Consider the following 56,701-nt stretch of genomic DNA (forward strand, 5'->3'; position numbering starts at 1 on the left):
GCGGAGACCGTGGTGCCGCGGATCACGAAGATGTCGACACCCGCGTCGATGACCGCCTTGTGGTGCTGCGCGGTCCGCTGCGGCGACAGCGCCGCGGCCGTCACCACGCCCGCGTCGCGGATCTGCTTGATGCGCTGCCCGATCAGCTCCGCCTTGATCGGCTCGGCGTAGATCTCCTGCATCCGGCGGGTCGCGGTGGCCTCGTCGAGGGTGCCGATCTCCTCGAGCAGCGGGGTCGGGTCCTCGTAACGCGTCCACAGGCCTTCGAGGTTGAGCACCCCGAGGCCGCCCATGCGCCCGACGGCGATCGCCGTCTCCGGCGAGACCACGCTGTCCATCGGCGCGGTCAGGAACGGCAGCTCGAAGCGGTACGCGTCGATCTGCCAGGCGATCGAGACCTCTTCGGGGTCGCGCGTACGCCGGCTCGGGACGATGGCGACGTCGTCGAAGTGGAAGGCGCGGCGGCCCCGCTTGCCTCGACCGATCTCGACCTCAGTCACGTTGCGCCTCTCCTGCCGTCTGACCGTCGAACGGTGTGTCGTACCTGAACGGTGTGTCGTATCTGGGGAAATGCGGTGGTCGTACGACCTGCCCGCGGACAAGCGTACGGGGCGGCCCGGAACCTCCGGTTCCCGACCGCCCCGAACGGAAAACCCGGCTCAGCGCGACGAGTAGTTCGGCGCCTCGACGGTCATGTTGATGTCGTGCGGGTGCGACTCGCGCAGGCCCGCGGAGGTGATCCGGACGAACCGGCCGCGCACCTTGAGGTCGGGGACGGTGGGCGCGCCCGCGTACCCCATCGACGCGCGCAGGCCGCCGATGAGCTGGTGCGCGACGGCCGCCAGCGGGCCGCGGTAGGGCACCTGGCCCTCGATTCCCTCGGGCACGAGCTTGTCCTCGGACAGCACGTCGTCCTGGAAGTAGCGGTCCTTGGAGAACGACTTGGCCTGGCCGCGCGACTGCATCGCACCCAGCGAGCCCATGCCGCGGTAGCTCTTGAACTGCTTGCCGTTGATGAAGATCAGCTCGCCGGGGCTCTCCTCGCAGCCCGCGAGCAGGCTGCCGAGCATCACGGTGTCCGCGCCGGCCGCGATGGCCTTCGCGATGTCGCCGGAGTACTGGAGGCCGCCGTCGCCGATGACCGGCACGCCCGCCGGGCCGCACGCCTGCGCGGCCTCGTAGATCGCGGTGACCTGCGGCGCGCCGACGCCGGCGACCACGCGCGTGGTGCAGATCGAGCCGGGGCCGACGCCGACCTTGACGCCGTCCACGCCCGCGTCCACGAGCGCCTGGGCGCCGTCGCGGGTGGCGATGTTGCCGCCCACGACGTCGACCTTGGTGTTGGCCTTGACCTTGGCGATCATGTCGAGCACGCCGCGCGAGTGGCCGTGCGCGCTGTCCACCACGATGAAGTCGACGCCGGCCTCGACCAGCGCCTGCACCCGGCGGAAGCTGTCGTCGCCGGTGCCGACCGCGGCGCCGACGACGAGCCGTCCGTCGGCGTCCTTGGTGGCGTACGGGTACTTCTCGCTCTTGACGAAGTCCTTGACGGTGATGAGCCCGCGCAGCCGGCCCCCGTCGTCGATCAGCGGCAGCTTCTCCACCTTGTGGCGGCGCAGCAGCTCCATCGCGTCCTGGCCGCTGATCCCGACCGGCCCGGTGACCAGCGGCATCGGCGTCATGACCTCGCGGACCCGGCGCGCGTGGTCCACCTCGAAGCGCAGGTCGCGGTTGGTGACGATGCCCAGCAGGCGGCCGTTCTCGTCGGTGACCGGGACGCCGCTGATGCGGTACCGCGCGCACAGGTCGTCGGCGTCGCGCAGGGACGCGTCCGGACCGATCGTGATCGGATCGATCACCATGCCGGCCTCGGAGCGCTTCACCAGGTCGACCTGGTTGGCCTGGTCCTCGATGGAGAGGTTGCGGTGCAGCACGCCGACGCCGCCCTGGCGGGCCATCGCGATCGCCATGCGCGACTCGGTGACGGTGTCCATCGCGGACGAGAGGAGGGGGATGCGCACGCTGATGTTGCGCGTCACCCGCGACGTGGTGTCGACCTCGCTCGGCACGACGTCGGACGCACCCGGCAGCAGGAGGACGTCGTCGTAGGTCAGCCCGAGCATCGCGAACTTCTCGGGTACGCCGTCGGCCGTGAGACTCATGACACCTTCCGGTTCCGGTTGGAAGTGATCGACTGGGAAGACCGACTGGAGCGACCCGATCGAGCCGACCGGCACTGCTGTGCGCCTCCACCGCCTGGACCGCGGGAAAAACGACGGCTCCGCCGGGGCCGACCGCCGCGCACGCGGGTACGGCCGTCCCGGTGGTGTGCCGGTGGGATGGGGACCAATGCTACTCGGGTCCGGCGGTGCGCGGTCCCGGAGCGTCCGGTCGACCGCCTCGGCACCGCCTCAGCAGCGGTCCGTCACCGCCCGCCGCCCCCCGGGGACGGCGTCGACCTCGGCGAGCAGGGCGTGGAAGAGGCGCGCGAGCCGGTCGCCCTGCGGCCGCCCGTTGCGCAGCCGGAGCGTCTCCACCAGTTCGTCGTCACGGCGCAGGAGTCCGAGGTCCGCGAGGGCACGAGGGGTCGGTGTTCCGACCCGCACTTGGCGCATCCCCGGGATCCCCGCGTTCACGCCGTCATCTCCTCCTCCGCCAGCGCGCGCAGTCGGGACAACGCACGGTGCTGTGCGACGCGTACCGCCCCTGGGGACATCCCCATGGCACGGCCGGTCTCCTCGGCGGACAGGCCGACGGCGACCCGCAGGACAAGAAGCTCGCGCAGGTTGTCGGGCAGCCGCCCGAGCAGGGCCCGGGCGTGCGCGGCGTCACTGCGGCGGACGACCTGGTCCTCGGGTCCGGGGTAGTCGTCGATCGCCTCGGGCAGGTCGCAGGTCGGCACGGCGGCCCGTACCGCGGCCCGCTGCACGTCCACGACCTTGTGTGCGGCGATGCCGAACACGAAGGCCTCGAACGGGCGCCCCTCGTCCCGGTACCGCGGCAGCGCCGACAGCACCGCAAGGCACACTTCCTGCGCCGCGTCGTCGGCGGCGTGCTCCGCCCCCGGCACCCGGCCGAGTCTCGCCCGGCAGTATCTGAGCACCAAAGGGCGCACGTACGCCAGCAGTTCATCGGTGGCCTGAAGGTCCCCCTGGACAGCCCGAACAACCACGGCACGCATGCCGTCATCCACCCGGCTGTCGGCCCTGTCCGGTCTGTCCGGCATGCGCTCGGCGATCCCGCCCATGAGATTCAGTATGCCGGTCCGCGGACCCTGCGGTTCGCCCCAGGTGTCGGCGACGGTCCTCCGCAGGGTCCCGGAACCACTCCGATCACCGCACGAGGCCCCAGCGGAAGCCGAGCGCGACCGCGTGCGCACGGTCCGACGCACCGAGCTTCTTGAAGAGCCTGCGGGCGTGGGTCTTCACGGTGTCCTCGGACAGGAACAGCTCGCGCCCGATCTCCGCGTTGCTCCGGCCGTGGCTCATGCCCTCCAGCACCTGGATCTCGCGTGCCGTCAGGGTCGGCGCCACACCCATGTCCGCGGAGCGCAGACGGCGCGGCGCCAGGCGCCACGTCGGGTCGGCGAGCGCCTGGGAGACGGTCGCGCGCAGTTCGGCGCGCGACGCGTCCTTGTGCAGGTAGCCGCGGGCGCCCGCGGCGACCGCGAGTGCGACGCCGTCGAGGTCCTCGGCCATCGTCAGCATGATCACCCTGGCACCGGGGTCACCGGCCAGCAGCCGGCGCACCGCCTCGACGCCGCCGAGTCCGGGCATGCGCACGTCCATGAGCACGAGGTCGGAGCGCTCGGCGCCCCAACGGCGCAGCACCTCCTCGCCGCTCGTGGCCGTGGTCACCCGTTCGACGCCGGGGACCGTGGCCACCGCGCGCCGAAGGGTCTCCCGCACCAGCGGGGAATCGTCGCAGACCAGGACGGTCGTCATCGCCGGCCTCCGCAGCAGATCCGCGTCACGTTGAGCCTCCACGCCTGTACGTTCCGTTGCCTACGCGATCGGTGATCACCCGGTGTCCCAGAGTCTGTCCCCGCGCGTACACCTTGCGGGGTTCGAATCGCCGACCGCCTCACCCATCACCAACGACCGTCACCCGAAAGGGTTACGGGCTGGGGTCGCGGGTACTTCGGGGGCCGTGGGGCCCGCCGCTACCACAACGAGCCGACCCCATCCGAGGGCACGCCGACGCGGTGGCCATTCCGGGCGACACCGCCTCACCCGCCCGTGGCAGGGCGCACCCGATGGTCATGACCACACATTTTTTACTGGTTTTCGCGCATAAGACCGATATATGCATGGAACTGATCATTCTGTGGCACTTTCGCACCATCGTTTGATCGCATGGTCAGGCCACCTCTTGCGGAGTCATCCGCACCAGTGACCGTGCCGACAGCAGAAGCGGCACCGCGAGAGGCACCAGAACCGGCATCACCAGCGGCAACGCAAGCGGAACAGCACGAACCCGCAATTTGCCCCTGAACACGAGGGACGACTCATGGCTGATTTCTCCCGGCTCCCCGGCCCGAACGCCGACCTGTGGGACTGGCAGCTGTCCGCCGCCTGCCGAGGCGTGGACAGCGCGCTGTTCTTCCACCCGGAGGGCGAACGCGGCGCGGCGAGGGTCGCTCGGGAAGCCGCGGCCAAGGAGGTGTGCCAACGTTGCCCGGTCCGCGTCCAGTGCGCGCAGCATGCGCTCGCGGTGCGCGAACCGTACGGCGTCTGGGGAGGGCTCACCGAGGACGACCGCGTCGAGATGGACGGTCGGCGCCGGATGCTCAACCGGACCGACGTGACCACCGCCGGCTGAGGGCCGGCGACCGACCACGCGAGAACGGCGGTGGCCCCGTCCCGAGGGGATCGGGGCGGGGCCACCGCCTTCGCGTCAGGGTGTGCCGTCAGGGGCGTGCCGTCAGCGGGTGCCGTCAGCAGTGTGCGGCTGCGCGGCTCACATGCCGAAGGCGGACATGTCCAGCTCCCAGACGGCGGGCCAGTCCTTGCCGCGCAGCAGGGCGTCCGTACCGCCGTCGCAGAACACCACCGAGCCGACGAAGAACGTCGACTCCGGGCCCAGCAGGAACGCGGTCAGCGCCGCGATCTCCTCCGGCTTGCCGCCGCGTCCGACCGGCAGCGGGAACATCTTCATGCCCTCGGCGGTCAGCGGGTCGACCTTGCCGGCCGCGGTCATCGGCGTCTCGATGAGCCCCGGCGCGATCGCGTTGAGGCGGATGCCGGCGCCGATCCACTCCTCCGAAACCGCCTTGGCGCGCACGTAGTACGCGAGCGCGGCCTTGGACGCGGGGTACGACCCCATCATGTCCTTGTCCGCCGCCTCACGGGCACCCGCCTCGTCGCCGGCGAGGCACAGTTCCGCCAGCGTGGTGTCCCAGTTCGGCTGGCACGTGGTCGAGTTGGAGCTGATCATCACCACGGCCGGCTTCTCGGCCTTCGCGAGCAGCGGGCGCAGGCCCTCCAGCACCTCGACGGCACCGAAGTAGTTCACCGAGACGATCAGCGAGCCCGGGCGCCCGGTGGCCGCCGCGAGGCCCGCGAAGGGCGCGAAGCCGTCGAGGGAGTCGCCGGCCAGCTCGGTGACGCGCGCGACCGCCTCGGCGCGGCCCTCGGACGTGGACAGGTCCACGTTGACGTCGCTGTCGCGCAGGTCGACGCCGATGACGCGGTGGCCGTCCGCCTCCAGGCGGGCCTTGGTGGCGGCGCCGAGGCCGGATGCCGCACCGGTGATCGCGTACGTCCCCATGGTTCTCCCTCTGTCCTGCTCTGTCTGGCCTGACGGTATGTCAGATCTTGTGCAGTGCGCACTCTTCCAGATCCTGCTTCGGCACAGAAGGCCGAAAGGCCGAGGGCCCCGGGAACGCCGTGTGGCGTTCCCGGGGCCCTCGACTCGCGCGTGGCTCGTGCGCGAACGTGCTGCTCGCGTACGAGGCGCGCGTACTGCCCTGCTACCTGCTGCCTGCTACCTGCTGCCCTGCGTCGGAGTCCGACGGTGTCAGTGGCTGTGGCCGTGGCCGCCGTGGCTGTGGCCGTGCGCAGCCTCCTGCTCGGCCGGCTTCTCGACGACCAGCGACTCGGTCGTCAGGAGCAGCGACGCGATGGACGCGGCGTTCTGCAGCGCGGAGCGGGTGACCTTGACCGGGTCGATGACGCCGGCCTTGAGCAGGTCGCCGTACTCGCCGGTCGCGGCGTTGAAGCCGTGGCCGACCTCGAGCTCCTGCACCTTGTTGACGATGACGTAGCCCTCGAGGCCCGCGTTCTCCGCGATCCAGCGCAGCGGCTCGACGGTCGCGCGGCGCACGACCGAGACACCGGTGGCGACGTCGCCGGTCAGGCCCAGGTTGTCGTCGAGCACCGAGGCCGCGTGCACGAGAGCGGCGCCGCCGCCCGCGACGATGCCCTCCTCGATGGCCGCGCGGGTCGCGGAGACCGCGTCCTCGAGACGGTGCTTCTTCTCCTTGAGCTCGACCTCGGTGGCCGCACCCACGCGGATCACGCACACGCCGCCGGCCAGCTTCGCGAGGCGCTCCTGGAGCTTCTCGCGGTCCCAGTCGGAGTCGGTGTTCTCGATCTCGGCCTTGATCTGGCGGACGCGGTCCGCGATCGCGGCCGAGTCGCCCGCACCGTCGACGACCGTGGTGGCGTCCTTGGTGATGGTGACGCGGCGCGCCGTACCGAGGACCTCCAGGCCCGCCTGGTCCAGCTTGAGGCCGACCTCGGGAGCGATGACCTGGCCGCCGGTCAGGATGGCCATGTCCTCCAGCATCGCCTTGCGGCGGTCGCCGAAGCCCGGGGCCTTGACCGCGACGGCGTTGAACGTGCCGCGGATCTTGTTGACGACCAGCGTCGACAGGGCCTCGCCCTCGATGTCCTCGGCGACGATCAGCAGCGGCTTGTTGCCGCCCGCCTGGATGACCTTCTCCAGGATCGGGAGCAGCTCGGCGATCGCCGAGATCTTGCCCTGGTTGATGAGGATGTAGGGCTCCTCCAGGACCGCTTCCATGCGCTCCTGGTCGGTGACCATGTACGGCGACAGGTAGCCCTTGTCGAACTGGAGGCCCTCGGTGAACTCCAGCTCCAGGCCCATGGTGTTCGACTCTTCGACGGTGATGACACCGTCCTTGCCGACCTTGTCCATGGCCTCGGCGATCAGCTCGCCGATCTGACGGTCCTGCGCGGACAGCGCGGCGACGTTGGCGATGTCCTCCTTGCCGTCGATCGCGCGGGCGGTGCCGAGCAGTTCGTCCGACACGGCCTTGACCGCGGCGTCGATGCCCTTCTTGAGGTCCATCGGCGCGGCACCGGCGGCGACGTTGCGCAGGCCCTCGCGTACCAGCGCCTGGGCGAGCACGGTCGCGGTGGTCGTACCGTCACCTGCGATGTCGTTGGTCTTGGTCGCCACCTCCTTCGCGAGCTGGGCGCCGAGGTTCTCGTACGGGTCGTCGAGCTCGACCTCGCGGGCGATGGTCACACCGTCGTTGGTGATCGTCGGCGCGCCGAACTTCTTGTCGATGACGACGTTGCGGCCCTTGGGGCCGATCGTCACCTTGACCGCGTCCGCGAGCGCGTTGACGCCGCGCTCCAGCGAACGGCGGGCGTGCTCGTCAAACTGAAGAATCTTGGGCATGGGATGTGAGTCCTCTTGTTCCTTCGTCCTCAAGCCTGCATGTACGGGCCGCCAACGACGCCGCCCCGGGCGCCCCAGTCGGGGTGCCCGGGGCGGGTCGATGAATCAGCGGCCCAGAACGACGTCTAGAGCCGCGATGTCACTTCTCGATGATCGCGAGAACGTCGCGCGCCGAGAGGACGAGGTACTCCTCGCCGTTGTACTTCACCTCGGTGCCGCCGTACTTGCTGTACAGGACGACATCGCCGACCTTCACGTCGAGCGGCAGGCGCTGCCCGTCCTCGAAGCGGCCGGGGCCCACGGCCAGGACGACGCCCTCCTGGGGCTTCTCCTTCGCCGTGTCCGGAATGACCAGGCCCGAGGCCGTGGTCTGCTCGGCCTCGAGCGTCTGGACCACGATGCGGTCCTCAAGCGGCTTGATGGCAACCTTGGTGCTGGCGGTCGTCACGATCCGACCTCCCCCTTCGGAGATCTCACGGGGTAATTGTCAGGTGGCGACCAGGTAAGCCCGTCGTCGCGGGTGCCGGACCTGCCCGTCGCGTTGGCACACTCATAGGGAGAGTGCCAATGCAGACCCTAGGGTCCGCTTAGCACTCCGTCAACTAGAGTGCCAACGAGCGCCGCCCGGATCCCCCCTTGGGGGGAAGCGCAGGGCACCTCCGCCGGACGCCGCTCGGGGCCGCCCCTGGGCCGTGATCTCGGGGCGCGATCGTGAGGGTCAGCCCGTCGACGGCCCTGCTCGTATGCTCCCGGCCGGGCCTGCCCGTGCGCCAGATACTCGCCATATGACAGGTACCGGAGGCCGGGACGAAGCGCGGAGTCGGCCGCGAAGAAGTTTTTTCAGTGCGTGATCCCATGGGCCTTCATGACGGAAAATCTGCCCACGACAAGGGGTATCGGGTGATTTGCACGGATGAGTCCCGACGGCCGGCCCGATTGCGGAAGTGACAAGGCCGGTGCAATTGCGTCGAGGGTGGGCCGTCCCGCGATTTACTCTCGCGGGCATGACGTCATGTGATGCGCCTGGACGCTGCCGGATCGCTCTCGATGGGGCCGGGGTGGTGATCCGGCAGGAGACCGGTGACGATCACCGCGATGTGCGCGACGTTCACACGCGGGCCTTCGGTGGCGACGAGCGGATTCCGGGGCTCGTGGAGGCACTTCGCGTTGCGGAGGCTGCGTTGGCGCCGATGTCCTTTGTCGCCGTCGTCGACGACCGGATCGTCGGGCACGTCCTGCTGAGCGCTACGCGGTTGGATGCTCCGCGCCGGATCGTGGACGTCCTGTCACTGTCACCGTTGGGCGTGGCTCCGGAGTTCCAGCGCCAGGGCATCGGTACGCAGCTCATCGCCCACGCCCTCGAAGCGGCCGACAACCAAGGGGTGCCGTTGGTGTTCCTGGAGGGTTCGCCGCAGTACTACGGCACGCGCGGCTTCGAGCGCGCCGGTGCGGTGGGCTTTCGTTCGCCGTCGCTGCGTATTCCTGACGCCGCTTTTCAGGTCGCCCGGTTGTCCGCTCACGAGCCGTGGATGACGGGAACTTTTGTGTATTCAGAGGCTTTTTGGGCGTTCGACTGCGTCGGCCTGCGTGACCCTGCGGGCTGAGGGAATGCCCGACTCGACCCTCGCACATCCGGAAGGTGCCCGGCCGGGGGGCGGTCGCTCGTTCGGGTCAGGCCGAGGGGCGGGTTGCGGCGTGTGGTGTTCGACTTGGCTGGATCGGGAGATCAGTGTCCGCGTTCCAGGGAGTGCACCATGGCGATCGTCGTTGTCTTCGAGTTCCCCGGCATGACTCAGGCGCAGTACGAGGGAAGCGCCGAGAAGGTGACGGGCGGACGCGGGGCGGTGACGAGCCTTTCCGACTGGCCCGTGCCGGGGATCATTTCGCACACCGCCGCACCCACCGCTGACGGATGGCTCGTCGTCGACGTGTGGGAGTCGGAGGAAGCGTTCCAGCGGTTCGGTGAGTTCATCATTCCGGCGCTGGAGGAACTCGGCGTGGCGGACGCGCAGCCGAGGATCTACCCCGCCCACACCGTGGTCACCGGCTAGTCGGTACGGCAGGTTTCGGGGCCGAGGGGCGGCCGGCATGGGTCGAAGTGCTCGGGTCGGCTGACGTACGTATCCGGCCGGTGTGGGCGGCACGGAGAATGTGGGGGTGGACGTCGAGGGATTTGCGCGGTTGTTGTCGGCCGAGGGGCGCGGGCTGCTCGCGGAGTTGGCGGAGTATCGGCCTGCCGACGAGTTGGCGTGGGCGACGCGGCTGCGGCGGGCGCATGTGCCGGAGTTGGTCGCCGCGGCGCTGACGCAGGCCCGGTTGCGGCAGCGCGGGCGGGCGAAGTTCGGGGACGACGCGGCGCGCATGTTCTTCACGCCGGACGGGGTCGAGCAGTCCACCCGGGCCGAGGTCGCGGCGCACCGGGCCGCGCGGATCGCGGCGGCCGGGGTCACTCGGGCGGCGGACCTTTGCTGCGGGATCGGTGGGGACGCGCTGGCGCTGGCGCGGGCTGGGGTACGCGTGGTCGCGGTCGACATGGACCCGCTCACGTGCTCGGTTGCGCAGGCCAATGCGGAGGCGCTGGGCCTGGCGGAGATGGTCGAGGTGCGGTGCGAGGACGTCACGCGGGTCGCGCTGGACGGGTTCGACGCGGCGTTTCTGGATCCGGCGCGGCGGACCGCGCGGGGGCGGGTGTTCGATCCGGAGGCGTACTCGCCGCCGCTGTCGTTCCTCGACGAGTTGGCCTCGCGCGTACCGTGCGGTGCCGCGAAAGTCGCACCCGGGATTCCGCACGAGGTCGTGCCCGACGGGATGGCCGCCGAATGGGTGTCGTACGGCGGCGACGTGAAGGAGGCGGTCCTGTGGTGGGGCCGGCTCGCGGACGGCGAAGGGCGGTTGCGCGCCACGCTGTTGCCGGGCGGTGCCTCCCTGGCGGCCGACGACGCACGCCAGGCGCCCGACGGGCCGGTGGCGCGCTACCTGTACGAGCCGGACGGCGCCGTCATCCGCGCGCACCTGGTCGCCGAGGTCGCGGAGGAGGTGGGCGGGGCACTGGTCGACCCGATGATCGCGTACATCACGGCGGACAGGCTGGTGGAGACGCCGTTGGCGACGGCGTACGAGCTGACGGATGTGCTTCCGTTCAACCTGAAGAAGCTGAAGGCCCTCGTACGCGAGCGCGGGATCGGCAGCCTGACCGTCAAGAAGCGCGGTTCGGCGGTCGAGCCCGAGGAGGTGCGCAAGCGCGTGAAGCCGAGCGGGCCGGGAGCCGCGACGGTGTTCCTGACGCGCGTCGCGGGGGCGCCGACAATGCTGGTCGGGCGGCCGGTCGGCCGGTAAGGACCGGGCCGGGGGTCCGTCAGACGTAGTCCTCGAGACGCGCGACGGTGAAGCCCTGTGCCTGGATCTTGCGGAGCAGGTTGGCCATCATCTGCGTCATCGTCTTGCCCTTGAGGTCCGAGGGCCCGCGGAAGTGCGCCAGGATGATGTCGCCGGGCTTCAACTGCTTGTCGGCGTCGAGATATTGCATGTCGCTGATTTGCATCGACTCGCGCCACAGCACGATCGCGCCGACGCCGCACTGGCCGGCGACCTGCTCGGTGGTCGCGTTGTAGTTCCCGAACGGCGGGCGGAACAGGTACGGCCGTACCCCGTACTCCTGTTCGATCCGGTCCTGGTTGCCGCAGATCTCGCGCTTCTGCGCCTCCGCGTCCAGCGTGCGCAGGTTCGGGTGGTCGAGCGTGTGGTTCTGCACCGAGTGGCCCATGTCCTGCAACTTGCGGAAGTACTCCGGGTCCTGGCGCACGTAGCTGTCGTTCAGGAACATCGTGAACGGCACGTTCATGTCCCGCGCCATCTCCAGGAACTTCGGGTCCTTCTCGGCACCGTCGTCGATGGTGATGAACACGATCTTCTGGTCGGTCGGCACGCTCTTGATGACCGGCGGCGCGGCGGGGTTAGCCTTCACCGGCTTGGTCGCGGGCGGTGCGGGGGCGGCCAGGAAGGGCTGGAGGCCCCACCTGGCGGCCTTGGCGGCGGCGTCGCCGGGCGGTGGCGCGGCGGGCCCGCCGCCGGGCGGTACGGCGGCCTGAGTCCCCTGCGGGGCCGGTGCGGCCTGGGTGGTCCCGCCCGCGGACCCGGGGCCGGGAGCGACCCCGTCGGCCCCGAACGGCTTGTGCTCGCCCGACTTGCCACCGCAGGCGGAGAGCACGAGGGCGGACACCAGGGCGAGGACCGCCGCCGCACGCCTGCCCGCGCCGCCGCTCGTACGGCCGCGCGTACGGCCTCCTACGCGGCCGACCACCGGGCCGTCCGCCCGAACTCGTGTACCCACCGCCACCGTTCCCGCGCCTTTCCGTCGTTCTGGCGGCCACTCCGGCCACCCGCACTCGACCACACCTGCCGACGCTCGCACTTCCCGACGCCGCACCCGCCGACGCCGCGCTTGTCCACACCCGCAATCGTTGACTGTCCACACCCGCCGACGGTCCGCACCCGCCGACGGTCCGCACCCGGCGACCGCCCGCCCATGTCGCGGCGCGCGCACGGCGTGCGCACCGGGCGCACAACATCCGTACGCGCCGCGCCCGCGCATCGGTTGCCTCGAAACTTCACCCGCTTGCAGCGATCCGTCCGGAAGATGCCGTCTTAAGCTACGCCACGCGCATACACCATCACCCATATGACAGGTACGGGAATGTCGATACGGGTGTAAACAGCTGGGTGACCGGGGCACACTCAAGTCCTGAAGGCATGGCTCGTGCGGCGGCGCGATGCCATGAGTGCGGCCGTCCCGCCCCCGGCTTGTGATTCGGCCTCCTCGCCGGGGGCGGGTACGGAGTCCGGGATTCCGGACCGACCCGCCCACCGCGGCGGCCGCCGCCCACCTTCACGGCACCAGGAGATGACGAGGACACCCCGCGCCCACGACGGGGCGCGGGGTCAGCGTTGCACCTGCTCGAAGTCCCACTCGTGCGGCGGCCGGGCGACCAGATCGCGCGGCGGGTCGGGCAGCCCCGAGGGCTCGCCCGTCCACAGGCTGATGACCACGACCCTGCTGTCCGCGCTGCGGAAGACCTCGACGCGTTCGAGGCCCGAGGTGCCCTCCAGGGACGGCAGGGCCGTCGCGTACACCCAGTCCACCAGCGCGTCGCCGCTGCCCGGGTTCGCCTTCGCCTCCCACATCGTGGCCGTGATGCGCGCGGTCATGGACCGCCCCCTCCCTGTCGGTTCCCCGTCGGTACGTTCACCCGGGCACACACCCGCCCGTGCCCTACGCCTGCGTCACCGTGACCGGCATCGACGAATCCGCCGGGATGCCGAGCGTCGACGGAGCCCGGTCGCGGCGTACCATCTCCGCGCCCAAGGCGGCGACCATCGCGCCGTTGTCCGTGCACAGCCCCGGGCGTGGCACGCGCAGCGTGATGCCGGCGGTCGCACAGCGCTCGGCGGCCATGGCCCGCAGCCGCGAGTTGGCCGCGACACCGCCGCCGACCAGCAGGTGGTCGACGTCGTTCTCCCGGCACGCGCGAATCGCCTTGCGGGTCAAGACGTCCACCACGGCCTCCTGGAACGACGCGGCGACGTCCGCGACCGGCACCGGCTTGCCGTCGCGCCCGCGCGCCTCGACCCAGCGCGCGACCGCCGTCTTCAGGCCGGAGAAGGAAAAGTCGTACGCGGCATCGCGCGGCCCCGACAGCCCGCGCGGGAACGCGATCGCATCCGGGTCGCCCTCGCGCGCCCGCCGGTCGATCAGCGGCCCGCCCGGGAACCCGAGCCCCAGCACGCGGGCGACCTTGTCGAACGCCTCGCCGGCCGCGTCGTCGATCGTCGCCCCCAACGGCCGTACGTCGCTGGTCACATCGGGTACGAGCAGCAGCGACGAGTGCCCGCCGGAGACCAGCAGAGCCATGCACGGCTCCGGAAGTCGGCCGTGTTCGAGCTGGTCCACACACACATGGGCGGCGAGGTGGTTGACGCCGTACACCGGCTTGTCGAGCGCCATCGCGTAGCCCTTGGCCGCCGCGACGCCGACGAGCAGCGCGCCCGCGAGGCCGGGACCCGAGGTGACCGCGATCGCGTCGATGTCGGACATCGCGACGCCCGCGTCCTTGAGCGCGCGGTGCACGGTCGGGACCATCGCCTCCAGGTGGGCGCGGCTGGCGACTTCGGGGACGACACCGCCGTAGCGGGCGTGTTCGTCGACGCTCGACGCCACCGCGTCGGCCAGGAGCGTGGTGCCGCGGACGATACCGATACCGGTCTCGTCGCACGAGGTTTCGATGCCCAGGACGAGCGGCTCGTCAGCGGCCACGGTCGCCGGCCTCCTCGGGTACCGGGCCGCCGCCGTTCGAGGCGTGCCGTACGCCGGAGCTGTCCGGCGGGTCGGCGGCGTTCAATGCCTCGGAATCGTGCGGTACGTCGACCGCATGCGGTGTGCCGGAACCGTGCGCTGCATCGACGGCATGCGGTGCGGCGGCGTGTCGCGCGTTGCTCGCGTGCCGGGCCGCGGAACCGTCGCGGGTGATGTCGCAGCGCATCACGAGGGCGTCGACGTTGGCGGGCTGGTAGTAGCCGCGGCGTACGCCCAGCGGAACGAACCCGAAGCGCTCGTACAGCCGTTGCGCCCGCGTGTTGTCGACGCGCACCTCCAGAAGGACGTGGTGGCAGCCGCGCCGCCGGGCCTCGTCCAGCAGGTCGGCGAGCAGGGTGGCGCCGAGCCCGGTGCCCCACTGGTCGCGGCGTACGCCGATGGTCTGCACGTCGCCCTCGCCGCCGGCGCAGGCCAGCCCCGCGTATCCGGCGATGGCGCCCGAGGCGTCCTCCGCGACGACGTAGTGGCGCGTCTCCGGGTCGGCGAGCTCGGACCAGAACATGCCCGGCGACCAGGCGTCCTCGGCGAACAGGTCGTGTTCCAGCGCGAGCAGTTGCTCGATGTCCCACCAGCGCAGTGCGCGAACCGTCGGGGCGGTCGTCATGACGCGAGTCTATGGCCATCCGCCGGAAGCGCCCGGATTGCACCGCATCGACCGCGTGCCCGGCGCTACTTCCGCCGGGCACCGCCGACGCCCTACTGTCTGCGCAACGGTTCTACGCGCGCAGAATGCGGCCGACCCGGCGCCCGGGACGGCTCCAGGTTCGCCGACCGACCGCCGCACGTTGTTCCGCCGCCCACGCACCGCAGGTCGCCCGCACGACGGGCGGCGTTCACCGGCAGTCCGCAGGATTCGCCACACGACCGGACACCGGCCCACGACATGCAAGCCCGCCGGAAGCAGTTCCACACGACGTGGTTCCACAAGACGGAGTTCCGCGAGACCCAGCTCCACCAGACGCAGCTCCGCGAGACCCGGCTCCACAAGATGCAGGCATCAGCGCGCACGACCCGTTCGGCCCGGCCCATACACACGTTCACACCAGGAGGACTCGGGTGACACCACGTCAGTTGTCGCCGCTGCCGCCACGCACACGGCGGGGACGGCGTACGTCCGGCGCCGTCGCGGCAACCGTCGCCGCCGCGGTGGCCGCGACACCCGCGCTGCTCGCGCCCGCGACGGCCGCGGCAGCCCCCTCGCCGAGTGCGGTGATCGCCGAGGTGTACGGCGGCGGAGGCAACGCCGGCGCCACGCTCCAGCAGGACTTCGTCGAACTCGGCAACCGGAGCGGCGACGCCGTCTCCCTCGCCGGATGGTCGGTCCAGTACCTGCCCGCCGCCCCTGGCCCCACCAGCCGCTGGCAGGTGAGCGTGCTGACCGGGAGCCTCACCCCGAACGGCCGCTACATCGTGGCCGAGGCCAAGGGCACCGGCGGCACGCTGGCGCTGCCCGCCCCCGACGCCACCGGCACCATCGCCATGTCCGCGACGGGCGGCACGATCGCGCTGGTCGATTCGACCGAGGCGTTGACCTGCCTGACCGCGGCCGACTGCGCCGCGGACGCCCGGATCCGGGACCTCGTCGGCTACGGCAGCGCCGCGGTCCGCGAGGGCTCCCCCGTCACCGGCGCGTCCAACACCGCGGGCGTGGCGCGCGGTACGGCACTCGCCGACACCGACGACAACGCCGCCGACTTCGCGTCCGGCGCGCCGACACCCCTCAACTCGCGCGGCGAGGGCCCGCGCGACCCCGGCACCGATCCGGGAGCGGCCGCGCGTATCCACGAGATCCAGGGAACCGGGCGTGTGTCGCCCAAGAACGGCCGGCAGGTGTCGGCCGTTCCCGGCGTGGTCACCGCGATCCGCCCCTTCGGCTCCGCGCGCGGCTTCTGGTTCCAGGACACGCAGCCCGACGCCGACCCGCGTACCTCCGAGGGCATGTTCGTCTTCACCGGATCGGCCACGCCGCAGGGCGTCGCGGTCGGCGACGCGGTGACCGTGAGCGGCAAGGTCGAGGAGTTCTACCCCGGCAACGCGGACGCCAACGGCCAGTCGCTGACCGAACTCACCGGTGCCACCTGGACGGTCACGTCGTCCGGCAACGCCGTCCCGGCGGCGGTCGTGCTCGACGCCGCGACGGTGCCCGACGCGTACACCGCGGACGGCAACCTGGAGACGCAGCCGCTGCAGCCCGGCGCGTACGCCCTCGACCTGTACGAGTCGGTCGAGAGCCAGCGCGTACAGGTGGCCGACACCCGTGTGGTCGGCGCCACCACCTCCTTCAACGAGCTGTGGGTGACGGTCGAACCGGCGCAGAACCCGACGGCGACCGGCGGGACGCTCTACGGCTCGTACGCCGCGCAGAACGGCGGCCGGGTCAAGGTCACCTCGCTGATCCCGTTCGCCGAACGCCCGTTCCCCAAGGCCGACGTCGGCGACACGCTCACCGGCCCGACGGCCGGGCCGATGACGTACGACGGCTTCGGCGGGTACGGCGTCGCCGCCACCACCCTGGGCACGCTCACCTCGTCCGGCCGCACGCCCGAGACGACGCGGGACCAGAAGAACACCGAACTCGCGGTCGCGACCTACAACGTCGAGAACCTGTCGCCGGTCGACGACCAGGCCAAGTTCGACCGGCTCGCGCGCGGCATCGTCACCAGCCTGGCCACGCCGGACATCGTGGCCCTGGAGGAGATCCAGGACAACAGCGGCCCCGCGAACGACGGCACAGTGGCCTCCGACCAGACGCTCGCCAAGCTCGTGGACGCGATCGTCACGGCCGGCGGCCCGCGCTACCAGTGGCGCACGATCGACCCGCAGGACGGCACGGACGGCGGCCAGCCCGGCGGCAACATCCGCAACGCCTTCCTGTTCGACCCGGCACGCGTCCAGTTCGTCGACCGCGCGGGCGGCGACGCGACCACGCCGGTCGGCGTCCGCAAGACGTGGCTCGGCCAGGCGCAACTGACGTTGTCCCCGGGCCGCGTCGCCCCCGCGGACGAGGCCTGGACCAACAGCCGCAAGCCGCTCGCCGCCGAGTTCCGCTTCCGCGGGCGCACGGTGTTCGTCATCGCGAACCACTTCGCGTCCAAGGGCGGCGACCAGGTCCTCGACAGCCGCACGCAGCCGCCGAACCGGACGTCCGAGGTCCAGCGCCTCAAGCAGGCGGCCGTACTGCACGGGTTCGTGGGCGACATCCTCACCGCCGACCCGCGCGCCAACGTGGTCGTGCTCGGCGACCTGAACGACTTCGCCTTCTCGCCGACCCTCAAGACGCTCACCGCCGACGGCTCGCTGAAGGCGCTGGTCGAGACCCTGCCCGCGAACGAGCAGTACGGGTACGTCTTCAACGGCAACAGCCAGATGCTCGACCACATCCTGACCAGCCCGCGGCTGACCCGCTTCGAGTACGACATCGTGCACGTCAACGCGGAGTTCGCGGACCAGGCGAGCGACCACGACCCGCAGGTGCTGCGGGTCAGGCCGAGTACCGGCAGCGATCTCCTGGACTGGCTCGACCAGTTGCTGGAGCCCTGGCTCGACCGGCAGTAGCACGCGAACGTACGGAGGGCCGCGGCCTCGGGGGCGTCACGCCCGGGGCCGCGGCCTTGTGCGTTGGTGGCCTCGCGGTGCCGGCGTACGGCTGAAGTACGGCCGCCGTACGGTCCGGCACCGCCTGCCGCCCGCCGCCGGTCAGCGCCGCAGTGCCTCGACCGGCTCGATCCGCGCCGCGCGCCAGGACGGGTACAGCCCCGCTACCAAACCGGTGACCAGCCCGACGAACGGGGCCGCCAACACCAGGAGCGGGTGGACGATCGGCGTCCAGTCGCGGGCGGCGGCCGTGGCCACGACCGTCGCGGTGCCGAGGCTGGTGCCGATCAGACCGCCCACCACCCCCAGGGTCGAGGACTCGGCGATGAACTGCCCCGCGACGTGGTGGCCACGCGCACCCAGTGCGCGGCGCAGGCCGATCTCGGCGGTGCGCTCCATCACCGCGACCAGCGTGGTGTTGGCGATCCCGACGGCACCGATCACCAGGCAGATCCCGGCGAGCAGCAGGAAGAGCGTGTCCAGGTCGGACGTGACGTTCTCGCGAAGCGACCGCGGGTCCGGCGGCGCGACGGTCTTGAAGTAGTCGGGGTGGTCCGGCCGCAGGGCGTACGGCGCCTCCTGGGCGACCTGCCGGGCGGCACCCATCTCCGTCGAGACAAGCATCGCCGCCCGCGCGCCGGGGTCGGGCGGTCCCCAGATCGCCTCCGCGGCCGTGTGCGGCACCACGACCGACATCAGCAGGTCGGGCTTGCGCTCGGTGTCCGCGAGGATGCCGACGACGGTGAACGGGATGTCGTCGATGAAGACCGCCGGCAGCGTCTCCAACGTGCTGATGCCGAACCGGGCCGCGACGCCGGGTCCGACGACCGCCACCAGCTCCGCACGGCCGTCGTGGAAGGCGTCCCACGAACGGCCCTGTGCAAAGGTCGCGCCGGCCGCCCGAAGCACTCCCGCCGACGCGGCGAGGACCGGAGTGGCCTGGCTCTGCCGGTCGCCGCCGACCGGGGCGGCGCGGACCCCTCCGCCCGCGGACAGCCGGACGTCCCAATACGTCCCGGCGGCGGTGACCCCGTTCAACGCGCCGACGCGCGCGTCGGCGTCGGGTGGCAGCGCCACCGGCACGTGTTCGCTGTCCTCGCCGCCGGTGTCCTCGACGGTGACCTCTGTCGCGGTGAACTTGTTGAATCTGTCCCCGATTTGGCCGCTTGCGGTGGCGGTGATGCCGAGCACGGCCACGAAAGTGCCGACGCCGAGGACGGTCCCCAGCGCGGTGAGCATCGAGCGGGCCGGGCGCTGCAACATCCCGGCCAGCGCCTGCGCCACCAGGTCCCGCCACGCGAACCGGGAGCGCGGCAGGTCCTGTTCGGCTGCCGGACGCTTCCGGTCGGATGCGGCGGTACGCGCGGCGGTCGGTGCGACGGCGGGCGGGGTGGCCGGCTCGACGGCAGGCGGGGAGACGGGCGCTGTGGGGGCAACTGCCGCCGGTACCACGGGCGTACGCGGCGGGCCCACCGGGCGGGGCGGTACGGCGGGCTGGGGCGGCGGCACGGCGCGGGCAGGCGACCATGTCGGTGTCACCGGCTCGCGCGCCGGAGCCGGTTGCGTTTGAGCCGGTTGCGTTTGAGCCGGTCGTACCGGAGCTGGTTCCGCCGGAGCCGACTGCGGCGGGGTCGTCGGCGCGGCGGGCGGAGGTCCAGCATGCAGATGTGCAGCATGCGTAGGTGCGGCGGTTGCGGGCGCGGTGGTTGGGGTTGCCGCGGGCGGAGGCCCGGTCGACGCCCGTGCCAGGGCCTCCCCGGCGGGCCCGCGGTCGAGGTCGAGCCAGGGGTTGCGCGAGGACGACGGCCTCACGCGGGTGCCCACGGCCGCGCCTGCTCGGTCAGCAGGCCGTCGCGGATGGCGACCGTACGCGTACCCCGGGCGGCGACCGACGGATCGTGGGTGATCAGCATGATGGTCATGCCCGCGCTGTTCAGGTAGTCGAGCAGGACCAAGATGTCCTCCGCCGTCGTGGAGTCGAGGTTTCCGGTGGGCTCGTCGCACAGCATCAGCGCCGGCCGGCCGGCCAGCGCACGCGCGATGGCCACGCGCTGCCGCTCGCCGCCCGACATGGTCGAGGGCAGTGCCCGCACGCGGTGCCGCAGACCGACCATGACCAGGGCCCGGTGGGCGCGCGCGAGGCGTTCCGCGCGCGGGATCCCCTGGTAGACCATCGACAGCTCGACGTTCTCGATCGCGCTGCGGTGCGGCAGCAGGTGGAACGACTGGAACACGAACCCGATCCGCGCCCCCCGCAGTGCGGCGCGGCGGCTCTCCGGCAGCTCTCCGGTGTCGACGCCGTCGAGGAGGTAGCGGCCACCCGTCGGGCGGTCCAGCAGGCCGGCGACGTTCAGGAACGTGGACTTGCCGGAACCGGACGGACCGACGATGGTCATGTACTCGCCGCGGAAGACGCGCAGGTCGGTCCGCCGCAGCGCCTGCACCTCGGGCGGGCCGGGGTAGGTGAGCGAGACGCCGTCGAACTCGATCACCGGGACCTCGCGGGCATCGGCGGCGCCGACGACGGTGTCGGTAGCGATGCCGGCGGCGACGCCGACGGTACGTCCGGCGGCGATTTCGCCGGCGTCCGGCCCGCCCGCGGCCGTCCCGTACGTCACTTGTCCGCCCCCGCCGTGGCCGCCGCACCGGCCGGACCGCCCGCCACGCCGATCATCACGCGCTCTCCCGCCCCGAGTCGGGCGTTCGCGACCGGCGTCACCTGGACGTACCCGTCGCCGGTCGTCCCCGGCCGGACCTCGACACGGCGCTTGGCGCCGTTCGGCTCGACCACCGTCACCACCGTGCGGCCGTCGGCACCGGCCGACACCGCGGACAGCGGCACCACGAGCACCGGTCCCGCCGACGCGGCCGCCTCGACGGTCAGCCGCACGTCCTGTCCGGCGAGTTTCGCGTTCAGGGGCTGCGTAGGAGTCGCCACCATCTCGTACGTGCGGGCACCGGAGCCGGACTTGGCCTCACCACCGTCGCCGTTCGCCGCATTTGGGTCGGACGGGGCGTCCGCGACCGAGGTGACCTTCGCGGCCGCTTCGAGCCCGGTCACCTCGGACAACACCTTGACCTGCATGTCGGGGCGGACCAGGCCCTTTTCGTGCGGGGCCAGGGCGCCTCGGATCACCAGGGCGCCGGATGAGATGCCGAGCACCTTCTCCGCCGCCGGCTTGCCGACCTGGGCGTTGACCGAGTCCACGCGACCGGGGAACGCGCCGAGGAACACCACCTCGGAAGCGGGCACCATGGCACCGGACTTCGCGGGGTCCGGGGGCGTCTCCGTCTTGCCGTCGTCGGAGCCTTGGGCCTGCGGTGCGGAGTATCCGATCCGCTGATATAGCGCGGCCACCGCGTCGCGGGTTCCGACGCCGTAGGAACCGCTGCGATCCGCACCGGTATTGAGTCCGACCGCGGAAAGCGCCTGCTGCAATTGGGCGACGTCCTTGCCCTCCGCACCGGGTTTCAAATCGCGGTACGCCGGAACGGCGCCCGGCAACACAAATACCGGCCTTCCGGAAATCTCCACGAGCACCTGCCCGGCCGCGAGCGCGTCACCGGTTTTCACCCGCACAGCGGTTACGACGGCCGAACCGCCGGAATCCTCCAGGCTTTTCCCGGCACCCTGCGCGGTCACGTCCACGGATTGCGCCGCGGTGACCCGGCCGCGCAGCACGACGGTGTCCACCAGCCGCCGGGATTCGACTTCCGCGGTGATGAGGGAGTGCGGCGGGGCGTCGGCCTCCGCGGCGTGCTCACCAGGCGATTTGACGAACTGCGCCGCGCCGAGACCGCCCAGCGCCACAACCAGTGCGGTCACCACGGTGATGACGAGCATTCGGCGTCGCCTGTCGACGAACCCCTCGGCCGCGTACGCGTCCTCCGCGTTGGTCAGCCTGAACGCCGGGCCCTCGTTGTGGCGCATCCTCTAGCCTCCGGTCCCCGTTCCGTGGCGGGGAACCCCGACGGAATCACCCGGTACTCGGGTCGTCTTCGAGCGAGTGCCGGATCAGATTGCCAGGTGCGACGGCGTCGCGCGGCACGAACGCGCGTTGTGGATACTGGCGTTGACGCTCCGGAAATCACCGTGCCAGCCTCACCGTCGGCGCGCCCTGCGCCATTCCGAACTTCCGCCGGCAATCCCGTATGGGGGAAATTTGTGATGTCGCGCAACCGAAAGTTCACCGCATTGGCACTGGGGGGCGCGGCCGTACTCGGCTCTATCGTCCTCACCGCGACCCCGGCGTCTGCGGGCCCGGGCACCTGCAAGAGGGGCGTGGACGTCTGCCTGTACTACAACTCCGACTTCAAGGGCGCGAAGTACGGCCTGTCGGAGACCCGTTCCTACAACGGTCTGAAGTTCGCCGGCGGCAATGGAGCCGGGCAGGCGGTCAAGAACAACGCCGCGTCCGTGCACAACATGAACGTCCGCCTGACCGCACGCATCACGTACAACTCGACCGGCTCCCAGTGCCGGACCGCGTGCCAGGACCTTCCGCCCGTCGCCAAGGCCAACCTCAAGCCCTCGATGAAGAACGAGAACGCCGCGCAGTACCTCTACAACAAGCACGGCGGCCCCGGCGGGGACCCTGAGGCCAGGCGGTGACACGGAAGTCGCGCGTCGTTCGGCAGGTCGCCGTCGCCCTCGGAGTGGCCGTCGCGGCAGTGGCCTGCTCGTCGGACGATAAGGCCGACTCCGCGGCCGCCCCGCCGGCGGTCGGCAGCATTCCGCAACTGGCGAGCATGGAGGGACAGGCGCTGCCGCTGGAGACGTACATGCTCCAGCCGGACCAGTCGGCCAAGATCCTCGGGGCGCGCGAGCGCATGGTCGAGCAATGCATGACGCGCCAGGGGTTCGACTTCTCCTTCGACCTCGGCGCCTCTTCCGGGGGCACCTCGTCCGCGGACTTCACCAAGTCCCAGTCCGAGATGCGGTATCTCATCGACGCCAGAGCGGCGGCGAGCTACGGCTACCACTCGCCCCCGCTCTCGGCGGCGGAGCAGGCTCCCCCGCCCGAGCCGACGGCGGCCGAAGCACAGGCCCTGCAAGGCACGGACGGCAACGGCGGCTGCTTCGCCGAGGTGGACGCCAAGCTCGCCGAGCGCGGCGTCATCATCCAAGACCCTGCCCTTGTCGTCGACATCAACAAGGGCGGCATGCAGCGGTCCCTCGAAGACCCGCGCATGAAGGACGCGTTCACGCTGTGGTCCCGCTGCATGCAGGAACGCGGCTACGCCTACGCCACGCCTCTCGACGCCTCCGACGACCCCCGCTGGGAGGCGGCGGAGACGGCGAGTCCCGAGGAGGTCGCCACTGCGGTCGCGGACACCGAGTGCATGGTCGCGAACAACGTGGCGGGTATCTGGTTCGCGGTCGAATCCGCCTATCAGAAGCGGGAGATCGAGGCGAACTTCGAGAAGCTCGAAGAGGTTCGCAAGGCCATCGACACCAGCATGCGGGTGGCGGAGGAGATCACCGCCCAAGCCTGACCGGGCGGACCTGACGCCGCGTTTCCGGGTAACCCCCGGGGACGCGGCCCTCCGCGCGTCCGGCCCCGATTCGAGAGACGCCCCACGGCGGCCGTGCGTTGTGGGGCCGTTCACCGTTCGGGCCCGAGCGTGCCCGCGGCCCCGTTCACCGGGTCAGGACGGTGTCACCGGCTTGTAGTTGGCGGGGACCTTGGCATCCGGGCGGCGCAGGTACAGCGGTTCGGGGGCGAGCAGTTCGCCGCCGTCCTTGAGGCGTTCCACGGCGAGCCGAGCCAGCGCGGCCGCGTCCACGTGCTCGGGGCCGCCGACGGAGGTGAACGCGTCGGCGTACAGCGCGGCGCCCGCCCCGACCGCGGGGAGGCCCTCGACCGAGGCGGCGATGTCCGCGGCCCGGTCCACGGACGGGCCTTCGAGGCGCGTGCGGGCGTCCGCGTACCGCGCCCAGTAGACCTCTTTGCGGCGGGCGTCGGTCGCGGCGACGAACGGCGCCTCGCGGCCGGTGGCGTAGGCCAGCGCGTCCAGCGTGCAGATGCCGTGCACGGGAATGCCGAGGGCGTCGCCCAGGGCGCGGGCGGTCATCAGGCCGACGCGCAGGCCGGTGTACGGACCGGGACCGACGCCCACGACGATGTCGGTCAGCTCCGCGCGACCGCGGCCGGCATCGGCGAGGGCCGCCACGATGCCGGGGACCAGGAGCTCGCCGTGGCGTCGCGCGTCGATCTGCGTGCAACCGGATACGACCTGGGACCCGTCGTGGAGAGCGACGGTCACGGCAGGGGTGGCGGTGTCGAAAGCGAGCAGCAGCACCGCCCAAGGCTATCCCGACGGCGTGGCGCGGCGGACCGCGTCGCACGGACCGGGCCGCGGTGCTGGCACGATGTGTGCCGTGGGGTAACGCGCCGCCGAGTGTGCGCGAGGCCGCGCGGTGCGTGACGCCGTGGGTGGCGCCGCGGGTCATGCGGCCGGTCGGACCGGTCTTGCGGCCGGTGCGGCGGCCGGTGCCGCGGACGGTGCGGCAGGTCGTACGGCGCGCTGTGCCCCAGCTGTTCGGGCGGGTTTCGGGTGGGTAGAGCGGTCGGGCGAGAGGCGAAGTCATGGCGAATCCGGGGACGACGGTCGCGGGCATCACGCTCGTGGCGCTGGTCGGCGTGGGGGCGCTGGCCTGGAAGGCCGCGGACACCTCACCGAAGGACCGCAAGGCGGACGTGACGAGTTCGAGCACGCCGATCGCGTCGCCGGGTGCGACGCAGGCCCCGCCCCAGGCGACGGCCCCACCGGCGGTCCCGGCGAACTCGGGGACCGGCAAGCGCGTCGTGTACTCGGTCGGTCAGAACCGCGTCTGGCTGATCGACGTGGTGAACAGCAAGGAAGAGGTGCTGCGCACGTACTCGGTGGTGGCGGGCAGCGTGCTGACGCCGGCCGACGAGTACCGGGTCAAGGGCAAGACCGTGGGGCCGCAGCGCGGCGGCGACGGCCTGCGGATCGAGAACACGGTGGTCATAGGGACCTTCAACGGGATGACGCTCGGCTTCAGCGCGACCGACACGCCGTTGGAGCAGGTCGCGGCGGGGAACGTACCGGCGACGAGCCCGTCGCCCACGACGACGCGCAAGCCGACCGGTCGGGCGACCGCGACCAAGAGCCCGACGGCGACGACCCGGCCGAAGAACGCGGGTGTGCGCGAGACGCCGGGGGACGGCAAGGCGCTGTTCGAGTTCGTGGACATCGGCACGCTTGTGGTCGTCGTGGCCTGACGTCGGGGCTCTTCAGCACGTCAGCACGTCGGCTCGGCAGACCGGCCGCGGCCTGGTCGGTGCGTGGGTCGATGCGTGGGCCGGGGCCGCGTGTGGGCGCGGGCGGCGTGTGAAGTAGCTCTCGCCGGGATGCCCCGTACGGCCCAGTGACCTGGCCGTACGGCATCTCGGCACGCGTGTTCGCACCACCACAACATCACTTTTTCCGATTTGTCGACATACCATCGCCATCAGGTTGACGGCAGGTTGGTCGGTACGGCGGAAGTGGTGACGGAGTGGCGATGCACAACCAGGGTCCCGGCGCGCCCGCCGGCGGCCCGCCCTCCGCACCCGCCGTCACCGCCCCGCGCCGCCGCCGCTTCATCGACTACCCGCGCTCGGACAAGTCCGGGGTACGCCGCTGGATCCCCTCCGTCAAGCACTTCGCGACGGCGTTCCTGTTCGTCCTGGGTCTCCTCTTCCTCGGGGTGGGCGTCGTCTACGCGATCACCCCGATCCCCTCGCACGCGAACGCCGACGCCACCAAGCAGAGCAACATCTGGCAGTGGAGCGACGGCAGCGAGATCGTCCGGACCGGCGCGACCAACCGGCAGAACGTGCCGCTGTCGGACGTGCCCAAGCAGGTGCAGGAGGCGTTCCTCGCCGCCGAGAACCGCAGCTTCTACACCGACTCCGGCATTTCCCTCACCGGCACGGTGCGCGGCCTGCTCAAGTCGGTGACCAGCGGCGGATCGTCGTTGCAGGGCGGTTCGACGATCACCCAGCAGTACGTCAAGAACCTGTACCTGACGCAGGAGCAGACCGTCTCCCGGAAGTTCAAGGAGGCGATCATCGCGGTCAAGATGGACCGCGAGGAGTCCAAGGACGACATCCTCGAGGGCTACCTGAACACGGTCTACTTCGGGCGCGGGGCGTACGGCATCCAGGCGGCGGCGCAGGCGTACTACGGCGTGAACGCGTCGCAGCTGACGGTCGAGCAGGGCGCGTACCTCGCCGTGCTGATCAACGCCCCCGGCGTGTACGACGTCAAGAACACCACCGAGCGCGGGCGGGCCAACGCCGTCGCGCGCTGGAACTACGTGCTCGACGGCATGGTGAAGTCCAAGTGGCTCACCCCCGAGCAGCGCGCCGCGACGGTGTTCCCCGAGCCGCTCGACCCCAAGACGCAGCCGGGCCTGGAGGGCATGAACGGCTACCTCGTCGAGACCGCAAAGCAGTACCTGCTGGACAACGACGTCGTCGACGAGCAGGAACTCGCGGCGGGCGGCTACACGATCCGCACGACCTTCGACAAGGCCAAAACCCGGGCCATGTACGACACCGTGCAGAACACCCTCAAGGACAACCTCGACCCGGCGACGCGGGCCAAGGACGTGGGCGTGCGCGTCGGCGGGGCGTCGGTCGACGTGGCCACCGGTCGCATCGTGGCGATCTACGGCGGCCCCGACTACGTGAAGCAGTACGTCAACAGCGCGACGCGGCGCGACGTGCAGGTCGGGTCGACGTTCAAGCCGTACGTGCTGGCGGCCGGGCTGCGCGACGGCGTGCAGGACAACAAGAAGCGGGTGCCGATCACCCCGCAGACGCGGTACGACGGCGACGACGACGTGGTCATCACCTACCCGAACGGCAAGCCGGTCATGGAGGGCGGCAAGCCGTGGCAGCCGGGCAACGAGGACGACCGCAACTTCGGCATGATCACGCTGTCGCGGGCCATGGACGTGTCCGCGAACACGGTGTACGCGCAACTCGGCATGGACGTCGGGCCCGAGAAGGTGGTCGAGGACTCGATCCGCAGTGGCCTGAGTCCGGACACACCGGGGCTGGAGCCCAACCCGTCGCTGGCGCTGGGGACGGCTACGCCGAGCGCGCTGGACATGGCCGACTCGTACGCGAGTTTCGCGGGGCGCGGCTCGCACGTGGACGCGTACTCGGTCGAGCAGTTGACCCACAACGGGGACGACGTGGGGCTGCCGGACCACGACCACGAGCAGGTGTACAGCGAGGGACAGGCCGACAGCGTCAACCAGGTGCTCCAGTCCGTCGTCGAGTCGGGGACGGGTACGCGGGCGCAGGCGCTCGGCCGGCCGGCGGCGGGCAAGACGGGCACGACGGACAGCAACAAGTCGGCCTGGTTCGTGGGGTACACGCCGCAACTGTCGACGGCGATCGGCATGTTCCGGCAGAACCCGACGACCAACGATTTCGAGGACATGTACGGGACGGCGGGCCTGGCGCGCGTCGACGGCGGCAATCTGCCGACGCGGATGTGGACGACGTACATGCGCTCCGCGATGGCGGGCCAGCCGGTCGTGAACTTCCCGGTCCCCGCCGACGACAACTCGGACGACGGGCAGACGCCGGCCACCAGCGGTCCGCCGGAGTCGTCCGGGCCGCCGAGCACCGGCAGCACGGCGCCGGGGACGACCACTCCCCCACCCGCGACGTCGAGCGGGCCGCCGACGTCGTCCGCACCGCCCGCCACGGGCGGCTCGTCCAGCTCCGGCCCGCCGACATCGCGCCTGCCGAGCAGCGAAGGCACCGGCGGCTCCACAGGCGGCAGCACCGGGGGTAGCGGAGGCAGCACAGGCGGCAGCACCGGAGGAAGCGGCGGCTCCACAGGCGGCAGCACCGGCGGCTCCACCGGCTCACCCCCAACCGGCGACGAAGACACAAACCCCGACACCGCCCCCTGACGCAGACGGGCGCCACGAGCTGACCGACACCTTCAGATCTTTCGACCGGCTACAGGGCGAGTGCCGTCGTCAGGTCGACGGCTGCCCAGCGGGGGCCGGAGGCGCGCACGGTGACCACCCGGGGGTCGTCGCCCACGGCCTCGCCCGAGTCCCCTTCGGCGTCGAGCGGGCCGTCCTCGGCCGGGGCCGTGCCTTCGCTTCGCTCGATGACCACCGTGAGCCGGTCTTCGGTCAGGTCCTCGACCTTGCCCTCGCCCCACTCCACGACCGTGACCGACTCATCCAGCGAGGCGTCCAGGTCCAAGTCGTCGACCTCGCCGGCGACGTCGTCGGTCGCGCCCAGGCGGTAGGCGTCGACGTGGACCAGGGCGGGCCCGCCGACCAGCGACGGGTGCACGCGCGCGATCACGAACGTCGGCGACGTCACGGCCCCGCGTACTCCCAGACCCGCGCCCAGGCCCTGCGTCATGGTGGTCTTGCCCGCGCCCAACCCGCCGGACAGGACGAGCAGGTCGCCGCCACGCAGCACACCCGCGAGGCGCCTTCCGAACTCGCGCATCTCCTCGCCGGTGGCCACCACCACGCGGACCTCAGGCACCGTCCCGCTCACTGCTTCCTGCCCCTGCACGTAAGACATCCCCAAACCCGGTCGGCCGCCGCGCTGCGCCGATCCCGCTGTGTCCGTTCCCGCTGTTGTGCCCGTTCGGCTGCCGCGTCCGCCGCCGATTGAGTCCGGCGACCGCCGCGGTACGTCCGACACCGGCCCCGGCCGCGCCGCTCGCCGCGCCGGCAATTGACGCCACCCCGAACCTACGCCCAACGACGCGCTACCCCGCCGCGTCACGTCCGGCGCCGGAGCCCAACGATCCGTTTCGCCGTGAGCCACCGGACACGCCGCCGCCCCGGGCCGGTTCGCGCGCGGCACGCGCGAGGAGCCCGCGCAGCGCCGCATTGACCACCTCCGGATGCTCAAGGGGGGTCAAGTGGCCGGACTCCGGGACGATGACCAACTCGGAACCGGACAGCGCCTCGTGGATCGCCTCGCTGTGCGACGCGGGCGTCATCAGGTCGCCCTGCCCGCCCACCACGACGGTGGGCACGCGGTCGATGACCGGCAGCGCCGCCAGCTTGTCGTGCGTCTCGAACGCCGGGAAGAACTCGGCGATCACGTCGATCGGGGTCGCCGAGATCATCCGGTCGGTGAAGCGCACCAGGATCGGGTCCACCTCGGAGTCGAACGCGTACCGCTCGGTGAACATGTAGACCAGGTCGCGCGCGGCACGGCGGCCGGCCTCGACGATCGCGGCGCGCCGGCCGAGCGTACGCATGACCCCCGGGGCGATCCGGTGCACCAGCCGCGCGCCCGCCGCCGGGATGCCGAGGGTGACGGTCGCCCACTTGCCCGCCGACGTGTTGAGCAGGCCCACGCCGACGACGCGCTTGCCGAACAGCTCGGGGTGCCGGTCGGCGAGCGCCATGATCGTCATGCCGCCCATCGAATGGCCGAGCAGGACGAGGGGGCCGCGCGGCGCGAGTTCCTGGATGACGGCGTACAAGTCGTCACCGAGCTGGTCGATGGTCGAGGTCTCGGGCGCCCCGCGGCCGGACCGGCCGTGGCTGCGCTGGTCGAACAGCACGAGCCGGTACTCGCCCCGCAGTTCGGCGCGCTGGAAGTGCCAGCAGTCCATGTTGAGCGTGTAGCCGTGACACAGCACGACGGTCAGCGGCGCGTCCGCCGCCTCGTCGATCTCGGCGAACAGCTCGACGCCGTCGGCCGCGGTCACGATGTGCGGCGCGCCGCGCAGGGTGCCGTACTCGGCGATCGCGTCCATCTCGGCCTCGGCGCGACGCCGCACCCGGCCGACGGTCATGCGTTCGAGGGCGACCCCGGCCGCCGCGCCGACCGCGAGCACGCCGACCGCGGCCCCGAGGATTCCGGCGCGCTTGCCGACACTCGTGCCACCCACCACTGTCGCCGCCACCTCGGTGGCCAGCGCTCCCGTCGGATCGCTCATCGGGCCCCCAGGTACACCCGCGGCACGCGCGACCCGATCCGCGTGACGATCTCATAGGCGATGGTCCCGGCCGCCTGCGCCCAGTCCTCGGCCGTCGGTTCGCCCCCGTCGCCGGGGCCGAACAGCACCACCTCGTCGCCCGGCGCGACGGACTCGTCGTCGCCGAGGTCCACCACGAACTGGTCCATCGCGACGCGGCCCACGAGAGTACGCCGGGCGCCGCCGACCAGCACCGGACCCGCGCTGCTCGCGTGGCGCGGGACGCCGTCGGCGTACCCGAGCGGGACCAGCGCGAGGGCGGTGTCGCGGTCGGCGTGCCACGTGTGCCCGTAGCTGACGCCGTGCCCTTCCGGTACGCGCTTGACCGACGCCACCGACGCCACCAGCGTCATCACCGGGCGCAGGCCGAGGTCCGCGGAGCTGTGCAGGTCGGGGACGGGCGAGACGCCGTACGTCGCCAACCCGCTGCGCACCAGGTCGAAGTGCGACTCGGGCAGCGTCAGCGTCGCCGGCGAGTTGGCCATGTGCCGCACCTCGGGCGTGACCCCGCGCTGCTCGGCGACCGCGACGGCGTCCCGGAACGCCGCCAGTTGGAGGGCGATCGACGGGTGTCCGGGCTCGTCCGCGCAGGCGAAGTGCGACCACAGGCCCACGACCTGCACGAGTCCGTCGGCCTGCGCCTTCAGGGCGGCCTCGACCAGCGCCTCCCAGTCGTGCGGCTGGCATCCGTTGCGGCCCAGGCCGGTGTCGGCCTTCAGGTGGACGCGCGCGGTACGCCCGGTCGCCCGCGCCGCCTCTTCGACCTCGGCCAGCGCCCACAGGCCGCTCACCGAGATGTCGACGTCGGCCGCGATCGCCTCCGCGAACGGGTCGCCGGGCACCCACAGCCAGCTCAGCACGCGTCCGTTGTCACCCGTGCGGCGCAACTCCAGCGCCTCGGTCGGCAGCGCGGTGCCGAGCCACGCGGCCCCGGCCTGCCGGGCGGCGCGCGCGCACTGGACCATCCCGTGGCCGTACGCATCGGCCTTCACCACGGCCATGACCTGCGCCGACCCGACCCGGTCGCGCACCGCGGCGACGTTGTGCCGGAGCGCGTCGAGGTCGATCCGGGCTTCGGCACGCATAGGGCGGTGGATCCCCTCGTTCGGCGGTCGGACTGCTGATCGGCACCCGATGCCGGCGGCGATCGGTATCCCAGTGTGGCAGGCCCGGATAGATCACGCTGGCGGGGACGCGGCCGCCTACCGACCGGTTGAAGCCCCGGCGCGCACGGCGGGCGCGCGGCCGCCCGCAAGACGGAAGCCGACGCACGCCCCGCACATCCGACGCCTCCGCCCGCACGCACCATTACCGCGGACCCGAAGACGTCGGTCCGGCGCCGCCGACGGTCATCCGGAGCCAGCTGCCACCACGTCAGATACCGCGCCCAGCTCGTCAGGCGCCGCACACCTCGTGCCACGCGCCCGGCAGAGCCCTCAGGACGTCCGACGCCGAGCACGGCGCCCCTTCGTCGGCGGCCAGGTGTCCCGCCAGACCGTGCAGGTAAGCGCCGCACACCGCCGCCTCGGTGGGCGACAGCCCCGCGGCCAGCAACGCGCCCGACAGGCCGGTGAGTACGTCGCCGCTCCCGGCCGTGGCCAGATAGGGCGTGCCGGTGGGGTTCACCCACACCTCGCCTCGCGGGTCGGCAATCACCGTCGTGCTGCCCTTGAGCAGGACGGTGGCCGCGTACCCCGCGGCGAGGCGCCGGGCGTCCCCGATCCGGTCGGCCTCCACCCCCGCGCGCGTCGACTCCTCGCCGAGCCCGGCCAGGAGCCGCACGGCCTCACCCGCATGCGGGGTGAGCAGCGCGCCCGGGGTGTTCCGCAACGCTTTCGGTCCCGATTCCGCCAGAAGGGTGAGCCCGTCGGCGTCGACCAGCACCGGCACCTCGTCGGCGAGGACGGCCGCCAGACGCTCGCGGGCCTCCTCTCCCGTGTCGATGCCCGGGCCGACGGCGTACGCCTGGACCCGCCCGGCACCCACCATCACCTCGGGGTGCGCGGCCAGCACGGCGTCGCCGACCGCGCGTGGGCCGACGTAACGCAGCGCGCCCGCGCCGCCGTGCAGGGCCGCGCCGGTGGCGAGCACCGCGGCGCCCGGATAACGCTCGGAGCCGGCGGCCAGGCCGAGGACGCCGCGCGCGTACTTGTCCGTCTCACGGGCGGGCCGGGGCAACAGCCTGGCGATGTCGGCGTGTTGAGCGGCCCGCAGGACCGGCGCGGGCGGTTCGAGGCCGATGTCGACCAGTTCCACCACACCTGCGTACGCGGCGCCGGGGTCGACGAGCAGCCCCGGCTTGTGGGTTCCGAAGGTGACGGTGACGTCCGCGCGCAGTGCGGACGGAAGCCCTTCGACCACCTCGGGCACCGCGCCGGTGTCGGCGTCGACGCCGCTCGGGAGGTCGACCGCGACCACTACCGCCCCGGCCTCACCGACGGCCTGGGCGAGTTCCGCGGCGGGGGCGCGCAGCCCGCCCCGACCGCCGATCCCGACGATGCCGTCCATGACGAGGTCGGCCGCCGCGACGAGGCGCTGTGCGGCCGCTGGAAAGCCAGGTGCGTCGGCGGGGAGCGACCACCCGCCCGCGCTCCGCAAGGCCGCCAGACCGCCCGCGTGGGCCCTCTGCGGGCTCAGCAGAAGCGCGTCGACGCGTGCGCCGCGGCGGGCCAGTCGGGCACCGGCGTACAAAGCGTCGCCGCCGTTGTCGCCGCTGCCGACCAGCAGCACCACGCGGCTGCCGTAGACGCGGCCGAGAAGGCCCGCGCACGTGACGGCAAGGCCGGCGGCGGCACGCTGCATGAGCGTTCCCTCCGGCAGCACGGCCATGAGCGCGGCCTCCGCCGCCCGGACCTGTTCGACGCTGTGGGCTTCGCGCACCCGACTGTCCTCCCGCCCTATCCCTCCGCGATGACGACCGCCGAAGCGATGCCCGCGTCGTGGCTCAGCGACACATGCCAGCCGGTGACGCCAAGTTCGGCGGCCCGCGCGGCGACCGTGCCGCGTACCGTCAGCACGGGACGCCCCGAGTCCTCGGTGCGGATCTCCGCGTCCTGCCACTGCAATCCGCGCGGCGCGCCGAGGGCTTTCGCGAGCGCCTCCTTGGCCGCGAACCGCGCGGCGAGCGAGGCGACCCCGCGCTCCTGACCTGGCCGCACGTACCGCTCCGCCTCGGTGAACAGCCGGCCGGCAAGGCCCGGCGTCCGCTCCAGCGACAACCCGAACCGCCCGATGTCGGCGACGTCGATCCCCACACCCACAATCACGGCGCCAGCATGGCATGTCCCGCAGAGGCGACATCCGCGACGTCCCGGCAACTCCCGCACGCGCAGAGATCCGCGGATCAGCCCGCAGGCACCGCCAGGGAGTGTCTTCAGAGTCCTGTCGGACAGCCAGCATGCCGTGGTGTGCGCGCCGGGCCTGGCGGCCCTCCCAAGCAAGGCGCGGGCCGCAGCTCGGCCTGGGTTTGGCTTGGGAGGGCCGTCAGGACCCGGCGGGAATTTGAAGACACGGCCTAGCGCTGTGGCCGGGAAGGTTCGCCGGTCCCGGTGTTCGGTGCCGTGCCGCCGGGCCTGGCGGCCTTCCCGAGCAAGGCGCAGGCCCGAAGCTCGTACTCGGTCGTACTCGCGAGGGCCTGCAACGCGGCGAGGTGCGGTGCCGGGCGCCGGGCGCCGGGAACCGGTGAACCCTTCCGGGTCACAGCACTAGAACCCGCCCCTGTGCCAGGGCCCCCAGACGGCGAATGTCATGCCGAGCCTCGACTGCACGTTCACGTACAGCGTGTGCGCGTCCGGGCCGAAGGTGGCGCCGGCGAACTCCGCGCCCGCGTCGCCGACGACGGGTTCCAGACGCGCCAGGTCGAAGATGCGGCCGTCGACCGTGAGTCCGCGCAGGAAGTTGTCCGCGTCACCATCCTCGCAGAGGACCAGCGTGCCGCGCGGGCTGACCGTGACGTTGTCGGGCAGGTCCAGGCGCGCCGAGCCCGGCGACTCGTAGACGAGCCGCAGGCGGCGCGTGACGGTGTTGTACGCCCACACCTGCCCGCGCCCGTCGCCGAACCCGTCCGGGGCCGTCTCCCCCGGCGCGGTCGCGCCGCCCTGCGTGGACACGAAGTACACGACGCCGCGCTGGTAGTACGCGCCTTCGAGGCGCGAGAACAGCGCCGCGCCCTTGGCCCGGCCCTGGTTGCCGACCGCCTGGATCGCCTGGTCGTTGGTCGTGCCCGGGGCGAACACCGGGTCGGGGTCGTCGATGTCGACCCAGGTGATGTCGTACGCGGCCCCCGGTCGCTGCGCGGCCGACAGGTCCGTGCCGGGGCGTCCCTTGACCGCGAGCATCTGGAGCCGTCCGCCGTCGCGCAGCCGGCCGCCGACCCACGGGCTGATCGGCGGGAGGTAGCGGTAGAAGCCGGACGCGAAGCCGAAGTTGTCCTCGGTGAGGTAGACCGCGCCCGTGACGGGGTCGTACACCGCCGCCTCGTGGGCGAAGCGCCCCGCGCTGCGGATCGGCACGCGCGACGACGTGCCGTCGGCGGGCACCTCGAACAGGTAGCCGTGCTTCTGCTTGAGCTTGCCGTTGTCCGCACCGGTGAAGTCGTTGCCGACGTCGGGGCCGTTGACCGTCTCCTCGCAGGTGATCCACGAGCCCCACGGCATGGGCCCGCCCGAGCAGTTCATCTGCGTGCCGTTGAGGCTGACGCGCGAGGACTCCACATTCCCGTAGCGGTCGACCACGACGGTGGTCGTGCCGCCTCCGGTCGCCGGGTCGTACGCCCGTGCCGCATCGCCGAAGGCCCCCACCGGTCCGTTGACCTCGTGGTTCCGCACCAGAACGGTCGTCCCGCGGCGCCCGCGGAACGCCGCCATGCCGTCGTGCTTGCCGGGCGTCGGCGCGCCGTCGGTCATCGGCGAGCCCGCCGGGGTGAAGGACCGGTAGCGGAATCCGTCGGGCAGGTGCAGGCGCACCGCGCCGTCGCGTTCGTCGGCGACGGGCTTGAGGGGGCCGTACCCGCCGGGCCGTCCGTGCCGCGTGTCCGCGCCGGTGCCATCGGCGGCGACGGCGTCGGCGGCGTGGGCGGCGAGTCCTTGGAACGGTCCGCCGACGACGGCGGCCCCTACGGCGACGGTGGCACTTCGGGACAAGAATCGGCGTCGGTCCACAGGCGTGGGTCCCTCCCTGGGCGGCATGCGACATACGCCCGCATGCGTGGCGGATCGCAGTGACGCTACTCGCGTAGAAGTCGCTTCGCCAGAACCCTCGCGAACGTTTCTGCAAACGTTTCCGCACGAGCAAAGGCGGGGCCGCCAGGGCCCCGCCTTTGTCGCCGTCACTCTTGGCTGCCACTCGCGACCGCCATTCTTGGCAAGCCGCCCTTCGGCCGTCGCCCCTTGACGCCGTTCCTTGACCGCCGTTCCTTGACCGCCGCCCCCGCGAGGCCGCCTCAGCCAGTCGCCGCCACCGGCTCACGGCGAGGGCCGCCCGAGGGCTCACCCGCCGCATCGGACGCCTCGCCGGGAGCCAGGTCGCGGGCCACGTCGCCCGGCACGTCGGCCGCCGCTTCCTGCCCGTCGGCGGCGGCGGCCACCGGTCCGCCCTGGCGCACCACGGTGCTCGGCTCGCTCTTCGGCTTGCCCGGCGCCTGGCCCGCGAACATCGCACCGAGAGCCAGCAGCAGACCCAGGATCTGCCACACCGTCAGGGTCTGGCCCAGCACCACGATGCCGCCAATAGTCGCGACCGCCGGGTTGACCAGCGCCAGGAACGACACCGGCCCGGCGCCGAGGCGGTCGATGCCGCGGAACCACAGGACGTACGCCAGCGCGGTGCCGAACAGGCCGAGGTACGCGAACCCGATCCAGTTCTCGCCGGTGAACGCCGGGGGCGCGCCTTCGGTGACGAGCGCCAGCGGGGCCAGGAACAGCCCGCCCGCGGTGAGCTGCCACGCCGTCAGGTCCAACATCGTGACGCCCTCGGGCTTGCCCCACTTGCGGGTGAGCACGGTGCCCAGCGCCATGATCACGATTGCGGTCAGCATGGCCGCGATCCCGACGCCGTCGAGCTTCGCGCTGCCCTTGAGCACCAGCAGGCCGACGCCCACGACCCCCACGAGGCCGGCGACGACCGCGCGGCGGCTGGGCCGCGCGCCCAGGATCATCGCGGAGAACCCGATCACCAGCAGCGGCTGGATCGCCCCGATGGTCGCGGCGACGCCGCCCGGCAGGTGGTACGCCCCGACGAAGATCAGCGGGAAGAAGAACCCGATGTTCAGCATGCCGAGGATCGCGGCCCGCCCCCACCACCTGCCCCTCGGCAGCTTGCGTCCGAGCAACAGGAGCAGCAGGCCCGCGGGCAGCGCACGCAGCGCCGCGAGCAGCATCGGGCGACCGTCGGGCAGCAGCTCTGTGGTCACCAGGTATGTCGTGCCCCACGCCGCCGGCGCCAGGGCCGCGGCCGCCGCCACCCCGATCCGTCCCGCGGAAGCCTTGCCGCCGCCCGCCTTGCCCATCGCCACGCCGCCCATGTCCCCGATCCCCTCAGCGTTGATTATCTGAACGTTGAGATAAGTTTTACGCATCAGAAGCGCGAACGTCAAGTATGTGAGCGTTGAGATAATGAAGACTGGTAGAACTTGCCGGAACAACCCGGTGACCAGCGGTGGCCACCGCCGACCGGCAGCATCCCGGGCAGGCCCCCTGGCACCACCCGGCAACACGAAAACCGCAACACGGACACCGCAACACAGAGACCGCACTACCGACACGGCAACAGCGACACGGCAACACCGACCGGCATCCACACGGGGAAGGCAGGAACCAATGCCCGAACAGTCCCGACAGCACCCGCAGCCGCACGTGCGGCGGCCCGGGGCGCGTGACGCGGTGGACGACATCGTCGACCAGTGGGCCCGGGAGCGCCCCGACATGGACCTGGCCCCCATGGCCCTCGTCGGTCGCTACAACCGCTTCCACGCGCACGTCGAGGCGGGCCTGCGCGAGTACTTCGCCAAGCACGGCCTCGACTTCTCCGAGTTCGACGTGCTCGCCACGCTGCGGCGTTCGGGCGAACCCTACGAACTCAACGCCCGCGCACTCCTCAAGTCGGCGATGGTCACCTCGGGAGCGATCACCAACCGCGTCGACAAGCTCTCCGGCAAGGGCCTGGTCGAGCGGCGCCCGTGCGCCACCGACCGCCGCGCCGTCATGATCCGGCTGACCCCGGCCGGCAAGGAGCTCATCGACGACATCGTGATGGGCCACGTCGCCAACGAGGCGCGCCTGGTCGAGGTGCTCACCGACGAGGAACGCACCCAGCTCGACGGCATCCTGCGCAAGCTGCTCATCGCCAAGGAGGGCTCGCCGAGCTGACCGGAGGGGCCGGCAAAGCACGACCGATCGGCAAGACCGGTCAGTACGAGGCCAGTTCCAACCGCAGTACGTGCTGCGGCCCCGCGTCGCCCCCGAAGTAGCGCCGCCCCTCGTCGACGAACCCGCCCGCCAGATACGCCCGGACCGCGCCCTCGTTGCGCACGTTCACGGTGAGCAGCAGCACCTCCGCCCATGGCGCCAGCTTCAACGCCGCCTCCGGCAGCGCCCGGATAGCGGCACCGCCGAACCCGCGCCGCTGCCACCCCGCGCCGATGTAGAACCCGCGCAGCAGCACCGCCCGCCTCGGTTCGTCGGCGATCTCGTCGAGGTAGCCCTGCACGTCCAGGACACCGAAGCCGACCGCCGTGCCGTCGTGCACGACCGCGTACGGCGTACGGAACGGATCCCGGTCCGCGACCGGCAGCGTGTCGGCCGCCCGCCCGGAGAACTCCTCCTGGTCGGCCCGCGGCGCGAGCGCGCACACAGCCCCGCGGAGCCGCGCAATACGCGGCTCCGCCTCCTCACCGTCGTCCGGGACCGTCAGGTCGACCAGATCGACACCGCTTGCTGTCCGTGCCATGAGCCTGGGACGCGGGGAACCCCGGGCGCCGGGCGGGAGCCGCGCAGGCCCCCGGGAACGCCCGTCAGGTGCCCCTCGTCACTCGACGGTGACCGACTTGGCCAGGTTGCGCGGCTGGTCCACCTCGTGGCCCTTGGCGGTCGCCAACTCGCACGCGAACACCTGCAGCGGCACCGTCGCCACCAGCGGCTGGAGCAGCACCGGCGTGACCGGGATGCGGATCAGGTGGTCGGCGTACGGCACGACCGTCTCGTCCCCCTCCTCCGCGATCACGATGGTCTTGGCGCCGCGCGCCCGGATCTCCTGGATGTTCGACACGATCTTGTCGTGCAGCACACTGCGCCCGCGCGGCGACGGCACCACGACGACGACCGGCAGGCCGTCCTCGATCAGCGCGATCGGCCCGTGCTTGAGCTCGCCCGCCGCGAAGCCCTCGGCGTGCATGTACGCCAGCTCCTTGAGCTTGAGCGCACCCTCCAGCGCCACCGGGAATCCGACGTGGCGGCCCAGGAACAGCACCGAGGTGGCGTCCCGCAGCGAACGCGCGAGGTCGCGTACCGGCTCCATCGTGTCGAGGACCTTCTCGACCTGCTTCGGCATCGCGGCCAGCTGCTCGATCACCTCGGTGATCTCGTCGCCCCACTTGGTGCCGCGCACCTGCCCGAGGTACAGCGCGACCAGGTAGCACGCCACCAATTGGGTCAGGAACGCCTTTGTCGACGCGACCGCGACCTCGGGCCCCGCGTGCGTGTAGAGCACGGCGTCGGCCTCGCGCGGCATCGTCGAGCCGTTGGTGTTGCAGATGGCCAGCACCTTGGCGCCCTGCTCGCGCGCGTGCCGCTGCGCCATCAGGGTGTCCATGGTCTCGCCGGACTGCGAGATCGTTATCACCAGCGTCTGCCGGTCCAGGATCGGGTCCCGGTAGCGGAACTCGCTGGCGAGCTCCACCTCGCAGGGCACGCGCGTCCAGTGCTCGATCGCGTACTTGGCGATCATCGCGGCGTGGAACGATGTGCCGCACGCGATGATGACGACCTTGTCGACCTCGCGCAGCACCTGGTCCGGGATGCGCACCTCGTCCAGGCGCAGGCGCCCGTCGGTGCCGATCCGGCCCAGCAGGGTGTCGGCGACCGCCTTCGGCTGCTCGGCGATCTCCTTGAGCATGAAGTAGTCGTAGCCGTCCTTCTCGGCGGCCGAGGCGTCCCAGTCCACGTGGTACTCGCGGAACGTGCCCGGGTTGCCCTCGAAGTCGGTGATCGTCACGCCGTCGGCGCGCAGTTCGACCACCTGGTCCTGGCCCAGCTCGACGGCCTCGCGCGTGTGCGAGATGAACGCCGCGACATCCGACGCGAGGAAGTTCTCGCCCTCGCCCCGCCCGACCACCAGCGGCGAGTTGCGGCGCGCGCCGACCACCACGCCGGGCGCGTCCGCGTGCACGGCCACCAGCGTGAAGGCGCCCTCCAGCAGTCGGCACACGCGGCGCATCGCCTCGGCCAGGTCGCCGCCGGACGGCTCGTAGTGCTCGGCCAGGAGGTGGGTCACCACCTCGGTGTCCGTCTCGGACAGCAGCGTGTGGCCGCGCTCGGCCAACTCGGCGCGCAGCGACGCGAAGTTCTCGATGATGCCGTTGTGGACGACCGCGACGCGGCTCGCGTTGTCCAGGTGCGGGTGCGCGTTGGCGTCGGTGGGCGCGCCGTGCGTCGCCCAGCGGGTATGCCCGATGCCGGTCGGACCGACCGCGAGCGGGGACTCCGTCAGCGACTTCTCCAGATTGGCCAGCTTGCCGGCCTTCTTGTCGCTGACCAGTGCGCCGTCCGCGAGCACTGCCACGCCCGCGGAGTCATAGCCCCGGTATTCGAGGCGGCGCAGCCCCTCGATGACGACGTCGAGCGCCGACTGACCACCTACGTATCCAACGATGCCGCACATGGGGGTCAGCTTAAACGGTCGCCCCGCGCAGCGTGCGGAGCAGCCCGGGGCGCGGACCCGAGGCGGCCCCGGGGACAATGTGTGTTGTGCACACCATCGTGACACCCGGCACGGCACGCGACCTGTCCCCGTACGTCGAACTCGACCGCGAGGCGTGGAGCCGGCTCCGGGCAAGTACACCGCTGCCACTGACCGCCGACGAACTGGAGCGGCTGCGGGGCCTCGGCGACGTCGTCGACCTCGACGAGGTGACCGACGTCTACCTCCCGCTGTCCCGGCTCCTCAACCTGTACGTGGCCGCCACCCGCGGCCTCAACTCCGCCCTCACCACGTTCCTCGGCAACGACGAGCGCCGCACCACGCCCTTCGTCATAGGCGTCGCCGGGAGTGTCGCGGTCGGCAAGAGCACCACCGCGCGCATCCTGCGCGAACTGCTGGCCCGCTGGCCCGACCATCCGCACGTGGCCCTGCTGACCACCGACGGATTTCTGTATCCCAACGCGGAGTTGGAACGGCGCGGCATCATGCACCGCAAGGGGTTCCCGGAGTCGTACGACCAGCGCGCGCTGGTGCGCTTCGTCGCCGACGTCAAGGCCGGGAAGCCGGAGGTCAGCGCACCGGTCTACTCGCACCTGACGTACGACATCGTCCCCGAGGAACGCCTGTTCGTACGCCAGCCCGACATCCTCATCGTCGAGGGCCTCAACGTCCTGCAGCCCGCACGCGTCGGCGCCGACGGCCGCCCCCGCCTCGCGGTGTCGGACTTCTTCGACTTCAGCGTGTACGTCGACGCGCGCACCTCGGACATCCGGCGCTGGTACCTGGACCGGTTCCTGAAGCTGCGTCAGACCGCGTTCCGGGACCCGGCGTCGTACTTCCGCCGCTACGCCGCCATGACCGAGGACGAAGCCTTCTCCTACGCGGAGGGCATCTGGCGCGACATCAACGAGCTCAACCTCGTACAAAACGTCCTGCCCACGCGCGGCCGGGCAACCCTCGTGCTCCGCAAGGACACGGACCACACGGTGAGTCGGCTGCGCCTGCGCAAGCTCTAGCCATACCGTCCGGGCATGCTGCATCTGAGGGCCATCGTGCCGCGCGAGAAGTCCGGTGCCGTACGCCGCCTGCTCGAAGCGGAGCCGGGCGTCACCCATCTGGTCGTGTGGCCGGGTGTCGCCGTGTCACCGCCCGGCGATGTCATCGCCTGCGACATCGCCCGCGAGTCGGCGAACCTCGTGCTCGACGACCTGCGCGCGCTCGGCATCGACGAGGACGGCTCCATCGCGCTGGAGAGCCTCGACGTCGCGCTGTCCCGGTCCGCGCGCGAGGCCGAGTCGGACGCGCCGGGCGAGGGCGCCGACGCGGTGGTGTGGGAGCAGATCACCGAGGCGACGTCCGAAGAGTCCACGTTCACCGTCACGTTCCTGGCGTTCCTGACGATCGCCACCATGATCGCCGCGTGCGGTGTGCTCCTCGACAACCCGATCCTCATCGTCGGAGCGATGGTCGTGGGACCGGAGTTCGGCCCGCTGGCCGGGCTGTGCGTGGCGACCGTGCAGCGCCGCCGCGGGCTCGCCGCGCGGTCCGCCTTCGCGCTGCTGGCGGGCTTCCCGATCGCGATGTCGCTGACCATGGCGTTCACCTGGCTGCTCACCTGGTCGGGCGACTTCGACAAGAGCATGCTCGAAGGCGACCGCCCGCAGACGTCGTTCATCTACCAGCCCGACTGGCTGTCCTTCTGGGTCGCCTTCCTCGCCGGCGTCGCGGGCATCCTGTCGCTCACGTCGTCGAAGTCCGGGGCGCTGATCGGCGTGCTGATCTCGGTCACCACGGTCCCGGCGGCCGCCAACGCGGCGGTGGCGGTGGCGTACGGCGACCTCAGCCAGGCGGGCGGCTCACTCGGCCAACTCGGCCTGAACCTGGGCGCGATCGTGGTGGCGGGCACCGGCACCCTGCTCGCGCAGCGGTACGCGTGGAGCAGGACGCACGGAAAGCACCACCCCGGCGTCCCTGGCCTGCGACGCGACTGACCCGCAAAGACCGCGGCCCCCGCCCGGAAGTCCGGGACGGGGGCCGCCGCTTGCCTGTTGCCCGGCCTGGGATCAGACGGCCAGCTCGGCGCGTACGACGTCGGCCAACGCCCCGGCCTCGCGCTGGGCCTGCTCGTGCGTCTGCGCCTCGACCATGACCCGCACCAGCGGTTCGGTGCCCGACGGGCGCAGCAGCACCCGGCCGCCGCCGCCCAACCGCGCCTCGGCGTCGGCGACCGCCGCGGCCAGACCGGCCGACGCCTGCACGCGGGTCCGGTCCACCCCCGACACGTTGATCAGCACCTGCGGCAGGCGCGTCATGACCGCGGCGAGCTCGTGCAGCGGGCGGCCGGTCTGCGCGACCCGCGACAGCAGGTGCAGCGCGGTCAGCGTGCCGTCGCCGGTCGTCGCGTGGTCCAGCATGACGACGTGGCCGGACTGCTCGCCGCCGAGCGTGAGGCCACCGGCCTGCATGGCCTCCAGGACGTACCGGTCGCCGACCGCCGTCTCGACGATCTTGACGCCGGCGCCCTGCATCGCGAGCTTGAGGCCCAGGTTGGACATGACGGTCGCGACGAGGGTGTCCTCGCGCAGCGTCCCCGCGTCGCGCATGGCAAGCGCGAGCACCGCGAGGATCTGGTCGCCGTCGACCTCGTCGCCGTTCGCGTCCACCGCGAGGCAGCGGTCCGCGTCGCCGTCGTGCGCGATGCCCGCGTCGGCGCCGTGCTCGACCACGGCCGCCTTCACGTCGTCCAGATGCGTCGAACCGCAACCCTCGTTGATGTTGAGGCCGTTCGGCTCCGCGTGGATCGTCACGACCTCGGCACCGGCCTGGCGCAGTGCGTCGGGGGCGACCCGCGACGACGCGCCGTTGGCGCAGTCCAGCACGACCTTCAGGCCGTCCAGGCGGTGCGGCAGCGTGGCGAGCAGGTGGTCGACGTACCGCTCGTGGCCCTCGGGATGGTCCTGGACACGGCCGACCAGCGCGCCCGTCGGACGGTCCCACTCGGTCCCGAGCAGCGACTCGATGCTGTCCTCGACGTCGTCGGGGAGCTTGTGCCCGCCGCGCGCGAAGAACTTGATGCCGTTGTCGGGCATCGAGTTGTGGCTCGCCGAGAGCATGACGCCCAGGTCGGCGCCCAGCAGGCCGGTCAGGTGCGCGACCGCGGGAGTCGGCAGGACCCCGGCCCGGTAGACGTCCACCCCGGCACCCGCGAGGCCCGCGACCACGGCCGCCTCCAGGAACTCGCCCGACGCCCGCGGGTCGCGGCCGACCACGGCGAACGGCCGCCGCCCGTGGCCCCCGGTGCGACCCTGCGAACCCAGCACCCGGGCGGCGCAGACCGCCAGGTCCAGGGCCAGTTCGGCGGTCAGCCGGCCGTTGGCCAGACCGCGTACCCCGTCCGTACCGAAGAGTCGTCCCACCTTCGGACCTCCCGCATCACACCGCGAGCACGCGGTCGTCGACAGAGTCGACGCATCAGACATGGACCAAACACATGGACTGAACACGGATCCAACACAGCTCGAACGCGTCAGGCAAAAGCACCGGGGAATGCCGGAAAAGCATCGGGCCCCGGGGCACAGACTCTGTGCCCCGGGGCCCGATGCAAAATGCAGGCTGCCCGCGCCGGATTTAACGCTTGCTGTACTGCGGAGCCTTACGGGCCTTCTTCAGACCCGGCTTCTTGCGCTCGGTGGCGCGCGGGTCACGCGTCAGGAAGCCGGCCTTCTTCAGCGCCGGGCGGTTCAGCTCGACGTCCGCCTCGTTGAGCGCACGGGCCACGCCCAGGCGCAGCGCGCCGGCCTGGCCGGAGACGCCGCCACCCGCGATGCGGGCGATGACGTCGTACTTCTCGTCCAGCTCAAGGATCTTGAACGGCTCGTTGACGAGCTGCTGGTGAACCTTGTTGGGGAAGTACTGCTCGAGCGTACGCCCGTTGATCTTCCACTTGCCGGTGCCCGGGACGATGCGCACGCGGGCGATGGCCTCCTTGCGGCGGCCGGTGGCGGCACCCGGCTGCGGGTCGCTGAAGCGACCGGCCAGGGACTCCGAGGTGTAGCTCTCGAGGGTGACCTCTTCGGAGGTCGTCTCCTCGATGGGGGCCTCAGCGGTGGTCTCGGCCACGATTCTCCTCTTTGCGATCCTCAGCCGCTTGTCGCGGCTGTGTTGTGGCCGTGACTACTGCGCGACCTGGGTGATCTCGAACGGCACCGGCTGCTGGGCCTGGTGCGGGTGCTCCGGACCCGCGTACACCTTGAGCTTCGACAGCATCTGCCGGCCCAGGGTGTTCTTGGGGAGCATGCCCTTGATGGCCTTCTCGACTGCCTTCTCCGGGTTCTTGGAGAGAAGGTCGTCGTAGCGGACCGCGCGGAGACCACCCGGGTGGCCAGAGTGGCGGTACGCCATCTTCTGGGTCCGCTTGTTGCCGGACAGGTGAACCTTGTCCGCGTTCACAATGATGACGAAATCGCCGGTGTCGACGTGCGGCGCGTACACCGGCTTGTGCTTGCCCCGGAGCAGGGCAGCGGCCTGGGTGGACAGACGGCCGAGCACGACATCGGTCGCGTCGATGACGTGCCACTGACGCTGGACGTCGCCGGGCTTAGGGCTGTACGTGCGCACGGTCGATAGCCTTCGCTTCTTCGTGAGTGTGTGCTGACGGGATGGCGCTTGGCTGGGCCCGACGACTCCCACGCGATGTCGATCTCAGATCTCGATCTCAGAGCATGCGGGGTGCTGCCGGGGGTCTCTTGCGGCGCCCGGCGTACCGACTTCACTCAAGCAAGCCAATACGCACAACGAACCGGCAGAATACCGGGTTTACGCGGCGCCGGTCAAAACGAGCCTCGGGGGGCTGTGCTCCCCGAGCCCCCTCCCCTGCCTGTCAATGGTATCCGCCCGTACGAGCGGTTCCGACCACGTACCGGGACGGCCGCCCGCCGACAGTATGCTGCGGGCCACATGGCGAGGGCCTGCGATGCGGCCCGGACCGGGCCCGAACCGGCCCGGCGCCCGACCAAGCCGCGGGAAATCGGTGGGAGGCTGCGGTGAGCGCGGACACCAACGGCAACGGGCGCGGCCGGGAGCACGCCGGCCCCGCCGAACCGGCGCCGTGGACCATACGACCCGGAACACCCCTGGACGACACCGGGGACCAGCTCCAAGACCCTTACGGGGCAACGCAGTCCGGGCCCGCGAGCGCATCCGGTACGCGCGGCCGCACCGGGGGCCGCGCCGCCGCCCGCCGGGCCCGGTCCGGACGCGGCGCTGCCGCCGCGGCCTCCGGCACCCCCGACTGGGGCGCTCTCGCCGACCGCGAGAGCCGCCGCCGGGCGCGGGCCCGTACCAACAAAATGCGCATCGGCGCCGCGCTGACCGTCCTGGCCGTCGTCGGGATCACCGGCGTCTGGCTGGCCACATCGTCGGGCGACGACTCGGGCCCCGCGGCGCAGACCGCCCCCACCGAGGCCCCGGTCGATCCGGCCGGCTCGGGGACCGCCAAACCCACCTTCAAGCCGGTGCCGACCATCCCCCCGGCACCCGGCAGCGCCAAGGTCCTCGCCGACCCGCAGCTCGACACCGCGCCCTTCACACCCGAGGCGCTGTTCCCGACCGCGCGCCTGGGCATCGACGGGCGCGTCTACAACGTCGTCGCCAAACGCCTGGACAACACCTGCGCGGACGCCGCCAACCCCGTGCTCGGCGACATCCTGCGCACCAAGGCCTGTGTCCAGATCATCCGGGCCACCGTCACCGGGCCCGACGGCACCGCGGCCACCGTCGCGGTCGCCGCGTTCGCCTCGCCGGACGACGCCAGGGCCGCCGCCGCCGACGGCAACGGCAACCGCGACGCCTCGCTGCTGGGCCTGCCCGGCGGCCCGGTCAAGGAGCTCTGCCCGCAGCCCGCACCCGACAAGCCCGGTGTCACGTGCATACGCCAGACCAACTCCGTCGGCCGCTACGGGGTCTTCCTGGTCGGCGGCTACCCGGGCCCGGACAACCGCATCGATCCGGCCAAGGGCGACCCCAAGGTCGAGCAGGCCGGCGACGACCTGGACCGGGTCGTCCGGGACACCCTCACCCTCCGCGGCGAGCAGCGCTCCCAGGCCATCTACGACAAGGCCAAGGCGGAGGCGGAGAAGGCGCTCGAAGGCAAGTGAGCGGACGGGCAACGGCGATGACGGCCCTGCCGAGGTCCGCGACCAGGCCGTGTCCGCGGGACAGGCCTGGGTCTAGACGATGTCGAGGCGGGGCCGCTTGGCCCTGGCGGCGCGCTCCGCGAGACGCTCGTCCGAGGGGTACGCCACCTCCTCCAGCACCAACCCGTGCGCGGGCGCCACATGCACCGACGAGTCGCGCACGCCGCGCGCCAACACCTCCGCGGGCCACCGCACCGGCCGCCGCCCCGAACCGACCGCGGTCATCGCGCCGACGAGCGAGCGGACCATGTTGTGGCAGAACGCGTCGGCGCGTACCGAGGCGATCACCAGTGGCGTGAAACCGGGCCCCGCGTCGGACTCGCCGGGCGTCTCGCGCGCCCAGTGGAAGTCCTTGAGGCAGCGGACCGTCGATGCGCCCTCGCGGCGCTTGCAGTAGGCGGCGAAGTCGTGGTCGCCGAGCATGAGGCCGGCGGCCTCGTTCATCAGGTCCACGTCGAGCGGGCGGTCGTGCCACACGACGTGCGCGCGGCGCAGCGGGTCGACGCCGCCGGGGGTGTCGCTGATGCGGTAGGCGTACCGGCGCCACTCGGCGGCGAAGCGGGCGTCGAACCCCTCGGGGGCGCGGGAGACTTCGCGGACCCGTACGTCGCGCGGAAGCGTGCCGGAGAGCCTGCGCACGAGCTGCGGGCCGTCCAGCGTCCACTTGTCCGCGGGGATGTCGACGTGCGCGACCTGGCCGCGCGCGTGCACGCCCGCGTCGGTGCGTCCGGCGACCGTCAGCTGCGCGGGCTCGGGGAGCCGCAGGACGGTGGTCAGCGCCTGCTCCAGGGTGCCCTGGACGGTCCGCAGACCGGGCTGGCGGGCCCAACCGGAGAAGTCCGTGCCGTCGTACGCCAGATCGATCCTCAGCCGCACCGGCTCCGGGTCGGCCGCTGGTCCCCCGTCCCCGCCTCCCGGCGCCGGGATCTCGGTGCTCACGCTGCTCTTCCCCACTCCGCAGGTGCCGTTCGTGTGTGCCCAACTCGCCTGTGGCGCAAGGCGTCCGCGCGGATCGCGCAGGCGGACGCGACGGCCGGCGCGGGCCAAAAGCCGCGGGCCCGCTCGCCACCCCTGAGGGAGGAGAACGGGCCCGCGCACGTCAAAGTGGACTCAGGTGTCCGGACGACTCCCGCTCGCGCGGGGAGTGCGTCACTTCTCCGTGTCGACCTTGTCCGCGTCGTCGCCGGCGGCCTCGGGGGCCTCCTCGACATCGGCAGCCTCGGCCTCGTCGGCGTCGGCCTTCTTGCTCGTGTCGACCTTGGTCTCCTCGGCCTTCGCCGCCTGCTCCTTGACGGAGCGCTTGGTGGCGGCCTCGGCCTCGCCCACGGCGGTCTGCGCGACCGTCAGGGCCTCGACCAGCTCGATCACGGCCATCGGCGCGTTGTCGCCCTTGCGGTTCCCGATCTTGGTGATGCGGGTGTAGCCGCCGGGACGGTTCGCGTACCGGGGACCGATCTCCTCGAAGAGCGTGTGCACGACGCTCTTGTCGCGGACGACGGTGAGCACCTGGCGGCGCGCGTGCAGGTCGCCGCGCTTCGCCTTGGTGATCAGCTTCTCCGCGACCGGACGGAGCCGGCGGGCCTTCGCCTCGGTCGTGGTGATACGACCGTGCTCGAACAGCGCCGTCGCGAGGCCCGAAAGAAGCAGGCGCTCGTGGGACGGGCCGCCGCCGAGGCGGGCGCCCTTTGCGGGACGGGGCATTGCTTTCTCCTTGGTATCCCTGCACCGGCCGTATCAGGTACCGGTGTCAGTCCGTCCGAGCCGGTCGGCCCGGACGCGAGCCCCCGGCGGATCGCCGGGGGCGGTCCGTACGAGGGGAGGGCCCGGAAGCCCTCCCCCGCACGACGTTCTCAGTACTGCTCGGTACTGCGCGGTCTCCGCGTTGCGATCCTCGGGATCACTCCCGTCAGGACCTCAATGCCGGACCTCGGCGCCGGGACCTCAGTACTGCTCGGTCTCCGCGAAGCCGTGGTCGTCCTCGTCGCCGAAGCTGTCGGCCGCGGCGGTCGGGTCGAATCCGGGCGGGCTGTCCTTGAGGGCCAGGCCCATGCCGGCCAGCTTCGCCTTGACCTCGTCGATGGACTTCGCACCGAAGTTGCGGATGTCCAGCAGGTCCGCCTCGCTGCGCGCGACCAGTTCACCCACGGTGTGGATGCCCTCGCGCTTGAGGCAGTTGTACGAGCGGACCGTGAGCTCGAGCTCCTCGATCGGCAGCGCCAGATCGGCGGCGAGCGCGGCGTCCGTCGGCGACGGGCCCATGTCGATGCCCTCGGCGTCGACGTTGAGCTCGCGCGCCAGGCCGAACAGCTCGACCAGGGTCTTGCCCGCCGAGGCCATCGCGTCGCGCGGACGCATCGACGGCTTGGTCTCGACGTCCACGATCAGCTTGTCGAAGTCCGTGCGCTGCTCGACACGGGTGGCCTCGACCTTGTACGTGACCTTCATGACCGGCGAGTAGATCGAGTCGACCGGGATCCGGCCGATCTCCTGGCCCGCCTGCTTGTTCTGCACCGCGGAGACGTAGCCGCGACCGCGCTCGACGGTCAGCTCCATCTCCAGCTTGCCCTTGGCGTTCAGCGTCGCCAGGACCAGCTCGGGGTTGTGCACCTCGACACCGGCCGGGGGCGCGATGTCGCCGGCGGTGACCACACCCGGGCCCTGCTTGCGCAGGTACATCACGACGGGCTCGTCGTGCTCCGAGGAGACGACCAGCTGCTTGATGTTGAGGATGAGGTCGGTGACGTCCTCCTTGACGCCCGGCACGGTGGTGAACTCGTGCAGGACACCGTCGATGCGGATGCTCGTGACGGCGGCACCCGGGATCGAGGAGAGGAGCGTACGGCGCAGCGAGTTGCCGAGGGTGTAGCCGAAGCCCGGCTCCAGCGGCTCGATCACGAACCGGGACCGGAATTCGTCGACGACGTCCTCGGTCAGAGTGGGACGCTGTGCGATCAGCATGGGATTCCTCCATGTCTTCGGTGCCCGCTATATGACACCGACGGCTATGGCAAGGGTACGGGCGGAACGGTAGGAAACCGTCCCGCCCGACCCTTTTTGTCGTCTCTACCCGGGATTACTTGGAGTAGAGCTCGACGATGAGCTGCTCCTGCACCTGCGTGTCGATGACCTGACGCGCGGGCAGGGAGTGCACGAGGATCCGCATCTTGCCGGGGATGACCTCGAGCCACGCCGGAACCGGACGCTCGCCGGCCTCGGCGCGAGCGACCACGAACGGGGTCAGCTCGACGGAGTCCTTGCGGACCTCGATGATGTCGTTCTCGCTGACGCGAGCCGACGGGATGTCGGTCTTGACGCCGTTGACCTGGATGTGGCCGTGGCGGACAAGCTGACGGGCGTGGTCACGCGACTTGGCGAAGCCCGCGCGGTAGACCACGTTGTCGAGACGCGACTCGAGGATGCGCAGCAGGTTCTCGCCGGTCTTGCCCTGCTTGCGGTTCGCCTCCTCGTAGTAGCCGCGGAACTGCTTCTCGAGGACGCCGTAGATGCGCGCGCACTTCTGCTTCTCGCGCATCTGCAGCAGGTACTCGCTGTCCTTGGTACGGCCGCGGCCGTGCTCACCCGGCGGGTACGGCCGGATCTCGATCGGGCACTTCGGCCCTTCGCACTTGCTGCCCTTGAGGAACAGCTTCATCTTCTCGCGACGGCAGCGCTTGCAGTCAGCGCCGGTGTAACGCGCCATGGTTCTCTAACTCCTACTCGGCTTCAGGCTCAGACGCGGCGGCGCTTGGGGGGGCGGCAGCCGTTGTGGGGCACGGGGGTGACGTCCTGGATGGACCCCACCTCGAGGCCGGTGGCCTGCAGCGAGCGAATGGCGGTCTCACGGCCCGAACCCGGGCCCTTGACGAAGACGTCGACCTTGCGCATGCCGTGCTCCTGGGCACGGCGGGCAGCCGACTCGGCGGCCATCTGCGCGGCGAACGGGGTCGACTTACGCGAACCCTTGAAGCCCACGTGGCCCGCGGAGGCCCACGAGATCACATTGCCGTTCGGGTCGGTGATCGACACGATCGTGTTGTTGAACGTGCTCTTGATGTGGGCGTGCCCGTGAGCGACGTTCTTCTTTTCCTTGCGGCGCACCTTCTTGGCGCCGGTGCGGCTCTTGGGAGGCATCTGCTGGAAACTCCTGAGGTCGTCGGTCCGACTGAGCGGGGACCGTCATGATCCGGCTCGGCGGACTACTTCTTGCCCGGCTTCTTCTTGCCGGCGATGGCGCGACGCGGGCCCTTGCGGGTACGCGCGTTGGTGTGCGTCCGCTGACCGCGGACCGGGAGACCGCGACGGTGGCGAAGGCCCTCGTAGCAGCCGATCTCGACCTTGCGGCGGATGTCGGCCTGGACCTCGCGGCGCAGGTCGCCCTCGACGCGGTAGTTGCCGTCGATCCAGTCGCGGAGCTTGACCAGCTCTTCTTCGGTCAGGTCGCGAACGCGCGTGTCCGGGTTGACGCCGGTGTTGCTCAGGGTCTCCAGCGCGCGGGTGCGACCGACGCCGAAGATGTAGGTGAGTGCGACCTCGACCCGCTTTTCACGGGGCAGGTCTACGCCGACGAGGCGTGCCATGTATGTGGCTCCTGGGTTCGTTGGAGGTCATGCGCAGCACCGGTCCGGAAGGGTCTCTCTCGGATCCTTCGGTCCCCGGCCTCCAACCGGGGGTGGCGTCCCGCGCCTACCTGCTGCGGGGGTCGGGTGCTACGACTATTACGTGGTGCGTCGCGCGACGATCTCGTGCCGCGTGCGCGGTGCTCTGCCTGCCCGTGGGCGGCGGCCGGGGCTCAGCCCTGGCGCTGCTTGTGGCGCAGGTTCTCGCAGATCACCATGACCCGGCCGTGACGGCGGATCACCTTGCACTTGTCACAGATCTTCTTGACGCTCGGCTTGACCTTCATGATCTCTCCGGTACGTGCTGACAAGGGCACCCGGAGGCACCCTCATCGCCGAGGCGGTTATCGGTTCGCCCGACACGTCCGCGTGGACGCGGGGGCTCGCCTACTTGTAGCGGTAGACGATTCGGCCGCGGGTCAGGTCGTACGGGCTCAGCTCGACGACAACCCGGTCGTCCGGAAGGATCCGGATGTAGTGCATCCGCATCTTCCCGCTGATGTGCGCGAGGACCTTGTGCCCGTTCTGCAGCTCGACGCGAAACATGGCGTTGGGGAGAGACTCGATGACGGTGCCCTCGATCTCAATGGCCCCTTGCTTCTTGGGCATGTCCTCCGCGTTTCATCTACTCGGGAATCATCTACCGTTGGCTGCCTGCTTCACCTCAGGCCACGCTCGCGCACGGTCACAGGTGACCGGTCAGTCGGAGACGTGACAAAAAGCGGCTACAGATAAGCCGACGAGTCAGTCTAAGGCACGCACCCACCAGATGGGAAACCGGGGCGGCGGACCTTACCGCATAGGCGGACTTCTGCCGTCAACTGTACGCCCCCGCCACGGCCACCAGGACCACAAGGACCAGCAGCAGCACCCCCGCGCACCCTCCGGACCGTCGGCTCCCGGCCGCGGAGTCCGTACCGGCCCCGGCGGACACCGCAGAAGCCTCCGGCCCGGCTCCCCCGCCGGTACGCGTCTCCTCCCCGTCGCGGCGACCCGGCAGGTCGCGCAGCACCGCGTCCAGCTCCCCCGCGGTCGCCGCGGCCCGCACCCGGCGCAGCCGCGCCTGGTAATCGCCCAACGACAGGTCGCCCGAGGCCATGCGCTCGCGCAGGACCCCCGAGACCCGCTCCCGGTCCGCGGCCGTGACCGGCCGCGCCGCGTCGCTCCCGGTACCCCCGGCGTTCTCCATGCCCCCAGCGTAGAGACAGCGAAGACGGCGGGGCGGCACCGACGTCCCGCCGGCACCGCCCCGCGTCGCCGTGCGCGCTACGCCGGCAGGCTGGTGAGGACGACCGGGCCGTCCTCGGTCACCGCGATGGAGTGCTCCCAGTGCGCGGCGAAGCCGCCCGCGGTGGTCTTCACCGTCCACTCGTCCGGCATCGTGTACGTCCCCGGCTTGCCGAGCGTCACCATCGGCTCGATCGCCAGGCACACGCCGGGCAGCAGTTCGGGGCCCTGTCCCGGGCGGCCGTAGTTGAGGATGTGCGGCTCCTGGTGCATCTCGGTGCCGATGCCGTGGCCGCCGTAGTCCTCGACGATGCCGTACTGCCCGCCCGAGGCCGGGGTGTTGGCGCGGATGGCCTGCTCGACCGCGTGGCTGATGTCGGTGAGGCGCCCGCCGGGCTTGGCCGCCGCGATGCCGGCCCACATCGACTCCTCGCACACCCGGCTCAGCTCGGCGAGTTCGTCGGGGACCGCGCCGACCGCGACGGTGATCGCCGAGTCGCCGTGCCAGCCGTTGAGAATGGCGCCGCAGTCGATCGAGATGAGGTCGCCCTCGCGCAGCGGGGTGTCGTCCGGGATGCCGTGCACCACCACGTCGTTGACCGAGGCGCAGATCGACGCGGGGAACCCGTGGTAGCCCTTGAACGACGGGATCGCGCCCGCCTCGCGGATGGCGCGCTCGGCGAGCGCGTCCAGCTCGCGGGTGCTGGTCCCGGGGACCGCGGCGTCCCGGAGCTTCGCGAGAGTCGTCGCGACCACCGCACCCGCCAGCCGCATCTTCTCGATCTGCTCGGGGGTCTTGCGGTCGATCTTGTTGCGCCGCCTCTTGATCACCGGCTTGTCGTCCTTCCGCGCCGTCTCGGCGTCGTCGTCGGCCCGGGCGGGTCGTCCCGGACATCTGAGTTCCACTGGTGCCGCGCGACCCGTGCGCGGCGCGTACCCCGCCCGTACCCCGCGCGCACCTGCCGGGGAACACGAACATGGGCGACCCGGTGAGTACCCGGATCGCCCATGCCGCTCAAACGGTCGTGCTGGTGCCGCGCTGTACCGCTCGGTTCCGGTCAGCCGTCCTGCCGGAAGTCCTTCAGCGCGTTCTTGGCGCGCTCGGTGACGTCCGCCACCCGGCCCAGCGCGTCGATGACCACGAGGATGCCCTGTTCGGAGTAGTAGCCGATCAACGGCTCGGTCTGCTCCTTGAAGACGTCGAGGCGGTGCTTCACCGTCTCCTCGCGGTCGTCCTCACGCTGGTACAGCTCGCTGCCGCACTCGTCGCAGATCCCCTCGACCTTGGGCCGGTCGAAGAAGACGTGGCAGACATGCCCGTTGGCACGGCACTGCCGACGCCCGGACAGCCGCTGGATGATCTCCTTCGACGGGACGTCGAGTTCCAGGACCGCGTCGAGCTTGGTGCCGTGCTCGGCCAATATCTCGTCGAGCACCTTGGCCTGCGCCGTGTTGCGGGGAAAGCCGTCGAGCAGGAAGCCCTCGGCGGCGTCGGGCTGCGCGAGGCGGTCCCGGACCATGCCGATGGTGACTTCGTCGGGGACGAGGTTGCCCGCGTCCATGAACTTCTTGGCTTCGATGCCCAGAGGGGTCTTCTGGGCCACGTTGCTGCGGAAGAGATCGCCCGTCGAGATCGCGGGGATCGACAGGTCTTCGGCGATGTACTGGGCCTGGGTTCCCTTACCCGCGCCGGGGGGGCCCACGAGAACGATACGCATTTAGCGGAGGAAGCCTTCGTAGTTGCGCTGCTGGAGCTGGCTCTCGATCTGCTTCACGGTTTCCAGACCCACTCCCACGATGATCAGGATGCTCGTGCCGCCGAACGGGAAGTTGTTGGTGGCGTTGAACAGCACGAGCGCGATCATGGGTACGAGCGCGATCATGCCCAGGTAGAGCGATCCGGGCCAGGTGATCCGGGTGAGGATGTAGTTCAGGTACTCCGCAGTCGGTCTGCCGGCGCGGATGCCCGGGATGAAACCACCATACTTCTTCATGTTGTCGGCAACTTCTTCGGGGTTGAACGTGATCGCCACATAGAAGAAGGCGAAGAACACGATCAAGAGGAAGTACGTCGCCATGTAAAGCGGGTGGTCACCCTGCACGAAGTTCTTCTGGATCCACAGCGCCCAGCCCGAGTCGCTCCCGCTGAACTGCGCGATGAGCGCGGGAATGTAGAGCAGCGACGAGGCGAAGATCACGGGGATGATGCCCGCCTGGTTCACCTTGAGCGGGATGTACGTGGACGTTCCGCCGTACGCGCGCCGTCCGATCATCCGCTTGGCGTACTGCACCGGGATCCGGCGCTGCGCCTGCTCGACGAACACCACCAGGCCGACCATCAGCAGGCCCACCGCGATGACCGTGAAGAAGGCCACCCAGCCGCCGCCCAGCGTGCCGGTCTGCTTGATGTTCCACAGCGCCGCCGGGAAGCCGGCCGCCACCGAGACGAACATCAGGATGGACATGCCGTTGCCGATGCCGCGGTCGGTCACCAGCTCGCCCAGCCACATGATCACCGAGGTGCCGGCGGTCATGACCGCGACCATCACCAGGATCCGGAACAGGCTCTGGTCCGGCACGATCTGGTCGGGCTGGCACTCGCCGCCGCCCGCGCCGCTGAACAGCGAGCCGCTGCGGGCGGTCGCGACCAGCGCGGTCGACTGGAGGATCGCCAGCGCGATGGTGAGGTAGCGGGTGTACTGCGTGATCTTCGCGGTGCCGGACTGGCCCTCCTTCTTGAGGGCTTCCAGGCGCGGGATCACGACGGTCAACAGCTGCAGGATGATGCTCGCCGTGATGTACGGCATGATCCCGAGCGCGAAGATCGTGAGTTGCAGCAGCGCGCCGCCACTGAACATGTTCACCAGGCCGAAGAGGCCGCCCTGGTCCGCCTCGTCGACACACTTGCGGACCATCTGGAAGGACACGCCTGGGACCGGGATGTGCGACCCGATCCGGAACAGGACGATGATCCCCAGCGTGAAGAGCAGCTTCTTGCGCAGGTCGGGCGTGCGGAACGCCCGGGCGAACGCGGTGAGCACACTGCCTCCTGCGCCTCACCCGTCTGGGGCGAGTCGTTTGATCGATCGGTCCCGTGGAGTACGGGCCGGTCCCTTATTGGAACCTCACGGACAATAACAGCGTCGGCACGCGGAAAGTTCGCACGGACCGGGAGATTTGCTGTGCGGACGTGGACTCGACATCCCGCCGTCCCGCACCGGCATCCCTACGGTGCTCGCGCGGCCTGGCCGCATACGACGCAGGGGCGCCACCACCTTACCGGTGTGGCGCCCCTGCCAAGAAGCCGTCGGCTCTCAGACCTCGTCGGCCGAGCCGCCGGCCGCCGCGATCTTCTCCTTCGCGGAGCCGGAGAAGGCGTGCACCTTCACCCGGACCGCGACCGAGATCTCGCCCTGGCCGAGCACCTTGACCGGCTGGTTCTTGCGAACCGCACCCTTGGCCACGAGGTCGTCGACGGTCACGTCGCCGCCATCGGGGTACAGGGCGCCGAGCTTGTCCAGGTTCACGACCTGGTACTCGGTCCGGAACGGGTTCTTGAAGCCCTTGAGCTTGGGCAGCCGCATGTGCAGCGGCATCTGCCCACCCTCGAAGCGGGCCGGCACCTGGTAGCGGGCCTTGGTGCCCTTGGTGCCGCGACCGGCGGTCTTGCCCTTCGACGCCTCACCGCGACCCACCCGGGTCTTCGCGGTCTTGGCACCGGGAGCAGGCCGCAGGTGGTGCACCTTCAGCGGGTTCTCAGCACCCATTTCAGTCCACCTCCTCGACGGTGACGAGATGCGACACCGTGAAAATCATGCCGCGGATCTCCGGACGGTCCTCCTTGACGACCACGTCGTGGACGCGCTTGAGGCCGAGCGAACGGAGGGTGTCGCGCTGGTTCTGCTTGCAGCCGATCTTGGACCGGGTCTGCGTGACCTTGAGACGTGCCATCACGCACCCACTCCCGCGCGGGCCCGCAGCAGCGCGGCCGGGGCCACGTCCTCCAGCGGAAGCCCGCGGCGAGCCGCGATCTCCTCGGGACGCTGGAGGCCCTTGAGGGCCGCCACCGTCGCGTGAACGATGTTGATCGCGTTGTCCGAGCCGAGCGACTTGCTCAGCACATCGTGGATGCCCGCGCACTCCAGGACGGCGCGCACCGGGCCGCCGGCGATGACACCGGTACCGGGGGACGCCGGCTTGAGCAGCACGACACCGGCCGCCGCCTCACCCTGGATCGGGTGCGGGATGGTGCCCTGGATACGGGGGACCTTGAAGAAGTGCTTCTTGGCCTCCTCCACACCCTTGGCGATGGCGGCCGGCACCTCCTTGGCCTTGCCGTAGCCGACACCGACGGTGCCGTCGCCGTCGCCCACCACGACCAGCGCGGTGAAGCTGAAGCGGCGACCACCCTTGACTACCTTGGCCACACGGTTGATCGCGACGACGCGCTCGACGTAGGCGGTCTTCTCGGCGGCGGCGCCGCCGTCGCGCCGATCCCGCCGGTCCCGACGCTCGCCGCCGCCGGCTCCGCCACCGCGGCGCTGGGGTCCAGCCATCAGAAATTCCTCATCTGTCGTACGAAGCTTGTCCGGACCAGCGGGCTCAGAATGCCAGCCCGCCCTCGCGCGCGGCATCGGCAAGCGCGGCGATACGGCCGTGGTACTTGTTGCCCCCACGGTCGAACACCACGGTCTCGATGCCCGCAGCCTTGGCCCGCTCAGCGACGAGCTCGCCGACCTTGCGCGCCTTCTCGGTCTTGTCGCCCTCGTCGCCGCGGATGGACGTGTCCATCGTCGAGGCGGATGCGAGGGTGACTCCGGCCAGGTCGTCGATAACCTGCGCCACGATGTGCCGCGTGGAGCGGGTCACGACCAGACGAGGCCGCTGGGGGGTGCCGGAAACGCGCTTCCGGACCCGGATGTGCCGACGCTTGCGGGACGTGGACTTCTTCGCCACGCCCTTGCCGGCCTTCACACCGACGGCCATGCCTACTTACCAGCCTTTCCGACCTTGCGGCGGATGACCTCACCCGCGTACTTCACACCCTTGGCCTTGTACGGGTCGGGCTTGCGAAGCTTGCGAATGTTCGCGGCAACCTCGCCGACCTTCTGCTTGTCGATGCCCTGCACCTCGAACTT

The 56,701-nt window shown here is 71.2% G+C and carries 57 protein-coding genes and 1 pseudogene (2 of these 58 cut by a window edge); 13 read left to right on the plus strand and 45 right to left on the minus strand.

The window, feature by feature from the left end; translation table 11 throughout:
- The 5 genes from ACWD12_RS02220 to ACWD12_RS02240 form a co-directional block, all read right to left on the minus strand.
- Nucleotides 1-500 carry the 5' portion of a GuaB3 family IMP dehydrogenase-related protein gene (locus ACWD12_RS02220; RefSeq protein WP_358355228.1) on the minus strand. The gene continues 616 nt to the left of window position 1, outside the view, so only the first 500 of its 1,116 coding nucleotides appear in the window; it begins with the start codon at nt 498-500; the stop codon falls past the left edge of the window.
- 159 nt (nt 501-659) lie between these two features.
- Nucleotides 660-2,162 (minus strand): IMP dehydrogenase, encoded by a 1,503-nt coding sequence (guaB, locus tag ACWD12_RS02225; protein ID WP_358355226.1) that lies wholly within the window; start codon nt 2,160-2,162, stop codon nt 660-662.
- Between the two features lie 249 nt (nt 2,163-2,411).
- A complete protein-coding gene (locus ACWD12_RS02230) occupies nt 2,412-2,636 on the minus strand; it encodes a hypothetical protein (protein WP_358355224.1) in 225 nt (74 codons plus the stop codon).
- A complete protein-coding gene (gene shbA, locus ACWD12_RS02235; protein WP_358355273.1) occupies nt 2,633-3,226 on the minus strand; it encodes an RNA polymerase sigma factor ShbA in 594 nt (197 codons plus the stop codon). The genes ACWD12_RS02230 and shbA overlap by 4 nt, the downstream gene beginning before the upstream one ends.
- Before the next feature lie 106 nt (nt 3,227-3,332).
- Entirely contained in the window at nt 3,333-3,944 is a 612-nt protein-coding gene (locus ACWD12_RS02240; RefSeq protein ID WP_235054757.1) for a response regulator transcription factor, read from the minus strand.
- A gap of 565 nt (nt 3,945-4,509) precedes the next feature.
- Here ACWD12_RS02240 and ACWD12_RS02245 point away from each other — a divergent pair.
- Nucleotides 4,510-4,821 (plus strand): WhiB family transcriptional regulator, encoded by a 312-nt coding sequence (locus ACWD12_RS02245; RefSeq protein ID WP_281468958.1) that lies wholly within the window; start codon nt 4,510-4,512, stop codon nt 4,819-4,821.
- A gap of 138 nt (nt 4,822-4,959) precedes the next feature.
- On the opposite strand, the gene ACWD12_RS02250 is transcribed toward ACWD12_RS02245, so the two are convergent.
- The 3 genes from ACWD12_RS02250 to groES all read right to left on the minus strand — a co-directional run bounded on the left by ACWD12_RS02250 (nt 4,960) and on the right by groES (nt 8,098).
- Nucleotides 4,960-5,769 (minus strand): SDR family oxidoreductase, encoded by an 810-nt coding sequence (locus ACWD12_RS02250; RefSeq protein ID WP_450097960.1) that lies wholly within the window; start codon nt 5,767-5,769, stop codon nt 4,960-4,962.
- Between the two features lie 249 nt (nt 5,770-6,018).
- Complete coding sequence (groL, locus tag ACWD12_RS02255) at nt 6,019-7,650, minus strand: chaperonin GroEL (RefSeq protein WP_358355219.1); 1,632 nt, start codon at nt 7,648-7,650, stop codon at nt 6,019-6,021.
- A gap of 139 nt (nt 7,651-7,789) precedes the next feature.
- Nucleotides 7,790-8,098: a co-chaperone GroES gene (groES, locus tag ACWD12_RS02260; RefSeq protein ID WP_235054761.1), complete on the minus strand. Its 309-nt coding sequence runs from the start codon at nt 8,096-8,098 to the stop codon at nt 7,790-7,792.
- Nucleotides 8,099-8,708: 610 nt separating this feature from the next.
- Between groES and ACWD12_RS02265 the strand changes: the two genes are divergently transcribed.
- The 3 genes from ACWD12_RS02265 (at nt 8,709) to ACWD12_RS02275 (ending at nt 10,986) form a co-directional block, all read left to right on the plus strand.
- Nucleotides 8,709-9,254 carry a GNAT family N-acetyltransferase gene (locus ACWD12_RS02265; RefSeq protein WP_450097961.1) on the plus strand — a complete coding sequence of 182 codons (546 nt, stop codon included), beginning with the start codon at nt 8,709-8,711 and terminating at the stop codon, nt 9,252-9,254.
- 150 nt (nt 9,255-9,404) lie between these two features.
- On the plus strand, nt 9,405-9,701 hold the full coding sequence (locus ACWD12_RS02270) for a hypothetical protein (RefSeq protein WP_358355215.1): 297 nt from the start codon (nt 9,405-9,407) through the stop codon (nt 9,699-9,701).
- A gap of 106 nt (nt 9,702-9,807) precedes the next feature.
- A complete protein-coding gene (locus ACWD12_RS02275) occupies nt 9,808-10,986 on the plus strand; it encodes a class I SAM-dependent methyltransferase (RefSeq protein WP_450097962.1) in 1,179 nt (392 codons plus the stop codon).
- A 19-nt stretch (nt 10,987-11,005) separates the two neighbouring features.
- Here ACWD12_RS02275 and ACWD12_RS02280 read toward each other — a convergent pair whose 3' ends face one another.
- The 4 genes and pseudogenes from ACWD12_RS02280 to rimI all read right to left on the minus strand — a co-directional run.
- Nucleotides 11,006-11,980, minus strand: coding sequence for a polysaccharide deacetylase family protein (locus tag ACWD12_RS02280; RefSeq protein ID WP_450097963.1), 975 nt, complete (start codon nt 11,978-11,980; stop codon nt 11,006-11,008).
- Between the two features lie 608 nt (nt 11,981-12,588).
- Nucleotides 12,589-12,855 carry a hypothetical protein gene (locus tag ACWD12_RS02285; protein ID WP_358355209.1) on the minus strand — a complete coding sequence of 89 codons (267 nt, stop codon included), beginning with the start codon at nt 12,853-12,855 and terminating at the stop codon, nt 12,589-12,591.
- A gap of 64 nt (nt 12,856-12,919) precedes the next feature.
- Nucleotides 12,920-13,960, minus strand: coding sequence for a tRNA (adenosine(37)-N6)-threonylcarbamoyltransferase complex transferase subunit TsaD (tsaD, locus tag ACWD12_RS02290; protein ID WP_450097964.1), 1,041 nt, complete (start codon nt 13,958-13,960; stop codon nt 12,920-12,922).
- A 193-nt stretch (nt 13,961-14,153) separates the two neighbouring features.
- Nucleotides 14,154-14,624: pseudogene (gene rimI / locus ACWD12_RS02295) on the minus strand (ribosomal protein S18-alanine N-acetyltransferase); the annotation flags it as partial.
- A gap of 452 nt (nt 14,625-15,076) precedes the next feature.
- Here rimI and ACWD12_RS02300 point away from each other — a divergent pair.
- The gene (locus ACWD12_RS02300) at nt 15,077-17,575 is read left to right on the plus strand and encodes an endonuclease/exonuclease/phosphatase family protein (RefSeq protein ID WP_450097965.1); all 2,499 of its coding nucleotides are present in this window, start codon (nt 15,077-15,079) and stop codon (nt 17,573-17,575) included.
- A 141-nt stretch (nt 17,576-17,716) separates the two neighbouring features.
- Here ACWD12_RS02300 and ACWD12_RS02305 read toward each other — a convergent pair whose 3' ends face one another.
- The 3 genes from ACWD12_RS02305 to ACWD12_RS02315 all read right to left on the minus strand — a co-directional run bounded on the left by ACWD12_RS02305 (nt 17,717) and on the right by ACWD12_RS02315 (nt 21,545).
- Nucleotides 17,717-18,931, minus strand: a complete 1,215-nt coding sequence (locus ACWD12_RS02305; protein WP_450098198.1) for an ABC transporter permease — start codon at nt 18,929-18,931, stop codon at nt 17,717-17,719.
- 491 nt (nt 18,932-19,422) lie between these two features.
- Nucleotides 19,423-20,154 carry an ABC transporter ATP-binding protein gene (locus ACWD12_RS02310; RefSeq protein ID WP_358355267.1) on the minus strand — a complete coding sequence of 244 codons (732 nt, stop codon included), beginning with the start codon at nt 20,152-20,154 and terminating at the stop codon, nt 19,423-19,425.
- Nucleotides 20,155-20,228: 74 nt separating this feature from the next.
- Nucleotides 20,229-21,545 (minus strand): peptidoglycan-binding protein, encoded by a 1,317-nt coding sequence (locus tag ACWD12_RS02315; protein WP_450097966.1) that lies wholly within the window; start codon nt 21,543-21,545, stop codon nt 20,229-20,231.
- A gap of 237 nt (nt 21,546-21,782) precedes the next feature.
- On the opposite strand from ACWD12_RS02315, the gene ACWD12_RS02320 reads away from it, so the two are divergent.
- Nucleotides 21,783-22,226 (plus strand): peptidase inhibitor family I36 protein, encoded by a 444-nt coding sequence (locus ACWD12_RS02320; protein ID WP_450097967.1) that lies wholly within the window; start codon nt 21,783-21,785, stop codon nt 22,224-22,226.
- On the plus strand, nt 22,223-23,110 hold the full coding sequence (locus ACWD12_RS02325) for a hypothetical protein (RefSeq protein ID WP_450097968.1): 888 nt from the start codon (nt 22,223-22,225) through the stop codon (nt 23,108-23,110). Before ACWD12_RS02320 ends, ACWD12_RS02325 begins: the two co-directional genes overlap by 4 nt.
- Nucleotides 23,111-23,263: 153 nt before the next feature.
- Here the strand turns inward: ACWD12_RS02325 and tsaB are convergent, their stop codons facing one another.
- The gene (gene tsaB, locus ACWD12_RS02330) at nt 23,264-23,917 is read right to left on the minus strand and encodes a tRNA (adenosine(37)-N6)-threonylcarbamoyltransferase complex dimerization subunit type 1 TsaB (RefSeq protein WP_450097969.1); all 654 of its coding nucleotides are present in this window, start codon (nt 23,915-23,917) and stop codon (nt 23,264-23,266) included.
- A gap of 287 nt (nt 23,918-24,204) precedes the next feature.
- Here tsaB and ACWD12_RS02335 point away from each other — a divergent pair, with 287 nt between their 5' ends.
- A complete protein-coding gene (locus ACWD12_RS02335; RefSeq protein ID WP_358355198.1) occupies nt 24,205-24,864 on the plus strand; it encodes a hypothetical protein in 660 nt (219 codons plus the stop codon).
- A 281-nt stretch (nt 24,865-25,145) separates the two neighbouring features.
- Nucleotides 25,146-27,560: a transglycosylase domain-containing protein gene (locus ACWD12_RS02340; protein WP_450097970.1), complete on the plus strand. Its 2,415-nt coding sequence runs from the start codon at nt 25,146-25,148 to the stop codon at nt 27,558-27,560.
- Between the two features lie 49 nt (nt 27,561-27,609).
- On the opposite strand, the gene tsaE is transcribed toward ACWD12_RS02340, so the two are convergent.
- The 7 genes from tsaE to ACWD12_RS02375 all read right to left on the minus strand — a co-directional run bounded on the left by tsaE (nt 27,610) and on the right by ACWD12_RS02375 (nt 36,134).
- Nucleotides 27,610-28,197 carry a tRNA (adenosine(37)-N6)-threonylcarbamoyltransferase complex ATPase subunit type 1 TsaE gene (gene tsaE / locus ACWD12_RS02345; protein WP_450097971.1) on the minus strand — a complete coding sequence of 196 codons (588 nt, stop codon included), beginning with the start codon at nt 28,195-28,197 and terminating at the stop codon, nt 27,610-27,612.
- A 190-nt stretch (nt 28,198-28,387) separates the two neighbouring features.
- A complete protein-coding gene (locus ACWD12_RS02350; protein ID WP_450097972.1) occupies nt 28,388-29,575 on the minus strand; it encodes an alpha/beta fold hydrolase in 1,188 nt (395 codons plus the stop codon).
- Nucleotides 29,572-30,699: an alanine racemase gene (gene alr / locus ACWD12_RS02355; RefSeq protein ID WP_450097973.1), complete on the minus strand. Its 1,128-nt coding sequence runs from the start codon at nt 30,697-30,699 to the stop codon at nt 29,572-29,574. Before alr ends, ACWD12_RS02350 begins: the two co-directional genes overlap by 4 nt.
- A 310-nt stretch (nt 30,700-31,009) precedes the next feature.
- A complete protein-coding gene (locus ACWD12_RS02360; RefSeq protein ID WP_450097974.1) occupies nt 31,010-32,494 on the minus strand; it encodes an NAD(P)H-hydrate dehydratase in 1,485 nt (494 codons plus the stop codon).
- A gap of 17 nt (nt 32,495-32,511) precedes the next feature.
- Nucleotides 32,512-32,880, minus strand: coding sequence for a holo-ACP synthase (locus tag ACWD12_RS02365; protein ID WP_358355188.1), 369 nt, complete (start codon nt 32,878-32,880; stop codon nt 32,512-32,514).
- Between the two features lie 438 nt (nt 32,881-33,318).
- Nucleotides 33,319-34,773, minus strand: coding sequence for an alkaline phosphatase PhoX (locus ACWD12_RS02370; protein WP_450097975.1), 1,455 nt, complete (start codon nt 34,771-34,773; stop codon nt 33,319-33,321).
- 281 nt (nt 34,774-35,054) lie between these two features.
- A complete protein-coding gene (locus tag ACWD12_RS02375) occupies nt 35,055-36,134 on the minus strand; it encodes an EamA family transporter (RefSeq protein WP_450097976.1) in 1,080 nt (359 codons plus the stop codon).
- Between the two features lie 295 nt (nt 36,135-36,429).
- Here ACWD12_RS02375 and ACWD12_RS02380 point away from each other — a divergent pair, with 295 nt between their 5' ends.
- A complete protein-coding gene (locus ACWD12_RS02380) occupies nt 36,430-36,978 on the plus strand; it encodes a MarR family winged helix-turn-helix transcriptional regulator (RefSeq protein WP_450097977.1) in 549 nt (182 codons plus the stop codon).
- A gap of 40 nt (nt 36,979-37,018) precedes the next feature.
- Here ACWD12_RS02380 and ACWD12_RS02385 read toward each other — a convergent pair whose 3' ends face one another.
- The gene (locus tag ACWD12_RS02385) at nt 37,019-37,558 is read right to left on the minus strand and encodes a GNAT family N-acetyltransferase (RefSeq protein WP_450097978.1); all 540 of its coding nucleotides are present in this window, start codon (nt 37,556-37,558) and stop codon (nt 37,019-37,021) included.
- Between the two features lie 78 nt (nt 37,559-37,636).
- On the minus strand, nt 37,637-39,487 hold the full coding sequence (gene glmS, locus ACWD12_RS02390; RefSeq protein ID WP_450097979.1) for a glutamine--fructose-6-phosphate transaminase (isomerizing): 1,851 nt from the start codon (nt 39,485-39,487) through the stop codon (nt 37,637-37,639).
- Between the two features lie 77 nt (nt 39,488-39,564).
- Here glmS and coaA point away from each other — a divergent pair, with 77 nt between their 5' ends.
- Entirely contained in the window at nt 39,565-40,542 is a 978-nt protein-coding gene (gene coaA, locus ACWD12_RS02395; RefSeq protein ID WP_450097980.1) for a type I pantothenate kinase, read from the plus strand.
- A 15-nt stretch (nt 40,543-40,557) separates the two neighbouring features.
- Nucleotides 40,558-41,517, plus strand: coding sequence for a DUF389 domain-containing protein (locus tag ACWD12_RS02400; protein WP_450097981.1), 960 nt, complete (start codon nt 40,558-40,560; stop codon nt 41,515-41,517).
- A 72-nt stretch (nt 41,518-41,589) separates the two neighbouring features.
- On the opposite strand, the gene glmM is transcribed toward ACWD12_RS02400, so the two are convergent.
- From glmM to rplM, 3 genes are all read right to left on the minus strand, one after another.
- Nucleotides 41,590-42,942, minus strand: a complete 1,353-nt coding sequence (gene glmM / locus ACWD12_RS02405; RefSeq protein ID WP_358360772.1) for a phosphoglucosamine mutase — start codon at nt 42,940-42,942, stop codon at nt 41,590-41,592.
- 211 nt (nt 42,943-43,153) lie between these two features.
- Nucleotides 43,154-43,645, minus strand: coding sequence for a 30S ribosomal protein S9 (gene rpsI / locus ACWD12_RS02410; protein ID WP_358360773.1), 492 nt, complete (start codon nt 43,643-43,645; stop codon nt 43,154-43,156).
- 54 nt (nt 43,646-43,699) lie between these two features.
- Entirely contained in the window at nt 43,700-44,143 is a 444-nt protein-coding gene (rplM, locus tag ACWD12_RS02415; protein ID WP_358360776.1) for a 50S ribosomal protein L13, read from the minus strand.
- A 425-nt stretch (nt 44,144-44,568) separates the two neighbouring features.
- Between rplM and ACWD12_RS02420 the strand changes: the two genes are divergently transcribed.
- On the plus strand, nt 44,569-45,681 hold the full coding sequence (locus ACWD12_RS02420) for a hypothetical protein (protein WP_450097982.1): 1,113 nt from the start codon (nt 44,569-44,571) through the stop codon (nt 45,679-45,681).
- Nucleotides 45,682-45,753: 72 nt separating this feature from the next.
- Here the strand turns inward: ACWD12_RS02420 and truA are convergent, their stop codons facing one another.
- The 17 genes from truA to rplF all read right to left on the minus strand — a co-directional run.
- Nucleotides 45,754-46,659, minus strand: a complete 906-nt coding sequence (gene truA / locus ACWD12_RS02425; RefSeq protein ID WP_435839155.1) for a tRNA pseudouridine(38-40) synthase TruA — start codon at nt 46,657-46,659, stop codon at nt 45,754-45,756.
- Nucleotides 46,660-46,869: 210 nt separating this feature from the next.
- A complete protein-coding gene (gene rplQ / locus ACWD12_RS02430) occupies nt 46,870-47,421 on the minus strand; it encodes a 50S ribosomal protein L17 (protein ID WP_358360780.1) in 552 nt (183 codons plus the stop codon).
- A 240-nt stretch (nt 47,422-47,661) separates the two neighbouring features.
- Nucleotides 47,662-48,678, minus strand: a complete 1,017-nt coding sequence (locus ACWD12_RS02435) for a DNA-directed RNA polymerase subunit alpha (RefSeq protein ID WP_235054790.1) — start codon at nt 48,676-48,678, stop codon at nt 47,662-47,664.
- A 115-nt stretch (nt 48,679-48,793) separates the two neighbouring features.
- Nucleotides 48,794-49,420, minus strand: a complete 627-nt coding sequence (gene rpsD / locus ACWD12_RS02440; protein ID WP_358360782.1) for a 30S ribosomal protein S4 — start codon at nt 49,418-49,420, stop codon at nt 48,794-48,796.
- Nucleotides 49,421-49,449: 29 nt separating this feature from the next.
- Complete coding sequence (gene rpsK / locus ACWD12_RS02445; RefSeq protein ID WP_235054792.1) at nt 49,450-49,851, minus strand: 30S ribosomal protein S11; 402 nt, start codon at nt 49,849-49,851, stop codon at nt 49,450-49,452.
- Between the two features lie 65 nt (nt 49,852-49,916).
- Nucleotides 49,917-50,297 (minus strand): 30S ribosomal protein S13, encoded by a 381-nt coding sequence (rpsM, locus tag ACWD12_RS02450; protein ID WP_358360785.1) that lies wholly within the window; start codon nt 50,295-50,297, stop codon nt 49,917-49,919.
- A 212-nt stretch (nt 50,298-50,509) separates the two neighbouring features.
- Complete coding sequence (gene rpmJ / locus ACWD12_RS02455; RefSeq protein WP_009740505.1) at nt 50,510-50,623, minus strand: 50S ribosomal protein L36; 114 nt, start codon at nt 50,621-50,623, stop codon at nt 50,510-50,512.
- 100 nt (nt 50,624-50,723) lie between these two features.
- Complete coding sequence (gene infA / locus ACWD12_RS02460; protein WP_018382544.1) at nt 50,724-50,945, minus strand: translation initiation factor IF-1; 222 nt, start codon at nt 50,943-50,945, stop codon at nt 50,724-50,726.
- Nucleotides 50,946-51,153: 208 nt separating this feature from the next.
- Nucleotides 51,154-51,525, minus strand: coding sequence for a DUF1707 domain-containing protein (locus ACWD12_RS02465; RefSeq protein WP_450097983.1), 372 nt, complete (start codon nt 51,523-51,525; stop codon nt 51,154-51,156).
- Nucleotides 51,526-51,602: 77 nt separating this feature from the next.
- Nucleotides 51,603-52,394: a type I methionyl aminopeptidase gene (gene map, locus ACWD12_RS02470; RefSeq protein WP_358360791.1), complete on the minus strand. Its 792-nt coding sequence runs from the start codon at nt 52,392-52,394 to the stop codon at nt 51,603-51,605.
- A 227-nt stretch (nt 52,395-52,621) separates the two neighbouring features.
- Nucleotides 52,622-53,281, minus strand: coding sequence for an adenylate kinase (locus ACWD12_RS02475; protein WP_358360794.1), 660 nt, complete (start codon nt 53,279-53,281; stop codon nt 52,622-52,624).
- A complete protein-coding gene (secY, locus tag ACWD12_RS02480; RefSeq protein WP_358360797.1) occupies nt 53,282-54,604 on the minus strand; it encodes a preprotein translocase subunit SecY in 1,323 nt (440 codons plus the stop codon).
- Nucleotides 54,605-54,877: 273 nt separating this feature from the next.
- Nucleotides 54,878-55,330: a 50S ribosomal protein L15 gene (rplO, locus tag ACWD12_RS02485; protein WP_358360799.1), complete on the minus strand. Its 453-nt coding sequence runs from the start codon at nt 55,328-55,330 to the stop codon at nt 54,878-54,880.
- Nucleotide 55,331: 1 nt separating this feature from the next.
- Entirely contained in the window at nt 55,332-55,514 is a 183-nt protein-coding gene (rpmD, locus tag ACWD12_RS02490; protein WP_358360802.1) for a 50S ribosomal protein L30, read from the minus strand.
- The gene (gene rpsE / locus ACWD12_RS02495; RefSeq protein WP_231778751.1) at nt 55,514-56,119 is read right to left on the minus strand and encodes a 30S ribosomal protein S5; all 606 of its coding nucleotides are present in this window, start codon (nt 56,117-56,119) and stop codon (nt 55,514-55,516) included. The genes rpmD and rpsE overlap by 1 nt, the downstream gene beginning before the upstream one ends.
- Nucleotides 56,120-56,165: 46 nt before the next feature.
- The gene (rplR, locus tag ACWD12_RS02500; protein ID WP_358360804.1) at nt 56,166-56,549 is read right to left on the minus strand and encodes a 50S ribosomal protein L18; all 384 of its coding nucleotides are present in this window, start codon (nt 56,547-56,549) and stop codon (nt 56,166-56,168) included.
- Nucleotides 56,550-56,551: 2 nt separating this feature from the next.
- A protein-coding gene (rplF, locus tag ACWD12_RS02505) for a 50S ribosomal protein L6 (RefSeq protein WP_358360806.1) crosses the window boundary here: on the minus strand, nt 56,552-56,701 show its end. Its footprint extends 387 nt past the window's final position; only the last 150 of its 537 coding nucleotides appear in the window; its start codon lies beyond the right edge, outside the window — the gene reads right to left on this strand; its stop codon occupies nt 56,552-56,554.

The sequence above is a fragment of the Streptodolium elevatio genome (genome assembly GCF_053592165.1).

Coding starts and splice junctions, on each gene's coding strand:
- groL (WP_358355219.1), bottom strand. CDS start 7,650: ATGCCCAAGATTCTTCAGTTTGACGAGCACGCCCGCCGTTCGCTGGAG.
- ACWD12_RS02270 (WP_358355215.1), top strand. CDS start 9,405: ATGGCGATCGTCGTTGTCTTCGAGTTCCCCGGCATGACTCAGGCGCAG.
- infA (WP_018382544.1), bottom strand. CDS start 50,945: ATGCCCAAGAAGCAAGGGGCCATTGAGATCGAGGGCACCGTCATCGAG.
- tsaE (WP_450097971.1), bottom strand. CDS start 28,197: ATGTCTTACGTGCAGGGGCAGGAAGCAGTGAGCGGGACGGTGCCTGAG.
- ACWD12_RS02240 (WP_235054757.1), bottom strand. CDS start 3,944: ATGACGACCGTCCTGGTCTGCGACGATTCCCCGCTGGTGCGGGAGACC.
- guaB (WP_358355226.1), bottom strand. CDS start 2,162: ATGAGTCTCACGGCCGACGGCGTACCCGAGAAGTTCGCGATGCTCGGG.
- rpmD (WP_358360802.1), bottom strand. CDS start 55,514: ATGGCACGTCTCAAGGTCACGCAGACCCGGTCCAAGATCGGCTGCAAG.
- rpsM (WP_358360785.1), bottom strand. CDS start 50,297: ATGGCACGCCTCGTCGGCGTAGACCTGCCCCGTGAAAAGCGGGTCGAG.
- ACWD12_RS02385 (WP_450097978.1), bottom strand. CDS start 37,558: ATGGCACGGACAGCAAGCGGTGTCGATCTGGTCGACCTGACGGTCCCG.
- ACWD12_RS02285 (WP_358355209.1), bottom strand. CDS start 12,855: ATGACCGCGCGCATCACGGCCACGATGTGGGAGGCGAAGGCGAACCCG.
- alr (WP_450097973.1), bottom strand. CDS start 30,699: ATGCGTGCCGAAGCCCGGATCGACCTCGACGCGCTCCGGCACAACGTC.
- rplO (WP_358360799.1), bottom strand. CDS start 55,330: ATGGGTGCTGAGAACCCGCTGAAGGTGCACCACCTGCGGCCTGCTCCC.
- ACWD12_RS02335 (WP_358355198.1), top strand. CDS start 24,205: ATGGCGAATCCGGGGACGACGGTCGCGGGCATCACGCTCGTGGCGCTG.
- rpsD (WP_358360782.1), bottom strand. CDS start 49,420: ATGGCGCGTTACACCGGCGCTGACTGCAAGCGCTGCCGTCGCGAGAAG.
- rpsK (WP_235054792.1), bottom strand. CDS start 49,851: ATGCCTCCCAAGAGCCGCACCGGCGCCAAGAAGGTGCGCCGCAAGGAA.
- coaA (WP_450097980.1), top strand. CDS start 39,565: ATGTGTGTTGTGCACACCATCGTGACACCCGGCACGGCACGCGACCTG.
- ACWD12_RS02320 (WP_450097967.1), top strand. CDS start 21,783: ATGTCGCGCAACCGAAAGTTCACCGCATTGGCACTGGGGGGCGCGGCC.
- glmS (WP_450097979.1), bottom strand. CDS start 39,487: ATGTGCGGCATCGTTGGATACGTAGGTGGTCAGTCGGCGCTCGACGTC.
- ACWD12_RS02245 (WP_281468958.1), top strand. CDS start 4,510: ATGGCTGATTTCTCCCGGCTCCCCGGCCCGAACGCCGACCTGTGGGAC.
- ACWD12_RS02400 (WP_450097981.1), top strand. CDS start 40,558: ATGCTGCATCTGAGGGCCATCGTGCCGCGCGAGAAGTCCGGTGCCGTA.
- ACWD12_RS02375 (WP_450097976.1), bottom strand. CDS start 36,134: ATGGGCGGCGTGGCGATGGGCAAGGCGGGCGGCGGCAAGGCTTCCGCG.
- ACWD12_RS02465 (WP_450097983.1), bottom strand. CDS start 51,525: ATGGAGAACGCCGGGGGTACCGGGAGCGACGCGGCGCGGCCGGTCACG.
- rpsE (WP_231778751.1), bottom strand. CDS start 56,119: ATGGCTGGACCCCAGCGCCGCGGTGGCGGAGCCGGCGGCGGCGAGCGT.
- ACWD12_RS02435 (WP_235054790.1), bottom strand. CDS start 48,678: ATGCTGATCGCACAGCGTCCCACTCTGACCGAGGACGTCGTCGACGAA.
- ACWD12_RS02475 (WP_358360794.1), bottom strand. CDS start 53,281: ATGCGTATCGTTCTCGTGGGCCCCCCCGGCGCGGGTAAGGGAACCCAG.
- rplQ (WP_358360780.1), bottom strand. CDS start 47,421: ATGCCCCGTCCCGCAAAGGGCGCCCGCCTCGGCGGCGGCCCGTCCCAC.
- ACWD12_RS02315 (WP_450097966.1), bottom strand. CDS start 21,545: ATGCGCCACAACGAGGGCCCGGCGTTCAGGCTGACCAACGCGGAGGAC.
- ACWD12_RS02340 (WP_450097970.1), top strand. CDS start 25,146: ATGCACAACCAGGGTCCCGGCGCGCCCGCCGGCGGCCCGCCCTCCGCA.
- ACWD12_RS02350 (WP_450097972.1), bottom strand. CDS start 29,575: ATGAGCGATCCGACGGGAGCGCTGGCCACCGAGGTGGCGGCGACAGTG.
- rplR (WP_358360804.1), bottom strand. CDS start 56,549: ATGGCCGTCGGTGTGAAGGCCGGCAAGGGCGTGGCGAAGAAGTCCACG.
- ACWD12_RS02250 (WP_450097960.1), bottom strand. CDS start 5,769: ATGGGGACGTACGCGATCACCGGTGCGGCATCCGGCCTCGGCGCCGCC.
- ACWD12_RS02380 (WP_450097977.1), top strand. CDS start 36,430: ATGCCCGAACAGTCCCGACAGCACCCGCAGCCGCACGTGCGGCGGCCC.
- rpmJ (WP_009740505.1), bottom strand. CDS start 50,623: ATGAAGGTCAAGCCGAGCGTCAAGAAGATCTGTGACAAGTGCAAGGTG.
- shbA (WP_358355273.1), bottom strand. CDS start 3,226: ATGCCGGACAGACCGGACAGGGCCGACAGCCGGGTGGATGACGGCATG.